Annotated in this window: 54 protein-coding genes and 1 pseudogene (1 of these 55 only partly in view); 28 read left to right on the plus strand and 27 right to left on the minus strand. The window is 69.4% G+C overall.

Annotated elements, in window-relative coordinates:
* Positions 1 to 23: 23 nt before the first annotated feature.
* Positions 24 to 2,597, minus strand: a complete 2,574-nt coding sequence (locus ACWF82_RS09380; RefSeq protein ID WP_452499637.1) for an ATP-dependent Clp protease ATP-binding subunit — start codon at positions 2,595 to 2,597, stop codon at positions 24 to 26.
* Between the two features lie 312 nt (positions 2,598 to 2,909).
* On the opposite strand from ACWF82_RS09380, the gene ACWF82_RS09385 reads away from it, so the two are divergent.
* A complete protein-coding gene (locus tag ACWF82_RS09385) occupies positions 2,910 to 4,976 on the plus strand; it encodes an AMP-binding protein (RefSeq protein WP_452499639.1) in 2,067 nt (688 codons plus the stop codon).
* Here ACWF82_RS09385 and ACWF82_RS09390 read toward each other — a convergent pair.
* The 4 genes from ACWF82_RS09390 to pruA form a co-directional block, all read right to left on the minus strand.
* Complete coding sequence (locus ACWF82_RS09390) at positions 4,959 to 5,585, minus strand: TetR/AcrR family transcriptional regulator (protein ID WP_452499641.1); 627 nt, start codon at positions 5,583 to 5,585, stop codon at positions 4,959 to 4,961. The genes ACWF82_RS09385 and ACWF82_RS09390 overlap by 18 nt on opposite strands.
* A 34-nt stretch (positions 5,586 to 5,619) precedes the next feature.
* The gene (locus ACWF82_RS09395; RefSeq protein ID WP_452499643.1) at positions 5,620 to 7,047 is read right to left on the minus strand and encodes an amino acid permease; all 1,428 of its coding nucleotides are present in this window, start codon (positions 7,045 to 7,047) and stop codon (positions 5,620 to 5,622) included.
* Between the two features lie 150 nt (positions 7,048 to 7,197).
* Positions 7,198 to 8,160 carry a proline dehydrogenase family protein gene (locus tag ACWF82_RS09400; protein WP_452499644.1) on the minus strand — a complete coding sequence of 321 codons (963 nt, stop codon included), beginning with the start codon at positions 8,158 to 8,160 and terminating at the stop codon, positions 7,198 to 7,200.
* Positions 8,160 to 9,812: an L-glutamate gamma-semialdehyde dehydrogenase gene (pruA, locus tag ACWF82_RS09405; RefSeq protein WP_452499646.1), complete on the minus strand. Its 1,653-nt coding sequence runs from the start codon at positions 9,810 to 9,812 to the stop codon at positions 8,160 to 8,162. Before pruA ends, ACWF82_RS09400 begins: the two co-directional genes overlap by 1 nt.
* Positions 9,813 to 9,946: 134 nt before the next feature.
* On the opposite strand from pruA, the gene ACWF82_RS09410 reads away from it, so the two are divergent.
* Positions 9,947 to 11,569 carry a PucR family transcriptional regulator gene (locus ACWF82_RS09410; RefSeq protein ID WP_452499648.1) on the plus strand — a complete coding sequence of 541 codons (1,623 nt, stop codon included), beginning with the start codon at positions 9,947 to 9,949 and terminating at the stop codon, positions 11,567 to 11,569.
* Positions 11,570 to 11,741: 172 nt separating this feature from the next.
* The gene (locus tag ACWF82_RS09415; RefSeq protein WP_452500041.1) at positions 11,742 to 13,691 is read left to right on the plus strand and encodes an alkyl/aryl-sulfatase; all 1,950 of its coding nucleotides are present in this window, start codon (positions 11,742 to 11,744) and stop codon (positions 13,689 to 13,691) included.
* Between the two features lie 3 nt (positions 13,692 to 13,694).
* Here the strand turns inward: ACWF82_RS09415 and ACWF82_RS09420 are convergent, their stop codons facing one another.
* Both ACWF82_RS09420 and ACWF82_RS09425 read right to left on the minus strand, forming a co-directional pair.
* Entirely contained in the window at positions 13,695 to 14,057 is a 363-nt protein-coding gene (locus ACWF82_RS09420; protein WP_452499650.1) for a cupin domain-containing protein, read from the minus strand.
* Positions 14,058 to 14,236: 179 nt separating this feature from the next.
* On the minus strand, positions 14,237 to 15,040 hold the full coding sequence (locus tag ACWF82_RS09425) for a VOC family protein (RefSeq protein WP_452499652.1): 804 nt from the start codon (positions 15,038 to 15,040) through the stop codon (positions 14,237 to 14,239).
* A gap of 258 nt (positions 15,041 to 15,298) precedes the next feature.
* Here ACWF82_RS09425 and ACWF82_RS09430 point away from each other — a divergent pair, with 258 nt between their 5' ends.
* Together ACWF82_RS09430 and ACWF82_RS09435 are read left to right on the plus strand one after the other, a co-directional pair.
* Entirely contained in the window at positions 15,299 to 17,338 is a 2,040-nt protein-coding gene (locus ACWF82_RS09430; protein ID WP_452499654.1) for a CocE/NonD family hydrolase, read from the plus strand.
* 120 nt (positions 17,339 to 17,458) lie between these two features.
* The gene (locus ACWF82_RS09435) at positions 17,459 to 17,941 is read left to right on the plus strand and encodes a gluconokinase (protein WP_452500042.1); all 483 of its coding nucleotides are present in this window, start codon (positions 17,459 to 17,461) and stop codon (positions 17,939 to 17,941) included.
* On the opposite strand, the gene ACWF82_RS09440 is transcribed toward ACWF82_RS09435, so the two are convergent.
* Complete coding sequence (locus ACWF82_RS09440; protein ID WP_452499656.1) at positions 17,932 to 18,678, minus strand: M50 family metallopeptidase; 747 nt, start codon at positions 18,676 to 18,678, stop codon at positions 17,932 to 17,934. The two genes, ACWF82_RS09435 and ACWF82_RS09440, sit on opposite strands and share 10 nt — an antisense overlap.
* Positions 18,679 to 18,687: 9 nt before the next feature.
* Positions 18,688 to 19,293: a pyridoxamine 5'-phosphate oxidase family protein gene (locus ACWF82_RS09445; protein ID WP_452499658.1), complete on the minus strand. Its 606-nt coding sequence runs from the start codon at positions 19,291 to 19,293 to the stop codon at positions 18,688 to 18,690.
* 122 nt (positions 19,294 to 19,415) lie between these two features.
* Between ACWF82_RS09445 and ACWF82_RS09450 the strand changes: the two genes are divergently transcribed.
* Positions 19,416 to 20,243 (plus strand): NADPH-dependent oxidoreductase, encoded by an 828-nt coding sequence (locus tag ACWF82_RS09450; RefSeq protein ID WP_452499660.1) that lies wholly within the window; start codon positions 19,416 to 19,418, stop codon positions 20,241 to 20,243.
* A 6-nt stretch (positions 20,244 to 20,249) separates the two neighbouring features.
* Here ACWF82_RS09450 and ACWF82_RS09455 read toward each other — a convergent pair whose 3' ends face one another.
* Positions 20,250 to 21,242, minus strand: a complete 993-nt coding sequence (locus ACWF82_RS09455) for an LLM class flavin-dependent oxidoreductase (protein ID WP_452499662.1) — start codon at positions 21,240 to 21,242, stop codon at positions 20,250 to 20,252.
* A 145-nt stretch (positions 21,243 to 21,387) separates the two neighbouring features.
* On the opposite strand from ACWF82_RS09455, the gene ACWF82_RS09460 reads away from it, so the two are divergent.
* Positions 21,388 to 22,803 (plus strand): amino acid permease, encoded by a 1,416-nt coding sequence (locus ACWF82_RS09460; protein WP_452499664.1) that lies wholly within the window; start codon positions 21,388 to 21,390, stop codon positions 22,801 to 22,803.
* 134 nt (positions 22,804 to 22,937) lie between these two features.
* Complete coding sequence (locus ACWF82_RS09465; RefSeq protein ID WP_452499666.1) at positions 22,938 to 23,945, plus strand: hypothetical protein; 1,008 nt, start codon at positions 22,938 to 22,940, stop codon at positions 23,943 to 23,945.
* Between the two features lie 4 nt (positions 23,946 to 23,949).
* Here the strand turns inward: ACWF82_RS09465 and ACWF82_RS09470 are convergent, their stop codons facing one another.
* The 3 genes from ACWF82_RS09470 to ACWF82_RS09480 are packed head-to-tail and all read right to left on the minus strand — an operon-like array spanning position 23,950 to position 26,953.
* Entirely contained in the window at positions 23,950 to 24,744 is a 795-nt protein-coding gene (locus tag ACWF82_RS09470; RefSeq protein WP_452499668.1) for a class I SAM-dependent methyltransferase, read from the minus strand.
* A gap of 21 nt (positions 24,745 to 24,765) precedes the next feature.
* Entirely contained in the window at positions 24,766 to 26,181 is a 1,416-nt protein-coding gene (locus tag ACWF82_RS09475) for an MFS transporter (RefSeq protein WP_452499670.1), read from the minus strand.
* Between the two features lie 19 nt (positions 26,182 to 26,200).
* Entirely contained in the window at positions 26,201 to 26,953 is a 753-nt protein-coding gene (locus ACWF82_RS09480) for an IclR family transcriptional regulator (protein WP_452499671.1), read from the minus strand.
* 213 nt (positions 26,954 to 27,166) lie between these two features.
* Here ACWF82_RS09480 and ACWF82_RS09485 point away from each other — a divergent pair, with 213 nt between their 5' ends.
* From ACWF82_RS09485 to ACWF82_RS09520, 8 genes are read left to right on the plus strand one after another with little or no spacing between them, the layout of a single operon-like run.
* Complete coding sequence (locus ACWF82_RS09485; RefSeq protein WP_452499673.1) at positions 27,167 to 28,204, plus strand: NrtA/SsuA/CpmA family ABC transporter substrate-binding protein; 1,038 nt, start codon at positions 27,167 to 27,169, stop codon at positions 28,202 to 28,204.
* 1 nt (position 28,205) lies between these two features.
* The gene (locus ACWF82_RS09490; RefSeq protein ID WP_452499675.1) at positions 28,206 to 29,021 is read left to right on the plus strand and encodes an ABC transporter permease; all 816 of its coding nucleotides are present in this window, start codon (positions 28,206 to 28,208) and stop codon (positions 29,019 to 29,021) included.
* Positions 29,018 to 29,770 carry an ABC transporter ATP-binding protein gene (locus ACWF82_RS09495; protein WP_452499677.1) on the plus strand — a complete coding sequence of 251 codons (753 nt, stop codon included), beginning with the start codon at positions 29,018 to 29,020 and terminating at the stop codon, positions 29,768 to 29,770. The genes ACWF82_RS09490 and ACWF82_RS09495 overlap by 4 nt, the downstream gene beginning before the upstream one ends.
* Entirely contained in the window at positions 29,767 to 30,792 is a 1,026-nt protein-coding gene (locus tag ACWF82_RS09500) for an ABC transporter substrate-binding protein (protein ID WP_452499678.1), read from the plus strand. Before ACWF82_RS09495 ends, ACWF82_RS09500 begins: the two co-directional genes overlap by 4 nt.
* A complete protein-coding gene (locus ACWF82_RS09505; protein WP_452499680.1) occupies positions 30,789 to 31,889 on the plus strand; it encodes an LLM class flavin-dependent oxidoreductase in 1,101 nt (366 codons plus the stop codon). Before ACWF82_RS09500 ends, ACWF82_RS09505 begins: the two co-directional genes overlap by 4 nt.
* Complete coding sequence (locus tag ACWF82_RS09510) at positions 31,886 to 33,055, plus strand: LLM class flavin-dependent oxidoreductase (protein WP_452499681.1); 1,170 nt, start codon at positions 31,886 to 31,888, stop codon at positions 33,053 to 33,055. The genes ACWF82_RS09505 and ACWF82_RS09510 overlap by 4 nt, the downstream gene beginning before the upstream one ends.
* Positions 33,056 to 33,071: 16 nt before the next feature.
* The gene (locus tag ACWF82_RS09515; RefSeq protein ID WP_452499683.1) at positions 33,072 to 33,791 is read left to right on the plus strand and encodes a class II aldolase/adducin family protein; all 720 of its coding nucleotides are present in this window, start codon (positions 33,072 to 33,074) and stop codon (positions 33,789 to 33,791) included.
* The gene (locus tag ACWF82_RS09520; RefSeq protein ID WP_452499685.1) at positions 33,788 to 34,726 is read left to right on the plus strand and encodes an ABC transporter substrate-binding protein; all 939 of its coding nucleotides are present in this window, start codon (positions 33,788 to 33,790) and stop codon (positions 34,724 to 34,726) included. The genes ACWF82_RS09515 and ACWF82_RS09520 overlap by 4 nt, the downstream gene beginning before the upstream one ends.
* 53 nt (positions 34,727 to 34,779) lie before the next feature.
* Here ACWF82_RS09520 and ACWF82_RS09525 read toward each other — a convergent pair whose 3' ends face one another.
* Positions 34,780 to 35,328 (minus strand): hypothetical protein, encoded by a 549-nt coding sequence (locus tag ACWF82_RS09525; protein ID WP_452499687.1) that lies wholly within the window; start codon positions 35,326 to 35,328, stop codon positions 34,780 to 34,782.
* A gap of 24 nt (positions 35,329 to 35,352) precedes the next feature.
* Between ACWF82_RS09525 and ACWF82_RS09530 the strand changes: the two genes are divergently transcribed.
* From ACWF82_RS09530 to ACWF82_RS09565, 8 genes and pseudogenes are all read left to right on the plus strand, one after another.
* Positions 35,353 to 36,585, plus strand: a complete 1,233-nt coding sequence (locus tag ACWF82_RS09530) for a sensor histidine kinase (protein ID WP_452499689.1) — start codon at positions 35,353 to 35,355, stop codon at positions 36,583 to 36,585.
* Positions 36,582 to 37,226: a response regulator gene (locus ACWF82_RS09535; protein ID WP_452499691.1), complete on the plus strand. Its 645-nt coding sequence runs from the start codon at positions 36,582 to 36,584 to the stop codon at positions 37,224 to 37,226. Before ACWF82_RS09530 ends, ACWF82_RS09535 begins: the two co-directional genes overlap by 4 nt.
* 473 nt (positions 37,227 to 37,699) lie before the next feature.
* The gene (locus ACWF82_RS09540) at positions 37,700 to 37,981 is read left to right on the plus strand and encodes a hypothetical protein (protein ID WP_189033525.1); all 282 of its coding nucleotides are present in this window, start codon (positions 37,700 to 37,702) and stop codon (positions 37,979 to 37,981) included.
* Positions 37,982 to 38,021: 40 nt separating this feature from the next.
* A complete protein-coding gene (locus ACWF82_RS09545) occupies positions 38,022 to 38,606 on the plus strand; it encodes an NAD-dependent epimerase/dehydratase family protein (protein ID WP_452499693.1) in 585 nt (194 codons plus the stop codon).
* Positions 38,607 to 38,675: 69 nt separating this feature from the next.
* Positions 38,676 to 39,566: a transcriptional regulator CynR gene (gene cynR, locus ACWF82_RS09550; protein ID WP_452499695.1), complete on the plus strand. Its 891-nt coding sequence runs from the start codon at positions 38,676 to 38,678 to the stop codon at positions 39,564 to 39,566.
* 111 nt (positions 39,567 to 39,677) lie between these two features.
* Complete coding sequence (locus ACWF82_RS09555; protein ID WP_452499696.1) at positions 39,678 to 40,277, plus strand: carbonic anhydrase; 600 nt, start codon at positions 39,678 to 39,680, stop codon at positions 40,275 to 40,277.
* A gap of 27 nt (positions 40,278 to 40,304) precedes the next feature.
* Positions 40,305 to 40,775, plus strand: coding sequence for a cyanase (gene cynS, locus ACWF82_RS09560; RefSeq protein ID WP_452499698.1), 471 nt, complete (start codon positions 40,305 to 40,307; stop codon positions 40,773 to 40,775).
* A gap of 73 nt (positions 40,776 to 40,848) precedes the next feature.
* Positions 40,849 to 40,989 (plus strand): annotated as a pseudogene (locus tag ACWF82_RS09565) (nucleoside deaminase); the annotation flags it as partial.
* Here the strand turns inward: ACWF82_RS09565 and ACWF82_RS09570 are convergent.
* On the minus strand, positions 40,990 to 41,535 hold the full coding sequence (locus tag ACWF82_RS09570; protein ID WP_452499700.1) for an ester cyclase: 546 nt from the start codon (positions 41,533 to 41,535) through the stop codon (positions 40,990 to 40,992).
* Between the two features lie 70 nt (positions 41,536 to 41,605).
* On the opposite strand from ACWF82_RS09570, the gene ACWF82_RS09575 reads away from it, so the two are divergent.
* Positions 41,606 to 42,241, plus strand: coding sequence for a TetR/AcrR family transcriptional regulator (locus tag ACWF82_RS09575; RefSeq protein ID WP_452499702.1), 636 nt, complete (start codon positions 41,606 to 41,608; stop codon positions 42,239 to 42,241).
* Here the strand turns inward: ACWF82_RS09575 and ACWF82_RS09580 are convergent.
* A complete protein-coding gene (locus ACWF82_RS09580) occupies positions 42,234 to 43,487 on the minus strand; it encodes a serine hydrolase (RefSeq protein WP_452499704.1) in 1,254 nt (417 codons plus the stop codon). The genes ACWF82_RS09575 and ACWF82_RS09580 overlap by 8 nt on opposite strands.
* A 151-nt stretch (positions 43,488 to 43,638) precedes the next feature.
* On the opposite strand from ACWF82_RS09580, the gene ACWF82_RS09585 reads away from it, so the two are divergent.
* A complete protein-coding gene (locus ACWF82_RS09585; RefSeq protein ID WP_452499706.1) occupies positions 43,639 to 44,142 on the plus strand; it encodes a hypothetical protein in 504 nt (167 codons plus the stop codon).
* 263 nt (positions 44,143 to 44,405) lie between these two features.
* On the opposite strand, the gene ACWF82_RS09590 is transcribed toward ACWF82_RS09585, so the two are convergent.
* From ACWF82_RS09590 to ACWF82_RS09620, 7 genes are all read right to left on the minus strand, one after another.
* A complete protein-coding gene (locus ACWF82_RS09590; RefSeq protein WP_452499708.1) occupies positions 44,406 to 47,141 on the minus strand; it encodes a fumarate reductase/succinate dehydrogenase flavoprotein subunit in 2,736 nt (911 codons plus the stop codon).
* A complete protein-coding gene (locus ACWF82_RS09595; protein WP_452499710.1) occupies positions 47,138 to 47,881 on the minus strand; it encodes an ABC transporter ATP-binding protein in 744 nt (247 codons plus the stop codon). The genes ACWF82_RS09590 and ACWF82_RS09595 overlap by 4 nt, the downstream gene beginning before the upstream one ends.
* Positions 47,878 to 48,783 (minus strand): ABC transporter permease, encoded by a 906-nt coding sequence (locus ACWF82_RS09600; protein WP_452499712.1) that lies wholly within the window; start codon positions 48,781 to 48,783, stop codon positions 47,878 to 47,880. Before ACWF82_RS09600 ends, ACWF82_RS09595 begins: the two co-directional genes overlap by 4 nt.
* Positions 48,780 to 50,210 carry an ABC transporter substrate-binding protein gene (locus tag ACWF82_RS09605; RefSeq protein WP_452499714.1) on the minus strand — a complete coding sequence of 477 codons (1,431 nt, stop codon included), beginning with the start codon at positions 50,208 to 50,210 and terminating at the stop codon, positions 48,780 to 48,782. Before ACWF82_RS09605 ends, ACWF82_RS09600 begins: the two co-directional genes overlap by 4 nt.
* Before the next feature lie 17 nt (positions 50,211 to 50,227).
* A complete protein-coding gene (locus tag ACWF82_RS09610; protein ID WP_019046727.1) occupies positions 50,228 to 50,455 on the minus strand; it encodes a 4Fe-4S dicluster domain-containing protein in 228 nt (75 codons plus the stop codon).
* The gene (locus tag ACWF82_RS09615; protein ID WP_452499716.1) at positions 50,456 to 51,232 is read right to left on the minus strand and encodes a GntR family transcriptional regulator; all 777 of its coding nucleotides are present in this window, start codon (positions 51,230 to 51,232) and stop codon (positions 50,456 to 50,458) included.
* A 198-nt stretch (positions 51,233 to 51,430) separates the two neighbouring features.
* Positions 51,431 to 52,105 (minus strand): PaaI family thioesterase, encoded by a 675-nt coding sequence (locus ACWF82_RS09620; protein ID WP_452499718.1) that lies wholly within the window; start codon positions 52,103 to 52,105, stop codon positions 51,431 to 51,433.
* A gap of 194 nt (positions 52,106 to 52,299) precedes the next feature.
* Here ACWF82_RS09620 and ACWF82_RS09625 point away from each other — a divergent pair, with 194 nt between their 5' ends.
* Complete coding sequence (locus ACWF82_RS09625) at positions 52,300 to 52,950, plus strand: HAD family hydrolase (RefSeq protein ID WP_452499719.1); 651 nt, start codon at positions 52,300 to 52,302, stop codon at positions 52,948 to 52,950.
* Between the two features lie 6 nt (positions 52,951 to 52,956).
* Here the strand turns inward: ACWF82_RS09625 and ACWF82_RS09630 are convergent, their stop codons facing one another.
* On the minus strand, positions 52,957 to 53,481 hold the full coding sequence (locus tag ACWF82_RS09630) for a DinB family protein (RefSeq protein WP_452499721.1): 525 nt from the start codon (positions 53,479 to 53,481) through the stop codon (positions 52,957 to 52,959).
* A gap of 129 nt (positions 53,482 to 53,610) precedes the next feature.
* On the opposite strand from ACWF82_RS09630, the gene ACWF82_RS09635 reads away from it, so the two are divergent.
* A complete protein-coding gene (locus ACWF82_RS09635; RefSeq protein WP_452499723.1) occupies positions 53,611 to 54,105 on the plus strand; it encodes a hypothetical protein in 495 nt (164 codons plus the stop codon).
* 16 nt (positions 54,106 to 54,121) lie between these two features.
* Here the strand turns inward: ACWF82_RS09635 and ACWF82_RS09640 are convergent, their stop codons facing one another.
* The 3 genes from ACWF82_RS09640 to ACWF82_RS09650 form a co-directional block, all read right to left on the minus strand.
* Entirely contained in the window at positions 54,122 to 54,385 is a 264-nt protein-coding gene (locus tag ACWF82_RS09640; RefSeq protein ID WP_452499724.1) for a hypothetical protein, read from the minus strand.
* Positions 54,386 to 54,450: 65 nt separating this feature from the next.
* Positions 54,451 to 55,236 carry an ABC transporter ATP-binding protein gene (locus ACWF82_RS09645; protein ID WP_452499726.1) on the minus strand — a complete coding sequence of 262 codons (786 nt, stop codon included), beginning with the start codon at positions 55,234 to 55,236 and terminating at the stop codon, positions 54,451 to 54,453.
* Positions 55,233 to 55,626: the 3' portion of a FadR/GntR family transcriptional regulator gene (locus tag ACWF82_RS09650; RefSeq protein WP_452499728.1), read on the minus strand. Its footprint extends 278 nt past the window's final position; only the last 394 of its 672 coding nucleotides appear in the window; its start codon lies beyond the right edge, outside the window; it ends in the stop codon at positions 55,233 to 55,235. Before ACWF82_RS09650 ends, ACWF82_RS09645 begins: the two co-directional genes overlap by 4 nt.

Raw genomic sequence — 55,626 nt, forward strand, 5'->3', positions numbered from 1 at the left:
GACCGGGCCACCGCCGTCGGTGCCTACTTCTTCGACGAGGCGAGCTTCTTGTCCTCGCCCTTCTTCGCCGGCTTCTTCTTCGAGTGCGACTTCGGTTCGGCGCCATTGGTATGGGCGCCACCGGTCGACGCGACGGCGGTGACGACCAGATCGTCGTCCGCGGTGTCGACATTCACCGTCGCTCCCGGTTCCAGACCGCCGTCGAGCAGCAGCCGCGAGATCCGGTTGTCGAGTTCCTTCTGCACTGTGCGGCGCAACGGCCGGGCGCCGAACTCCGGCTGGAAACCCCGGTCGCCCAGCCAATCCACCGCCGACTCGCTGATGTCGAGCTCGATGTCCTGGGCGGCGAGCATGCGCCGGGTCTTGTCCAGGATCAGGTTCACGATCCGTTCCAGCTGCGACTTGTCGAGCCGGTGGAACACCACCGTCTCGTCGATGCGGTTGAGGAACTCCGGCCGGAAATGCTGCTGCAGCCGTTCCATCAGCTGCGGTGTGATCGCATCCAGATCGCCCTCCGGGGCCTTCAAGATCAGGTCCGAGCCGATGTTGGAGGTCATGATGACGATCGTGTTCTTGAAATCGACGGTGCGGCCCTTGGAATCGGTGACCCGGCCGTCGTCGAGCAACTGCAACAGCACGTTGAACACATCCGGGTGGGCCTTCTCGACCTCGTCGAACAGGATCACCGAGTACGGCTGCCTGCGCACCTTGTCGGTGAGCTGCGCCGCGTCGTCGTAGCCGACATATCCGGGCGGTGCGCCGACGAGGCGGGACACCGTGTGCTTCTCCTGGAACTCGCTCATGTCGAAGCGGATGAGCCGGTCCTCGTCGCCGAAGACGGCCTCGGCCAGGGCTTTCGCGAGTTCGGTCTTGCCGACACCGGTCGGTCCGAGGAACAGGAACGAGCCGATCGGCCGGTTCGGATCCTTGAGCCCGGCCCTGGCGCGGCGCACCGCCTCGGCCACCGCGACGATCGCCTCGTCCTGCCCGATCACCCGCTTGTGCAGCACGTCCTCGAGCTGGAGCAGGCGCTGCTTCTCCTCGGCGGTGAGATCCGCGACGGGAATACCGGTCTGCCGGGAGATCACCTCGGCGATGTCGACGACCTCGACCTCGGGCTCACCCGCCCGCATGCCGGATTCCTCGAGTTCTTCCTCCTTGGCCGCGATATCGGCCTTGATCGCGGTGGCCTTCTCGTAGTCCTCGTTGTCGACCGCGGCGTCCTTCTCCCGGTACAGCCGCGCGATCTCCTCGTCCTTGGCCTTCGCCGCCGGATCGGGCGTGCCCGAACGCAGCCGCACCCTGGCACCGGCCTGATCGATCAGATCGATCGCCTTGTCGGGCATGAACCGATCGGTGATGTAGCGATCCGAGAGCTGGGCCGCCGCGATCAGCGACTCGTCGGAGTAGCGCACCTGATGGTGCTCCTCGTAGACATCGGCCAGCCCACGCAGGATCTCGATGGTGTCCTCCACCGAGGGCTCCGAGACCATCACCGGCTGGAACCGGCGCTCGAGCGCTGCGTCCTTCTCGATGTACTTGCGGTACTCGTCGATCGTGGTCGCTCCGACGACATGCAGTTCACCGCGGGCGAGCGCGGGCTTGAGCAGGTTGCCCGCGTCCATCGAGCCCTCGCCGCCGCCACCGGCGCCGACGATGGTGTGCAGCTCGTCGATGAAGACGATCAGTTCGTCCTTGTGCGCGCGGACCTCGTCGAGGATCTTGGTCAGCCGCTCCTCGAACTCGCCGCGATACTTGCTGCCCGCGACCAGCGTGCCGACGTCGAGCGCGATGACGCGGCGGTCGGCGAGGGTGGACGGCACGTCGTTGTTGACGATCCGCTGCGCCAGCCCCTCCACGATCGCGGTCTTGCCGACACCGGGGTCACCGATCAGCACGGGATTGTTCTTGCGCCGCCGGGACAGGATCTCGATCGTCTGCTCGATCTCCTCCGCCCGCCCGACGACCGGGTCGACGAGCCCCTCACGGGCCTCCGCGGTGAGATCGCGGCCGTATTCGTCCAGGGTGGGGGTGTCGGTCTGCTGCCGGCGCTTGGCCGGGGCGCCGGTGGTCGCCGGGCCGGACGTGTTGCCGCTCTGGGTGGCGGCGATGCCCGCCATCAGCGCCTGGGCCGCCGCGGAGTCGGGGAGCGAGGCGATGCCGAGCAGGACGTGCTCGGGGCCGATGTAGCTGCTGCCGGACTGCGCTGCCTGCCGCTGGGCGGCGCGCAGCGCCAGCTTGGTGCCGGGGCTGAGGGTGATGTCGGCGAGGTCGTCTTCGCTGGGCGAACCGGTGTCGAGGTATTCCTGCATCTGCTCGGCAACCTGGTCGGGGTCGAGGCTGAGCTCGGCGACGATGCTGCGGCCCGGCTCGGCTTCGGTGGCGGCGTAGAGCAGATGCTCGGGCGTGATCTCGGGATTGCCCCACTCCTGGGCGGCCTCGCGCGCCGAGCCGATCAGCAATTTGGCGTTGTCGGTCATGAGTCTGCCCAGGTCGATGCGCTGCACGGGTGGCTTCGCCGACATTCCTGAGCCGAAGAATCGCTGGAAGATGTCATCGAAAGAGTTCATCGAACTACCTGGCCAGCTCGCTGTCATGTCCACACCTCTTCGCTCGTCGTGCCGCTCTCGCGGCGACTCATGCAGATCGGGTCGGTACTGCCAGCAATACTTCGGCATCCCCGGGTGGGGTGCAAGCAATTGGAGAGTTTCACATCTGCGACGTCGTGAGGTGTGGCGCGCAAACCAAAGTCCGGCCGAAGCGGTCCCGAACCACCGGTTTTGTCTGATTCTTGATCGAGGAGCGGCACGGACGGGTAGCGTGACGACCCGCGCCACGGTATCGATCGCGGCGCCCATATTTGCCCGCCGACCGACTGGTCGAACAGGCCGACGGGAAGAGCACGGAGTTTGGTCAACGACGTCATCGATGTCAGCGCGGATTTCACGATCGCGCGGCAATCACTGTGGGATGTGCTGCTGGATCCGCAGAGCTATCCGCGGATGTTCACCGGCATCGGCGGTTGCGAACGGGTCGAGCGACCCGACGGGTCGGTGGTGTGGCAGGTGCGGGTCGGGTCGGCCGCGGCGGGGATCGAGACGCACGAGTTCGTCCTCGTGATCGGGCGCTGGTACGAGAGTTTCGAATTGCGCAGCCCGGCGCTGGGCAGCTTCGCCTCGGTCCGGTTGCGCGGCGACGAGCAGCGCACGCGCCTCGACATCACCCTGTTCGCCGCGGCCAGAGTGCACCCGCTGCTCGGTGAACGCGGCAACTCCACGGTCACCGACTGGGTGAAGGCGGGTCTGCGCCGCACCGCCGACGTCATTTCGGGCACCAGATCCTCGGTGGTGGTCAACGCCGAACGCTCGATGATCCGGCGCAATGCCGGGGTGGCACGCAGCATCGCGGCGACCGGGCTGATGCGTCCCGAACCCATCTCGATGATGAAACAGCTTCGCTCCCTGTCGAAGTGGGGTTTCAATCTGGCGGGCGGGTATGCCGCGGGCGCGGCGCACGCGCCGGATCGGCTCGCGCTGATCGACGCCAGGGGCACCCGCACCTTCGCCGAGGTCGACACCAGATCCACCGCGCTGGCGGGGGCGATGCACGCGCTGGGTCTGCGCGCGGGTGACGCCATCGGCCTGCTGTCGCGCAATCACGCGGGCATGGTCGAGACCATGGTCGCCGCGGGCAAACTCGGCGTCGACGTGGCGCTGCTCAATGCCGGACTGTCCGGGCGGCGGATCGAGGAGATCGTGCAGCGGCATCGGCTCAGCGCGGTCTTCGTCGACGGGCCGCTGGAAACGCTGATCCGCTACCTGCACAGCGACGTTCCGCGAATCACCACCGACGATCTGCCGCCGGACCCGGATCGCACGACGGTCGACGGCCTGATCGCGTCGGGAAACGACGACTTCCCGGTGCCCGCGCATCCCGGCAGGCTGATCGTGCTCACCTCGGGCACCAGCGGTTCGCCCAAGGGTGCGCGCCGTCCGCACGCCAAGGGCTTCGGCACGATCGCCGCGCTGCTCTCGCGGATTCCGCTGCGGGTCGAGGAGGTCCTGCTGATCCCGGCGCCGCTGTTCCACACCTGGGGCCTGGCCGGATTGCAGCTGAGCACCGCGCTGCGCGCCACCGTGGTGCTCACCGACGGCTTCGACGCCCTCGACTGCCTGCGGGCGATCGCCCAGCACCGGATCACCACCTTGATCGTGGTCCCGACCATGGTCGAACGCCTGCTCGACGTGCCGGGTGACGTGCGCGCGAGCTTCGACCTGTCGAGCCTGCGGCACGTCGTCAGCTGCGGCGCCCCACTGGCCGGAGCCACCGTGCTGCGCTTCCTCGACACCTTCGGTGACGTGCTCTACAACGTGTACGGCTCGACCGAGGTCTCCTGGGCCAGCGTCGCCACCCCCGACGACCTGCGCGTCTCGCCGACCACCGCGGGCCGCCCGCCGCTGGGCACCCGCGTGGCCGTGCTCGGTCCCGACCTGCGGCCGGTGCCGGTCGGCGCTACCGGGCACATCTTCGTCGCCAATCACATGCTCTTCGACGGCTACGTGAACGCGGCCCCGCCGGAGGAGGCCGACGGCATGCTCGACACCGGCGACCTCGGCTATCTCGACGCCGCGGGCCGGTTGTTCGTGGCGGGCCGCGACGACGAGATGATCATCTCCGGCGGCGAGAACGTCTTCCCGCGCCCCGTCGAGGAAGCCCTGGCGAACCTGCCGCAGATCACCGAGGTGGCCGTCGTCGGTGTCCCCGACCGGGAATTCGGTCAGCGGCTGGCCGCCTTCGTGGTGAAACGTGAAGGGGCCGGCCTGGATTCGGACATGGTGCGCACCTACATCCGCAACCGGCTCAGCCGCTTCTCGGTCCCGCGCGACGTGACGTTCCTCAACGCCCTGCCGCGCGGGGAGACCGGCAAGATCCTCAAGCGGGTGCTGGTGCGACCGGAATCAGCGCTGAGCGAGTAGCTGCCGCAACGCCCGCTCGATCGCCGTCGAGGCCTCGGCGCCGGACAGTCCGCGCCGGTCCTGCAAGTGGTGGCGCATCGGCCAGGCCAGCGTGCCGTCGACCAGGTCGAGCAGTGCCTCGTCGATCGTGCCGTCGGGCCGGGTCAGTTCGGGGGCGAACAACGCGGCCAGCACCGCGCGGATGCGTTCGTCGGTGCGCCGCATGCGCGCGTCGATCGCGGTGACCGACCGTGACTCCTGCAGACCGGGCAGGCGCGGCGTGCGCTGGAGCTCGAAGATCGCACCACTCTGCCGCACCGCGATCGCGATCCGCTCGGCCGGCGGCAGGCCGGGATCCGGCGTCACCAGGCACGCCTCCACCGTGGCGGACTGGTAGTCGGTCGCGGCGGCGAGCAGGGCATCGCGGTCGGCGAAGTGCACGAAGATGCTGCGCTCGGAAGTGCCTGCCCGAGAAGCGATCTCGCGGGTTGTCGGCGCGAAATCGCCCTCGGTGATCGCGGCCAGCAGACCCACGATGATGGCTTCGCGCGTCTTCGCCGGATCGCGGCGCCGCCGTGGCGGACGCGCCCCTGGCTCGTCCGCCGCTTCGACCTCGTGCCCAGACCTCATCGGCCCATCACAGCACAGACCGCCCCTGTCCCGCCTACTCGCTCGGCTGCGGCGCCGTCCGGTTCATCACCGAGTGCGTGCGCGAGTAGCCGAAGTAGACGACCAGACCCACCACCAGCCAGGCCAGGAACCGCAGCCACGTCTCCCACGGCAGCGAGTAGATGAGATAGGCCGAGAAGCCGATGCCGATCAGCGGGATCACCGGCATGAACGGCAGCCGGAACGAGCGCGGCGCGTCGGGCCTGGTGCGCCGCAAGACGATCACCGCGACGCACACCACGATGAAGGCCATCAGGATGCCGATATTGGTGAGCTCGGCGACGGTGTTGATCGGCAGCACACCGGCCAGGATCGCCGCGCCGACACCGACGATCCAGGTCACCCTGGTCGGCACCTTGCGGGTCGGGTGGGTCTTGGCGAACCACTCCGGCAGCAGCCCGTCACGGCTCATCGCGAACCACACCCTGGTGACGCCGAGCATGAAGGTGAGCACCACGGTGACGATGCCGACGATCGCGCCGACGGCGATGATGTTGGCGACGCCCGGCATCCCGACCGACTCGAACGCGGTGGAGAAGCCGCTGGTCGGGCTGATCTCGGTGTACTTCTGCATGCCGGTGAGCACGAGCGTGGCCAGCACGTAGAGCACCATCGCGATGGCCAGCGAGTAGATGATCGCCTTGGGCAGATGCTTGCGCCCGTCGATCGATTCCTCGGCCGCGGTACTCATCGCGTCATAGCCGAACACCGCGAAGAACACCGTCGCCGCACCCGTCCACACCGCACCGACGCCGAACGGGAAGTACGGGTCGTAGTTGGCGCTGTCGATGTGGAACACCCCGAGCACCACGATGAGCACCACCAGGGCGACCTTGATCCCGACCGCGATCGTCTCGAACCGGCCGACACTGCCGATCCCGCGCGAGAGCACCCACGCGGTGCCGAGGCAGAACAGCACCGCGAACAGGTCGACGACCCGCCCGTCTCCGGTGTCCGGCGCGCCGAGCATCCACTCCGGCAGGGTCAGCCCGACCTGGTCGAGCAGGAACCCGAAGTATCCGGACACACCGATGGCGACCACCGCCGCGACCGCGATGTATTCCAGCAGCAGATCCCAGCCGATGAACCACCCGGCCAGCTCGCCGAGCGAGACATAGCCGTAGGTGTAGGCCGAGCCCGCCTTGGGCACCATGCCGGCGAACTCGGCGTAACACAGCGCCGCCGCCGCGCTGGCCACACCGGCGATCAGGAACGAGATCAGCACCGCGGGCCCGGTCACCGAATGGGCGACCGATCCGGCCAGGGTGAAGATGCCCGCGCCGATGATGCCGCCGACGCCGATCGCGGTCAGCTGCCACAGCCCGAGCGACTTGGCGAGGCGTTCGTCGCCGGGGATCTCGTCCTCGACCTCGACGAGCGGTTTGCGGCGCAGCATCTGGGTCCGCAACTCTGCGAAAGACATTCGCGTTCCTTTCGTCGGCGCACACCGCCGCGTCGCGATGTACGCGCCGACCTCCACCGGGAGGCTCAGCCGAGTACACCGCCACGTCGGTCCCGCCGGCGCCGAGAGTGAATATTGTTCAGCGGCGGTGGCCGGATGGATACCTGGTCGTCACCCCCGCCCGCCGACGAGAGCGCGCAGGAAGAACCCCAGGTTGGCGGGCCTTTCGGCCAGTCTGCGCATGAAATACCCGTACCACTGGTCACCGTAGGGGACGTACACGCGAACGTGGTTGCCCGCGTCGGCGAGTCGCTGCTGTTCGTCGGCGCGGATGCCGTAGAGCATCTGGTACTCGTATTCCTCGGTCTTGCGCTGCGCCGACTGCACCGCGACCCCGGCCGCCGCGATCACCGCCGGGTCGTGCGAGGCGATCATCGGATAGCCCGAGCCCGCGGTCAAGATCGCCAGACAGCGCAGATACGACGCGTCGACCTCGGCCCGGTCACGGAAGGCCACCGACTCGGGTTCGTCATAGGCGCCCTTGCACAACCGGATTCGCGACGCAGGGTCGGCCAGCGCACGGCAGTCCTCCTCGGTGCGGCGCAGGTAGGCCTGCAGCACCGTGCCCAGCCAGGGGAAGTCGGCGCGCAGGTCGCGCACGATGGCCAAGGTCGAGTCGGTGGTGGTGTGGTTCTCGGCGTCGACGGTCACCCAGATGCCCGCGGCCTCGGCGGCGGTACAGATCTGGTGCGCGTGCCCGCGGGCGACCGCGTGCCCGTCACGCGGCAGCGCCTGGCCCAGTGCCGAGAGCTTGACCGAAACCTCCAGCGGCCGAACAGCTCCCGTCGCGACATCGGCCTGGGGGAGTCGGCCGAGCGCGGCGATCAGCGCGTGGTAATGCCCGACGGTGGCTTGCGCGCCTGCCAGGTCGGTGGTGTCCTCGCCGAGATAGTCGATGCTGACGAAACGGCCGGTGCGCAGCAGGGTTTCGGCCGCTCGCACCGCGTCGACCTCGGTGGTGCCCGCGACGAAGCGGGCGACCACATCCCGGCTGACCGGCAGCCGGGTGATGGTCTGTTCCAGCCGCGGCGAGCGGGCGGCGGCGAGCATGGCCGAACGCAACACCGCCGACATCAGCGGGTCTCCGTCTCGGGCGCCTGGTGCGGATAACGGTGGTCGGTGGGTGGGGTGAAGGTTTCCTTGATGGTGCGGGCCGAGGTCCAGCGCACCAGGTTCTGCGCCGAGCCCGCCTTGTCGTTGGTGCCCGAGGCGCGTCCGCCGCCGAACGGCTGCTGCCCGACGACCGCGCCGGAGGGTTTGTCGTTGATGTAGAAGTTGCCCGCGGCGAAGGTGAGCCGCTCGGTCGCCGCGGTGATCGCGGCGCGGTCCTCGGCGATGATCGAACCGGTCAGGCCGTAGGCGCTGCCGCGGTCGACGAGGTCCATGGCGTCGGTGAAACCGGCCGGGGTGCTGTCGTCGTAGACGTGCACCGCCAGGATCGGGCCGAAGTACTCGGTGTGGAAGATCTCGTCGGCGGGATCGTCACCGACGACGACGGTCGGTTCGACGAACCAGCCGACGCTGTCGTCGGCATGACCGCCCGCGACCACGGTCAGTCCCGGTGTCGCCTTTGCCCGCTCCAGCGCCGCGGTATTGCGGGCGAACGCGCGCCGATCGATCAGTGCCCCACCGAAATTCGTGAAATCGGTGACGTCGCCGTAGCGCAGCGCCGAGGTCTGCTCGATCAGGTCCTCCGACATCGCCGCCCACACCGAGCGGGGGACGAACGCGCGCGAGGCCGCCGAGCACTTCTGCCCCTGGTAGTCGAACGCGCCGCGCAGCAGCGCGGTGGTGAGCACCGCGGGATCGGCCGAGGAATGCGCGAGCACGAAGTCCTTGCCGCCGGTCTCGCCGACCAGTCGCGGATAGGTGCGGTACCGGTCGAGCCGCTGCGCCACCTCGCGCCACAGGTGCTGGAAGGTGGCCGTCGATCCGGTGAAGTGGACTCCGGCCAGTCGCGGATCGGCGAGCACCATGTCCGAGATCTCCGGGCCGGGTCCGTGCACCAGGTTGATCACCCCGGGCGGCAGACCGGCGGCCTCGAGCAGCCGCATGGTCAGGTAGGCGGCCACGGCCTGCGTTCGGGCCGGCTTCCACACCACCGTGTTGCCCATCAGCGCGGGCGCGGTGGGCAGATTGCCCGCGATGGCGGTGAAGTTGAACGGCGTGACCGCGTAGACGAACCCCTCCAGCGACCGGTACTGCATCCGGTTCCACACCCCGGGCGCCGACATCGGCTGCTCGGCGAGGATCTGGCGGGCGAAGGAGACATTGAACCGCCAGAAGTCGACGAGTTCACACGGCGCGTCGATCTCGGCCTGATACGCGGACTTGGACTGACCGAGCATGGTCGCCGCCGACAGCCTCTCCCGCCACGGACCGGCGAGCAGGTCGGCGGCCCGCAGGAAGATCGCGGCCCGATCGTCGAACGACATCGCCCGCCAGGCAGGGGCGGCGGCGGTGGCGGCCTCGACCGCGGCGGTGGCCTCGGCGGCGCGCGCATTGTGCAGGGTGCCGAGCACAGCGTCGTGCCGGTGCGGTTGGACCACGTCGAATTGCTGGCCGTCGCCACGCAGGTGGCGGCCGCCGATCACGTGGTGGATCTCGGTGGGCGTCGCGGACAGGTCGGTGAGCGCGGTCTGCAGGCGTGCGCGCTCCGGGGTTCCCGGGGCGAAGGTGCCGACCGGTTCGTTGACCGGCGGCGGAGTGGTCGCGATGGCGTCCATGAAGGCGGCTCCTGCGTCGTGGTGTGGTGCGGGATGTGACGTAGTCAACACCGATGCGCGGCGGGCATAATCGTCTGATCGGATGAAGAACCATCCCAGCCTTTGTCTGATCGGCTAAAGATCGGAGGTGTGCGATGCCGGACGGGGCCACCACGCTCGGCGAACTGCTCGCTGCGCTCGACCGCACTGTCGCCACCCTGGTCGACGCACCGGCGGGAGAGTCGGTGCCGGTCCGTTCGGTCGCCCTCGCCGAGACCGCCGATCTGCCCGAGCACCTCGAGACCGAGGGCCCGCTGCCGGAGATGTATCTGCTCGTCGGAGTCGACGCCGACGCCACCGAACGGTGGCTGCGCGAGGTCACCGCCCGCGATCCCGGCCAGCGGCCGCGCGTGCTGATGACCAAGAGCGCCGACGACTCGCCCGCGGTGCGCGCCGCGGCCGCCGACGCGGGCATCGCGCTGGTGCACCTGCATCGGCAGGCCCGCTGGGATCAGGTGTTCCCGCTGGTGCGCCGGATGCTGGCCCGCTCACCCGGCCAGCGCGCCGCCGCCGGCGACCACGACCTGCTCGCCCCCGATACCGACCTGTTCGGGCTGGCGCAGGTGGTCGCCAAGGAGACCGGCGGCATGGTGTCCATCGAGGACCCGCAGTCGCACGTGCTCGCCTACTCCGCCTCCGACGCCTCCGCCGACCAGTTGCGCATCCGGTCCATTCTCGGCAGGGAGGGTCCGAGCGACTACCTGCGGATCCTGCGCGAGTGGGGTGTGTTCGACCGGGTGCGGCGCAGCGACGAGGTCGTCGACGTGCCCGACCATCCCGAACTCGACATCCGCCGCCGCCTCGTGGTCGGCATCCGGCGCGGCACGCCGGCTCGCATGCTCGGCACCATCTGGCTGCAACAGGGCGACCAGCCGTTGCGTCCCGACGCGGCGCAGGTGCTGCGCGGCGCCTCGGCGGTCGCCGCGCGGATCATCGCCCGCGGCCTGGACGCCCCGTCGACCGAGGCGCTGCTGGTGCGCAGATTGTTCGGCGCGCACGGTGACGGGGTCGACGTGCCGTCGGTGGCCGCCGCGCTGAACCTGCCCGCCGCGGGTCCCGCCGCGGTGATCGGCATCGCGGCGATCGGGCCCGCCGCCGCACTGGCGGCATCGAGCGGACTGATTCGTCTGCACGCCAGTGCTTTCCGGGACGACTCGGTGACCGAGGCGATCGGCGACCGCGTCTACATCCTGCTGCCGTCCTACCATTCCGAACGCGGCGTCGGCTCCTGGGTGCGCCGTCTCGTCGCGCAGCTGGAGCAGGCGCGGGGCCTGGTGGTGCGGGCCGCCGTCGCCGCGCCCGTGGCCGGGCTGACCGCGGTCGCGGGCGCCCGCGCCGAGGTCGACCGGGTCCTGGACAGCCCGGCCGCCGCGACGGCGGGCGGCCGGGTCAGCACGCTGGCCGAAGCGCGGACCGCGGTGCTGCTGGCCGAGATCGTCGACCTCATCCGCGACCGTCCGCACCTGCACGATCCGCGCCTGGCCGCACTCGACGACTACGACCGCGAGCACGCCGCGGAGCTGCGCGTGTCGGTGCGGGCCTACCTGCGGGCACATGGTGAGGTGAGTGCGGCGGCGTCCGCCCTGCGCGTGCACCCGAACACCCTGCGCTACCGGTTGCGCCGGGTGGAAGCGGTGCTCGGTATCGATCTGGCCGATCCGGCGGACCGGCTGTTGCTGGAGATCCAGCTGGCCGCTGTCCCGATTGCTCAGCCGTAATTCAGCTATTGCAGTTATGCTGCAATAGCGGCACCCGTCGCACCGCCGGCGACGGCGGAAATGATCCCTGAGTGAGGTTGTAGTGGACGGTACGAACGCGGATCGGTTCGCAGTGTCGCGCCGCGGCGTGCTCGGTGTCGGAGCGGGTGCGGCCGCGGCGCTGGCGGTGGGCATGACGGTGAGCGGCTGCGGTGACGACGCCGCCGGAATCACGCCGTCGAAGACGCAGACCGACCCGGCGAAGGCGATCGCGGATGCCAATGCCGCGCTGGCCGACGCCCTGCCCTTCGGCGACACCGCCGACTTCGCCGACGCCGACCGTGGCTGGATCGCCTCCCTCGAACCCGGCACGGTGACCGATGCGTCGGGAAAGGTGGTGTGGGACACCGATTCCTACGGCTTCCTGGCCGGATCCTGCCCGCAGTCGGTGAATCCGAGCCTGTGGCGCCAAGCCCAGCTCACCGTGAAGCAGGGCCTCTACGAGATCGCGCCGGGGTTCTATCAGGTCCGCGGCCTCGACATTTCGAACATGACGCTGATCGAAGGCGACACCGGCGTGATCGTCATCGACCCGCTCGTCTCCGCCGAAACCGCGGCCGCCGGTCTGGCCCTCTACCGCAAGCACCGCGGAGACCGGCCGGTCACCGGCCTGATCTACTCGCACTCCCACGTCGATCACTTCGGCGGCAGCTACGGGGTCATCACGCCGCAAGACGTCGCGGCCGGCCGGTGCCCGGTGATCGCGCCGTCGGGGTTCCTCGAGCATGCCGTCGCCGAGAACGTCTACACCGGCACCGCGATGGCGCGCCGCGCCGCCTACATGTACGGCGCCGCCCTGCCGCGCGGACCGAAGGGGCAGGTGGGCGCCGGTCTCGGTCAGACCACGTCGACCGGAACGATCAGCCTCATTCCACCCACTCGCGACGTCACCCGCACCGATCAGGAGGAGATCGTCGACGGCGTGCGGATGGTCTTCCAGCTGACCCCGGGCACCGAAGCGCCGTCGGAGATGAACTTCTACTTCCCCGACCGCCGCATCCTCTGCATGGCCGAGAACGCGACGCACACCATGCACAACATCGTGACCCTGCGCGGTGCGCTGGTTCGCGATCCGCACGTGTGGGCGAAGTACCTCACCGACTCGATCAACCGCTACGGCCGCCGGTCGGATCTGGTGTTCTCGTCGCATCACTGGCCGATCTGGGGCACGGACCGGATCGTCGAATTCCTCTCGCTCCAGCGCGACATGTACGCCTATCTCAACGATCAGACGCTGCGGCTGCTGAACCAGGGTTACGTCGGCGCGGAGATCGCGGAGATGATCACGATGCCGCCCGCCATCACGGCGTCATGGTCGACGCAGGGCTACTACGGGTCGGTCAGCCACAATGTGAAGGCCGTCTACCAGCGGTACATGGGCTGGTTCGACGGCAATCCCGCCCACCTCTGGGAGCATCCCCCGGTCGAGAACGCCCGCAGGCACGTCGAAGCGATGGGTGGCGCCGCCGCGGTGCTCGCGCACGCGCAGCGGGCCTACGACGCCGCCGACTTCCGCTGGGTGGTGCAACTGGTCAACTACGTCATCTTCGCCGACCCGGCCAACGACACCGCGAAAGCCTTGCAGGCCAGTGCTTTCGAGCAGCTGGCCTATGGTGCGGAGAATGCCACCTGGCGCAACTTCTACCTCAGCGGCGCCCACGAGCTGCGGCACGGTTCCTTCGGCACCCCGACCGCAGGGAACTCCGCCTCGCTGGCCGCGGCCTTGAGCGTGGAACAGGTGTTCGACGCGATGTCGCTGCGCATCGACGGACCGAAGGCCTGGGACGTCCGGATGACCACCGACTGGCGGATCAGCGACGAGGGCGGCCGGGTTCACCGCGTCGAACTGCGCAACGGTGTGCTGGTGCACTACGACCGGTTCCCCGGGGACGAGCTGCCAGCGGCGCAGGCGACCGTGACTCTCACCCGGCCGGTACTGATCCGCGGCCTGGTCGGCGGCGGCGATCTGAAGAAGGCCGTGATGAGCGGGGACATCGTCATCGACGGTGACGCCACCGTGCTCGCGAAACTGCCCGGCCTGGTCGACAAGCCGGACCCGGACTTCGCGATCGTGACGCCGTAAGGACTAACGCTTGGCGTAGTCGGCGACACCCTGCCAGTCGAGCATCACGCAGGGTTCGTCGCCCACCACCCAGGCGTCGTGGCCGGGCGGTACCACCATGAAATCGCCGGGGCCGAATTCCTGCTGTTCGCCGTCGTCCATGACCACCATCAGTTTCCCGGACACGAGGTAGCCCATGTGCGGCGCCTGGCAGCTGTCGGTCTGGGCGATCGGCTTGACGTGCTCGGACCAGCGCCAGCCGGGTTCGAACAACGCCCGGCCCACCGGGCCACTGTCGAGGTTGACCAGATCGAGCCTGCCTTTGTCCTGCTCGAAGGGCCGGGTCTCCTCTGGGGCATCGAAATTCTTGCGGATCATGGCGGACATGACGTTCTCCTGGTCGTCCTGAGGGGCCGTCGTGTCGTGGTCCACCAGGGGCGCGTCAGCGCGCTCGGCCCGCGACGGCAGCCACCGCACAGTCAATGGTTCGCCGGTGGCCGACCATGCGCAAGAGTCGCGGGGGGCACGCGCCGCGCGGTGTCGCGGCGCATGCCCCTGACGCGTCGTCAGGCTCTACCGGTAGGCACCTCGCCCACGGCCTTCGCCGGATCGATGACACCGAAGACCTCGCCCTGTGGCGCCTGCAGAATGCCCATCCGGCCGAACGGGCTGTCGTCGGGGCCCATGATCACCGAGGCGCCCAGATCGGTGGCCTTGGCCAGGGTGCCGTCGGCATCGTCGACCTGGATCCAGGTGAGCCAGTAGGTCGGGGTGCCGAGTGCGGACGCGTCCATCATGCCGCCGACGCCGTCGGTCTGGCCGGGGAGCGCGAACGTGGAGTAGGTGAAGCTCTCGCCGTCACCGATTTCGGTGTAGTGCCAGCCGAATACGGTGTTGTAGAAGTCGTGCGCCTGGTCGTAGCCGGAGGTGTGCAGCTCGTTCCAGCAGTAGGCACCGTGCTGGTTGTAGACCTCGGCGCCGTTGTGCGCCTTGGCTTCCCAGACACCGAACACGCCGCCGGTCGGATCGGAGCCGATGAACATGCGGCCCACATCGAGGACGTCGAAGGGCGGCATGAACACCTGTCCGCCTGCCTCGGCGACCTTGTCGGCGATCTCGTCGGCGCGCTCGGCCGCGAAGTAGGTGGTCCACGCCGACGGCATCGGCATGCCGTCGGGTTTCGGGCCGATGCCCGCGGCGGGCTTACCGTCGAGCATGGCCATCAGGTAGCCCCCCGCGTCGGCGGATCCGTCCTGGATGTCCCAGCCGAACAGGGCACTGTAGAAGTCACGGGCGGCGGTGGGATCGTCGACCTGACAGTCGATCCAGCAGGGCGTGCCCTGCGGCCAAGCTTGGTCACGTGTCGGCATTGTCGAACGTCCTCCTCGGCGATGGATGGAAGCCGGCCGGAACCGCGCCGGCATGTGCCCAGTCAACCACCAGCTACCGACACCCCGCGAGCGTCCGCACGCAACCCGGCAGCCCGCTGAACTGGAACAACGCGTGTTCACTGAGACATTCCGAGCTGGCCGAGGCTCAGCGATTCAGGTCATCACCGCTGTTACAGTTTCCGCGCCGATCGTGCGGTGGCTAGGTCAACGGGAAACGAACCGGTCGGGAGCGACACTATGGCGGTTAGAGGTTCCGAACGCGGGCTCGTCCGGATGCTGGTGACGATCCTCGCGCTGATAGTCGTGCTCGGATGTGGCGGCGGACCGGCGGCGGGACAACCCGCCGACGCGCCCGCCGCGCGCTGGACGGCCCTACACGACGGGCCGGGCGCCTACCCGGAGGTCCGGGTGGAGCGCGGCGTCGAGATCACCATGAGCGACGGCGTCGTCCTGAAGGCCGACGTCTACCGACCCGCGGACGCGGCGGGGGTGATCGAGCAGAAGCCGCTGCCGACGATCGTCAGTCTCACGCCGTACTCGAAACTGATGACCGGCCTGATCGAACAGGCCGCCGCGATCCCCGGCCTGCAGGCCACCGCCGTCGACATCGTGCGCAGGCTGAACCTGTCGGCCACCCCGATCAGCGGTTTCGGCGATCTGATGCAGGCACTCGACGGCGGCATGATCCAGACGATGCTCGGCGTCGACCGCAAACTCATCGGCGGCGGATACGCCGTTGTCGTCGCCGATGTGCGCGGAACGGGTCTGTCCCAGGGCAAATGGAACACCCTCGGCGCCCGCGAGCAGCTCGACACCCGCGAGGTGATCGACTGGGCGGCGCAGCAGCCGTGGTCGAACGGGCGTATCGGCATGAGCGGCGGCTCCTACTCCGGCATCAACCAGCTGCGCGCCGCGGAGAACGCGCCCGCCGCACTGCAGGCGATCTTCCCGGTGGAGCCGGGTAGCGACCTGATGCGCGATGTGGTCGCGCCGGGCGGCGGCGTCGGCACCACCTTCCTGCCGATGTGGCTGAACTCGGTGAACCAGCTCAAGTTCGTCCCCGATGTCGCCTCGATGGCCGAAGGCACGTTCGACTGGACCTGGTTCCGCGACCGGCTCGCCGACCCGACGACCAACTTCGACCTGCTCGCCCAGGCCCTGCTCACCCCGTCGCTGTCGAACATGCCGCCGGCGCTCGACGGCGCGCTCGACGACACCTCGGCCTTCCGCGAGGCGATCATGGGGCATCCGGAAAAGGTGACCGTGCCGACCTTCGTCTACGGCGGCTGGCACGACATCTTCGCCAACAGCGCGACCAAACTCTACGAGCAGCTGCCCCTGCCCGCGGGGCACAAACAGCTCGTCGTCGGCGACACCTATCACGCCAATCCCGGTGCGGGAACGGGTGTTCCGGGCGCGCCGCCGCGGCTGGACGTGCTGCAGCGCGCCTGGTTCGACAAGTGGCTCAAGGACATCGACAGCGGCGTCGACGACTTCGGCCCCGTCACTGTCAAGCAGCAGGGCGGCAGCTGGATCACGCTGCCGGAGTTCCCGATGCCCGGTGTCACGCATCGTCGCGTCTACCTGTCCGCCGCGCCCAGCGGCAGCACCGAGGACAGCCTGCACGACGGCTCGCTCAGCGCGACCGGGCCCGCCTCCGCCGAGAACCTCACCGTCGCACCAGGTCTGAGCAACATGTGTTCGCGGGACGCGGCGCAGGGGTCGGCCGGGATGGCGGCGGCGCTGGACACCTGCGCGAAGGATTCCCGGATCGCCGAACGGAACGCGCTCACCTTCACCAGTGCGCCGCTGACCGAGCAGACGGTGATCTCGGGCCCGATCAATGTGCGGCTCAACACCGTCCACGATTCCACCGACGGTTTCTGGAACGTCACCGTCAACGATGTCGCGCCCGACGGCACCTCGACCGTGCTGACCACCGGTCAGCTGACGACGTCCATGCGGGCCATCGACGAACGGCGCAGCGCACGCTCTGTCAACGGCGATCTCACCGCCCCGTTCAACCCGCTCACCCTCGACCGGATGCTGCCCGTGGTCCCCGGCGCGCCCACCGCGATCGATGTCGCCATCATCCCGACCCAGGCCGTGCTGGCGCCAGGACACCGGCTGCGCATCGACGTCTTCGCGGGCAACGCGCCCAAGGCGCTGCCGTTCCGCCCGATGCTGAACGCGACCGGACTCGAACCCCAGCACCTGCGTCTCGACCCGGCCGACCCGAGCTTCGTCAACCTGCCCACCGACCGCCCGATTCCCTGACCGGCATCGGATCCGGGCCCGATTCGGCGTTTCCCGGACTCACCGCCCGCGCGGTATGTGAGCCTGGAGACCCGTGGTCCGGACGAGGAGGTCGATGTGGTGCAACCCGTCATCGTGGTGATGGGCGTCTCCGGGTGCGGCAAGACGACGGTGGGCGCACTGACTGCCGCGCGGCTCGACGTGCCCTATGCCGAAGGCGACGACTTCCACCCGATCGAGAACATCGAGAAGATGGCGGCGGGCATCCCGCTCACCGACGAGGACCGGTGGCCGTGGCTCGACACGGTCGCCGCCTGGCTCGGCGGGCACCAGGAGTCCGGCGGCGTCGCCGCGTGCTCGGCGTTGCGGCGCTCCTACCGTGACCGGCTGCGCCAGGGCGCGCCGAACGCGTACTTCGTGCATCTGGCCGCCACCAGGGCGGAGCTGCTGCGCCGGATGACCGGCAGGCTCGGCCACTTCATGCCGACGATCCTGCTGGACTCCCAGCTGGAGACGCTGGAACCGCTGGAACCCGACGAGGCGGGCGTGACCCTCAACGCGCTCGCGCCGCCGACCGTGCTGGTGACCGAGGCGGTCGACGCCTGGCGGGCCGCTCACCGCTGAAGCAGCGGATGCAACTGCTCGACCGGCGCCAGCAGCAGCCCGCCGCCGACGACCAGCGCCGCCAGGCACAGCGCGGTGAACACCAGCACCCACAGCAGCGCGGGCAGGTGGGTCAGCCGGGCCAGCTGATCGGCATCGGAATCGGTGCGCCCCGGCTGCCTGCGGCGGCTGCGCTGCAGTTCGATGACCGGCCGGACCGCGGCGGCCAGCAGGAACCACGCGGCCAGATAGGCGAAACCCGCCTGCAGTAGATCGGTGCCGAACCAGGACACGCCGAACACCAGGGCGCCGAGCACCGCGACGGTGAGCAGGCCGTAGATATTGCGCACCTTGACCAGCACCGCGGCCAGCATGAGCAGCGTCGCCCACAGCATCAGCGTCACCCGGCCGGTCCCGAGCAGCGCCGCGTACCCGAGCCCCAGCGCCGCCGGTGCCGGATAGCCCGCGGCCGCGGTGAGGCTCATGCCGGGACCGGTGGGCTTACCGCTGGACACGGTGAGCCCCGAGGTGTCGGTGTGCAGCGTGATCGCGTGCAGCCTGCGCCCGGTGAGCAGGGCCACCAGCGCGTGCCCACCCTCGTGGACCACGGTCACCGCCGCCCTGGTGAGCCGCCACAGCGGCCGGTAGCCGACCAGCACGAGTGCCACCGCGGCGGTGACGAGCACCAGCCACCATTCGGGCGCGGGTTGGGTGGCGAGGAGACGATCGAGCAGCGAGCTGGCGGATCCGGTGTTCACCGCCGCACTTTAGCTGTCCACGGCGTCGGGCGTGCGCTCGCGCGAGACCTGCGACGGGAGCGGATGATCGGGCTCGAGGGCGGGCAGGCCGTCGATGCTGACGGAGTTGTCGCCCGCGATGCGGCGGGCGAAGTCCGCGTCGGTGCGGCGCGTGTGCGCCTCGTCGAGAATCGAGCGTTCCTCGACGAGCTCGAGGTAGGGGACCGACCAGCCGCACGAGTCGGCGACGCGGTCCACCGAGACCGCGACGACCGCGCGGATGCCGGTGTGCCCGGTACCGAAATGATTACGCAGCGTGGCGAATTCGGCCGAGTCGGGACGGACGACGCGGCCGGTGCCGAACAGGCGCAGGATGCGGGCGGTCCGGGTGAACGAGCAGAACATCACGGTGATCCGGCCGTTGTCGCGCAGGTGCGCGATGGTTTCCGAGCCGCTGCCGAAAAGGTCGAGGTAGGCGACCGTATGGTCGTCGATCACGGCGAAGGTGTCGCGATACCCCTTCGGGGAGACGTTGACGTGGCCGCCTTCCGACGGCGCGGTGCCGACGAAGAACATCGGCTGTTCGGCGATGAAGGTCCGCAACTTGTCGTCGATCCGGTCGAACACCTTGGCCATTGCGCACTCCCTCGTCCCGCCAGTCGGCGGGTTTCCCACTCCTACTCTATCGATCAGCCGGTGTTCGGTTCATTCTGAGGGTTACCGCAGACGCGGACCGGGCGGTGTCCGACGATGACGGTATGACGCAGACCGCACCCAGCCCCGTCCACCCCGTGCAGCACCGCTACGCCGACCCCTCGACGGAGGTCCCCGCGCAGTGGAATCCGGTGTTGCAGGTGCTGCACGACCACAAGTCGGTGCGCCGCTACCTGCCTGATCCGGTCTCGCCGGAGACGATCCGGCTGCTGGTGTCGGCCGCGCAGTCCGCGGCGTCCTCGTCGAATCTGCAGGTGTGGAGCGTGATCGAGGTCCGTGATCCGGCGCGCAAGGCCCGGCTGGCCGAGGTGGCGGGCGGCCAGCAGCACATCGTGCAGGCGCCGGTGCTGCTGGTGTGGACGGCCGATTTCGCCCGGCTGCGGCAACTCGCCGACGATCACGGCGCCCCGCTCGACGGCGCCGACTACCTCGAATCCAGCTATGTCGGCTTCGTCGACGCGGCCCTGGCGGCCCAGAACGCGGTGATCGCCGCCGAATCCCTCGGGCTCGGCACCGTCTACATCGGCGCGCTGCGCAACGACCCGGAACGGGTGGCCGCCGAACTCCACCTGCCCGAGCACGTCTTCGCGGTCTTCGGCCTGGTCGTCGGGTACCCCGACCCGGCGGAGGGCACGCGGGTGAAGCCGCGACTGCCGCAGGCGGCGGTGCTGCACCAGGAGACCTACGATCTGCCCAGTCAGCGTGAGCCCGTCGCCGCCTACGAGGAGCGGATCGGGGAGATCTACTCCGAGCAGGGGCTGCCGTTCTCCTGGACCGAACGGGTTCTGGCCAGGCTGGCGTCGAAGGCCTCGCTCAACGGGCGTGACCGGTTGCGGGAGTCCTTGGCGGCCAGGGGATTCCGGCTGCACTGAGCGGGCTCAACCGTCGATCGCGTCGCGGGTCAGCTCGAGCGAGCGGATCCGGGCGTCGATGTCGTAGACCAGTGTGTTGAGCATGAGCTCGTCGGGCGCTGCGGTGGCGAGCAGCTCGGCGGCCTGCGCGCGCACGGTGTCCGGCGAGCCTTGCAACTGACCGGCTTTGCGCTGCGCGGCGAAGCGTCGTTCGGCGTCGCTGCCGGGGAAGGCGGCGGCCTGTTCCGGCGTCGCCAGCGCCTGCGGACGGCCCGCGCGCAGCTGTGCGAAGGCGAGGTCGCGCGGTGCGGCGAGCCGGTCGGCCTCGGCATCGGTGTCGGCGCAGATCGCCGAGGCGGCCACGATCGTGTACGGCGCGCTCAGCGTCTCCGACGGCCGGAAGTTGTCGCGGTAGAGCGCGAGCGCGGCGGCGGTGTTGTCCGGCGCGATGTGGTGGGCGAACGCGAACGGCAGCCCGAGCACCGCGGCCACCTGGGCGCTGTAGCCGCTCGAGCCGAGCAACCACACCTGCGGTTCGGCGTCACGGCCCGGACTGGCCACGATGCCGTCGGGGTCGGCGCCGCGGAAGAATCCGATCAGTGAGGTCAGCTCGCGAGGAAATGAATCACCGTTGAGGCCCTCGGCGTTGCGCCGCAGCGCCCGCGCGGTCACCGGATCGGTGCCGGGAGCGCGCCCGATGCCAAGGTCGATCCGCCCTGGATGCAGCGACTCGAGCGTGCCGAACTGCTCGGCGACCACCAGCGGCGGATGGTTGGGCAGCATCACCCCGCCCGACCCGACCCGGATCCGGGACGTCGAGGCCGCCAGATGTGCCAGCACCACCGCCGGCGCCGCGCTCGCGATGCCGGGCATGTTGTGGTGCTCGGCCACCCAGAACCGGCGAAAGCCCAGTTCCTCGGCGTGCTGGGCCAGCCGCGTCGTCGCGTGCAGCGCCTCGCCCGCGGTCGCGTCGGCTTGCACCGGCGCCAGATCCAGAACCGACAGCGTGACCGCGCTCATGAGCCTCCTCGACAGTGAACAACCCCCGTGAGGGCCAACCAGCGCCGAGGTGCGGGTATTTCCGCCTGCCGGAGGTGGTGACCCCGACCACGATTGCCGGACGGTAGCGTGCAGCACTGATCGACGCGACGGAAGGACACCATCCATGTCAGCTGACGGCACCGGCCTATCCACCGAAGCCGTATCGGCGCCGGCCCCGACAGCCGAATCGGAGGGGTACTCGCGCGGCCTGAGCCCGCGCACCATCCAGATGATCGCCATCGGCGGCGCGATCGGCACCGGCCTGTTCTACGGCGCCGGTGCCGCGATCGAGCAGGCGGGACCGTCGCTGATCCTGGCCTACCTGGCCGCTGGCCTGGCCATCTTCGTCATCATGCGCGCGCTCGGCGAGCTGCTGACCTACCGGCCCGTGTCGGGCAGCTTCGCCGAGTACGCGCACGAATTCCTCGGTCGCTTCGCCGGTTTCGCGACCGGCTGGTCGTACTGGGCGGTGTGGGTCTCCACCTGCATGGCCGAGATCACCGTCGCGGGCAAGTACGTGCAGTACTGGTTCGACATCCCGCAGTGGGTGACCGCGCTGGTGGTGCTGGCGGTGCTCTTCGCCGCGAACCTGATCTCGGTGCGGATCTTCGGTGAGGGCGAGTTCTGGTTCTCGGCCATCAAGGTGACCGCGATCCTGGCGATGATCATGATCGGCATCGGCGTGCTCGTGTTCGGCTTCGGCCACGCCGCCGATCCGACGGTGACCAACCTGTGGGCCGACGGTGGCGTGTTCCCGCACGGCTTCGGCCAGACCCTGCTGGTGCTGCAGATCGTCGTGTTCGCCTACGTCGGTGTGGAGCTGGTCGGTGTGACGGCGGGGGAGGCCCGCGATCCGAAGGCCACCCTGCGCAAGGCGATCAATACCCTGCCGTTCCGCATCGGCCTGTTCTACGTCGGCGCGCTCGTGATCATCATGTCGGTGGCGAGCTGGCGCAGCTTCCACGCGGGCCGCAGCCCGTTCGTCGAGGTGTTCGAGCAGATCGGCATCCCCGCCGCCGCGGGCATCATCAACTTCGTGCTGCTCACCGCGGCGCTGTCGTCGTGTAACTCGGGCATCTACTCCACCGGCCGGATGCTGCGCAGTCTCGCGCTGCGCGACGAGGCGCCCGCCGGGTTCGCGGTGCTGAGCAAGCAGTCGGTGCCGTTCACCGGTATCTGCGCCTCGGCGGGCGCGATGGTGATCGGTGTGGTGGTGAACGTGATCTCGCCGGACAAGGCCTTCGCGTACATCACCTCGGTCAGCACCGTGGGCATCATCGTCGTCTGGGGTGTGATCCTGGTGTGCCACCTGAAGTACCGCGCCAAGGTGCGGGCCGGCGAGCTGCCCGCCAGCGACTACCGGCTGCCCGGCGCGCCCGTGACGAACTGGGCCGCACTGGGTTTCCTCGGTCTGGTCGTTGTGCTGCTGCTGTGGACCGACGGTGGCCGCACGGCGCTGGTCGTCGGCGCGGTGTGGGCCGCGCTGGTGTGCGCGGGCTACTACGCCTTCGGCCGCCGCGGGCTCGCGCACACCGGGTAGCCACCACACTCCCGTTTGCTGGAAAGCCACTGGCAGACAAGCGTTTTCTGTCATACCCCGCCGGTATCGTCGAAGGGTCACACAAACGAGCCCGGCGCGAGTGTGGCCGGGCGGTGCGAGAACGGGGGCACGGGATGAGTGACATCGACCGTGGCGATCTGCTGCCACCGAGCAGGCATGGAACCACCTGGCGCGAATCGGAATACCGGATACTGGCCGACGACCTGCGGGCCGGGGCCGATCTGGCGCGCACCGCGCGGACGGTGGGGCGCACCGAATCCGCGGTGCGCGCCGCCCTCCGCAATTTCGTGCCACCGGAGGAACGGGTGTCGACGGCCGAGCGCGAACGATGGATTCGCGGGCGCCTGGTCGCCGAACCGGAGTGGGATTGGTGGGCGGTGGTGGTCGACCACCACCGCCGCAATCGCAGCGGATTGTGGTTCACCCGGCACGAGCACTGCGCCCGGATCGGCTGGCGCAGGCGAACCCCGATGACGGCGCTGGCCCAGGAACTGGGTACCTCGGAGCTGTCGGTGGCCGAGCTGCTGCGCGCGCTCGGGCTGGTCGAGAGCATCGAGGAGGCCGCCGATCAGCTGGGCGCGACACCGGGATTGGCACTGGCCAAACGGGTCTCGGCCCGCCGTGACGACGCGGTCGGCGCCCGCTGGATCCTGGTGATCGACGGCGCGGCGGGCACAACGCGATCACGCAATGCCCCGGTCCGCCGTCAGGTCTCGCTGCACGAGACCCGTGCGGCCGCCGAGGCCGAACGTGACCGGGTGCTGGCCTGGCACGCGCGGGTCGGTGCGGGTGAGCCGGAATCGCCGGTGTGGTGGTCCATCGCCGAACGCGGCCTCGGCGCGACCACCGGGCACACCCGCTGCGGCACCTTCGACCCCACCGCCGCCTTCGGTGGCCCCGTCCGCGCCGAGGCGCTCACGGTGGGCGACGTCATCCGGGTCGCCGTCCCCGACGGCGGCTTCCTGCAGGACCGGATCACCGCGATCGTTCAGGCGGGTGCGGGCGCCCCGATCGTCGTCGACCTTGCGCCGGTGGCGAATTCGCGGGTCCGTCGCGTCGTCGAGTTCGCGCCGGGCGAGGTCGTCGATGTGGTGCGCGGACTGGAGGAACGCGCGAGCTGACCACTCAGTGCTGTGGTGATCCGCGCAGTGCCGCGCGGATCACCCCGGTGCGCAGGGGGTAGTCGAACTCGCCCTCGGCGGTCTCCGGTGTCGTGCGCAGATAGTCCCGGATCCGGCCGAGAAAGGCGGCGCGCTGTTCCGGGGGAATGACCACGGTGGGCGAATGCGTACCGATGGTGAGCACCAGGGAATCAGCCGTCCGCCGATGGGTATGCGGGAATTCGCCCTCCTCGAACGCCGTGAACAGCGGATGTTCGGGGAGCGGCGCGTCCGGCGTCGGCGGCGGGAACGTCCCGTCCGCTCGCGCGGTCCGCTGGAGCCCGGCCACCCACCCGACGCGATTGTCCTCGACGTTCCAGAACGCGGCGAGGACGCCACCGGGCCGCAGCACCCGGGCGATCTCGGGGAACGCGCGCGCCTGGTCGAACCAGTGGAACGCCTGCCCGGCGACCACGGCGTCGACCGAGCTGTCCGGCAGCGGAATCGCTTCTGCCGTCCCGGACAGCGCGGTCGCCGACGGATACCGGCGGACGAGTTCGGCGAGCATCGCCTCGTCGGGTTCGACGGCGATCACCTCGGCGCCGATCGCCAGGAGTCCGCCGGTGAGCTTGCCGGTCCCCGCGCCCAGATCCAGCACGGCGGGAACGTCTTTCGCGCCAAGCGGCTCCAGCGCCCACCGGATGCTCGCCGCCGGATAGTCCGGCCGATGCTCCGCGTAGACCGCCGCCTGCGCTCCGAACGAACTCGCCCGTCGCGCACGATGAGCAGCCTGATCAGTCGAATCCCCAGTTCCCCGCACACCTCGACGATACCGGCGCGTTCACCGCACGGGTGTCCGTGCGCCCGGCATCGTGACCGCGGCGGCGAACAACACCACCGCCATGACGAGCAGGGTGACGAACACCAGGTGGATCGCGTGGGCGAGCTCGCCGGGATCCGGCCGGTCGACGGCGCCGACCTGGGCATTGACGATCGCGCCGAACACCGCGACGCCGACCGCGCTGCCGATGGACCGGGCGAACATGGTCGCCGAGGTCACCACGCCGCGCTCCGACCACGCCGCACTGGTCTGCGCCGCGATCAGGGTGGGGTTGGCGACCAGGCCCATGCCCGCGCCGATGAGGAAGCAGGTCCCCGCGATCTGCCACGGGCTCGCCTGCGCGCCGATCGGCAGCAGGGCGGCACAGCCGACGACCGCGATCGCGCTGCCGATCAGCGCGGTCGTGCGAAAGCCGAACCGCAGATACAGCGTGCCCGCCTGGGACGCGGTGATCGGCCAGCCGATCGTCAGCGCGCCGACGGTCAGCCCGGCGATCGTCGCGCTGGTGCCGAGGACGCCCTGGGCGAAGGTCGGCACATAGGAGGTGAGGCCGAGCACGACCGCGCCGATGAGCATCGACACCGCGCTCGCCGCGACGACCACCCGGCGGGTGAAGATCCACAGCGGCAGAATCGGATTCGCGGCCCGGCGCTCGGCGAACCCGAACACGATCAGCACCACCACACTGCCCGCGAACAACGCCAGGCTCAGGGGGGAGTCCCACGCCCACGACTGGCCGCCCTCGAGCAGCGCGAGGATCAACGCGCCCGCACCGAGGGTGAGCAGCGCCGCGCCGAGATAGTCGACCGACTGACGCGGACCACGCGGTGCGGTCTCGGTGAAGTTGCGCAGGAGCATGATTCCGGCGATCGTGGACAACGGCAGATTCACCAGGAAGATCCAGCGCCAGTTCGCGAAATCGGCGAACGCGCCGCCGAGCAGCGGGCCGAGTACCGCGGACCCGGCCCACACACCGGCCAGATAACCCTGCACCTTCGCCCGCTCGGGCAGGGTGTAGAGGTCACTGGCGATGACCATCGTCATCGGCTGCACCGCGCCGGCGCCGATGCCCTGGATCGCCCGGAACACGATCAGCGCCACCATGCTCGTCGCCAGCCCGCACAGCAGCGAGCCGAGCGCGAACACCACGATCCCGAACAGGATCACCGGTTTACGGCCGACCGTGTCCGCGATCTTGCCGTAGATCGGCACCGTCACGGCCTGGGTGAGCAGATAGATCGAGAACAACCACGGGAACAGCGCGAACCCGCCGAGGTCGGTGGTGATGGTCAGCACGCCGGTCGCGATGATCGTCGAATCGAGCGCGATCAGACTCGTCGCCATCATCAGCGAGGCCAGGATCGCGCCGCGCTCGGAGCGCAGTCCGACCGAGGGACGTGCGGTATCGGTCGCCACCGTCGCTTCCTTCACGAGGTCAGTCCGCGGCGGCGGCGAAAGTCGCCGCGATATCGGCGGCGGTCACCTTGGCGAGTTCCACGAAGAACGGCACCCGCTCATCGATCATGAGCGTGACCGGACCGCGCAGGCCGAGAGCGAAGCGGCAGCGGCCCTGCGGGTCGAGGATCGGCAGGCCGATGGTGCGGTACCCGGGATCGAGTTCGCGATCGTTGAACGCGTAGCCACGCGCCCGCGTCGCGACCAGTTCCGCGCGCAACTCCGCGGCGCTCGACACCGACCGCTCCGTGCCCTCTTCATAAGGGAGGGAACGCAATTCGTCGTCGGTGACATCGGACCAGGCGAGCAGTGCCTTGCCGAGCGCGCTCGCGTGCAGCGGCAGTCGCACGCCTTGTAGTTCGTGGCCGTCGCTCTCGCGCCACCGGCTGGTGCCGAGCAGCACGGCGTGGATGCCGTGGCGGGTGGCCACCGAACCGGTGGCTCCGGTCGTCGCCGCGAGCTGTTCCAGGTAGGGCTCGGCGAGGTAGATCTTGTGCTGGCGGTAGGCGATCTGCCCGTATTCGGCCAGGGCGCCGCCCATTCGGTAGCGGCTCGACTCGGTGTCCTTCTCCAGGAATCCGGCCTGGACGAGGGCGCTCAGTAAACGGTGTGTGGTGCTGACCGCCAGACCCTGGGCGCGCGCGACCTCCGAGACGCCCCTTTCCTCGCCGCCGCGAAAGCAATCGAGTACCGACAGGGCCCGGGTCACGGTTTGCACGCTGGAGGTCTCCACCCAGCCGACGGTAACACAGGCATGCGACGAAAAATGTCACGAGCATTCCGCTATGCGGAATGGAATCCCGCGCCACTCCTCGAGATTCGCCATAGATCGCCCGGTTACTCCCTGTCAAGCTTTCCGATCCTTGGAAAGACATACCTCGTTCGGTGTCGGCGCCGCTCCTACGCTGCGTAGGCATCACCCGCCCTTTCCCGAACAGGAGCCCCGATGTCCCGCAGGCTGCCGGCCTTCTCGCGGATCGCCCTCGCGATCGCCCCCGTCGTCGCCCTCGTCGCGGCGTGTGGCTCCGGCTCCACGCCCGAGCAGGGCGCCCAGGCCTCGTTCGTGCTCAAGGTGACCGACCCGGGCAATACCGGACCGCTCGCGGTCGGCAAGCGCGACGGCACCTTCGACGCGGCGCTGGCTCCGCTCGGCGCGAAGATCCAATGGGTCAGCACCACACCCGGTTTCAGCTCCAACCTGAAGCTGTTCAACACCAAGGAGCTCGACGTCTCGGGCGCCGCGTTCAGCCCCGTCGTCGGTGCGCTGTCCAAGGACGTCGGCGTGAAGATCGTCGCCGTGGCCGATCCGGCGGGCCAGGACCAGAGCGGGATCGTGGTCACCCCCGAGTCCGGGGTGACCTCGGTGGCGGGTTTGGTCGGTAAGCGCATCGCGGTGAATCCCGCGGGCAAGGGCGAGTACATCACCCTGAAAGCGCTCGCGCAGGCGGGGATTCCGGCCGACAAGGTGACCAGGGTGCCGCTGCAGCAGAAGGACGCCGCCTCGGCGTTCGCCACCGGCAAGGTCGACGCCTGGGCCTCGTTCCTGGTGCCGTACCAGGAAGCCAAGGCGGCGGGGGCGCGCGAGATCGCCACCGAGAAGTCGATCGGCTCCAACGACAACACCGTGGTCGTGTTCCGTACCGAGGTCCTCGAACAGCGCCCGGACGTCGCCGCGAAGTATCTGGAAGTGCTGCAGGGACTGACGGCGAAGCAGAAGGCCGCGCCCGCCGACTTCGAGAACGTCTTCGAGAAGACCGGGCCGCGCGCGCTCACCGGTGACCGCCTCGCCGACGCCGTCCGGGTCGGGGGTGAGGTCACCGTGCCGCGCCTGCCCGCCGACTCCGACGCCGCCGACCTCGCCGATGTCGTCAACACCTTCGCCGACAACGGTGTCATCACGCGGCGGATCACCGCCGCCGACATCTTCTACGACCTGCGGTCCAAGCTCAGCCCGGAGCAGCTGGCCGCGCTGAAGGAAAACTGACATGACCACCCTCGAACTGGCTCCGCCGCGGGCCCGGGTGACCTGGCAGCGACCCCGGTGGCTCTCGCTGGGCCTGCGGGCCGCGCTTCCCGCCGCCATCGTGCTGGCCTGGTGGGCTGGGTCGGCGAGCGGCGTGATCTCGCCGCGCGTGATCGCGGGCCCCGGCGCGGTCTGGTCGGCGTTCCTGGAACTGCTCGACAGCGGCCAGCTGGTCGATTTCGCGCTCGCCTCGTTCGGCCGGGCCGCCGCAGGCGTCGCGATCGGCGTCTCCGTCGGGCTGGTGCTCGGCCTGCTGTCGGGCCTGTCCAGCCTGGGCGAGGAACTGGTCGACTCGACGATGCAGATCGTGCGCGCCGTGCCGTTCCTCGCGCTGGTACCGCTGTTCATCTCCTGGTTCGGCATCGACGAGCTGTACAAGGTGCTGCTGATCGCGGTGGCGACCACCGCGCCCATGTACGCCTACACCTATCTCGGGGTGCGCAATGTCGACCGCAAGATGGTCGAGGCGGCCCGCAGTTTCGGGCTCACCGGCACCCGGCTCGTCGCCGAGGTGATCGTGCCCGCGGCGCTGCCCGGCATCCTGATGGCGCTGCGGGTGTGCCTGTCGATCAGCATCACCGGCCTGATCGCCGCCGAACAGGTGGGCACCCAGCAGGGCGTCGGCTATCTGGTGACGCTGGCCCAGGAATACAACCGCACCGACTACATGGTGCTGTGCGTGGTGCTCTACGCGCTGCTCGGTCTGGTGTTCGACGCACTCGTCCGGCTCGCGGAACGCTACGCGATGCCATGGCGGAAGCAGGTGGCGATCCGATGACCACGACGACAGCCGCGCCCGTACGGCAGGCGGCCCCGGTGGCCGTCTCGATCACCGGCCTGCGAAAAGCCTTCGGCGACAAGACCGTTCTCGACGGTGTCGATCTGACCATCCGTCGCGGCGAGTTCGTCGTGCTGCTCGGTCCGAGCGGCACCGGCAAAACCACCCTGCTGCGCCTGCTCACCGGCCTGGAGGTGCCCGACGCCGGTGACGTACTGGTACCGGCCCGCCGCACGACCGTCTACCAGGAGCCCCGGCTGATCCCGTCCAAACGGGTGCTTGCCAATGTGATCGTCGGCCTGCGCCGCGCCAGGGCGCAGCGGGAAGCCGGTCTGCGGGCGCTGAGCGAAGTCCACCTCGACGGCAAGGCCGGGCAGTGGCCCGCCACCCTGTCCGGCGGCGAGGCCCAGCGCGCCGCCCTGGCCAGAGCACTGGTCAGGGAACCGGAGCTGCTGCTGCTCGACGAGCCGTTCGCGGCGCTGGACGCGCTGACCCGGCTCCAGATGCAGGACCTGGTCGGCGATCTCGTCGCCCGGCATCGGCCCGCTGTCCTCATGGTCACCCACGATGTCGACGAGGCGATCCGGCTCGCCGACCGGGTGATCATCCTCGACCACGGCCGCTTCGCCGTCGACGAGGTCATCGACCTGCCCAGTCCGCGCGATCACGCGGCACCCGAAACCCTCGGTTACCGAACGCAATTCCTCGCCCAGCTCGGCGTCGGACCACACACCAGGAGCCTGTCATGACCGAAACCCTGTGGTACACCCGCTGCCCCGTGCCGACCGCGAGCGGCCTCGCGCACAGCCTCGGCTGGCTCGGCGAGACCGCGGCGAACGCGGGCCTCGAGTTCGGCGTCCTGCAAGACGCCGGCCCCGAACTCGCGGGCCACCACTTCCTGCACGACCTGTCCGGCCTGATCCGCGAGGGTGGCAATGTACCCGCGCTGGCGGCCCGCGCGCAGGGCTCACCGACCCGGCTGATCGGCCTCACCTGGATCGACGAAGCGCAGGCGATCCTGGTCGGCCCCGACTCGCCGGTCGCCGACGCCGCCGGTCTCGCGGGCCTGCGGATCGGTGTGCCCGCCTGGGCACAGGATCAGGCCCGTAGCTTCCCACGGGCGATGGCGCTGCACGGCTTCGCCAACGCGCTGCGCCCGGCCGGGCTGACCCTGGCCGATGTCCGGGTCATCGAACTCGAGGTCGAGCGGGATCCGCAGGTACGCACCGAGATCCAGACGGCGCGCCGGTCCACCACCTGGGGTGTCGAGGAGCTGCTGGCGGGCAAGGTCGACGCCGTCTACGTCAAGGGTGCGCGCGCCAAGGAGGTGGCGAAGGAGAACGGCTTGCGTGTCGCGGTCGACCTGGACGCCTCGGCCACCCAGCGGCTGCGCGTGAACAACGGCACCCCGCGTCCGATCACCGTGCACGCGGATCTGCTGGAATCGCGACCCGAGGTGGTCGTCGGTTTCCTCGCGCAGAGCCTGCGTGCCGCCGACTGGGCCGCCGGTGACCTCGACGGTGTTCGCGCGGTGCTGCAACGCGAAACACTGTCCGGCCCCGAGGGTGTCGCCGCCGCCTACGGCGCGGAGTTCCATCGCGGTCTGCACCCGTCGCTGACCGGGGACCGCGTCGAGTTGCTCGGCGTGCAGAAGCAGTTCCTCTACGCCCACGGCTTCCTGGCCGCGGACTTCGATCTCGAATCCTGGGTCGCCCCTGAGCCGTTGGCTCGCGCGCAGGAACTCGTCGCCGCGGAGCGGGTGCCCGCATGACCGAGTTCCTCTGGAAACTGCCCAGCCGCGGTGACGGCCGCCGCGCCCGGCCCGCACTTCGCGGACGTGGTGGCTTCGGCCCGCAGGCGCCGCGCACCGAGGCCACCGATGTGCGGCCCGGCCGATTCGGTCCGTTCGACGATCTCGCCCAGATCGTCGACGCGGCAGAACTCACCGGCTTCGACGGCGTGCTCGCATCGTACGACCCGCTCGGCGAGGAATCCTGGATCGTCGCGGCCGCCGCCCTGCGCGCCACCCGGTACGCGCAGGTCACCGTCGAATTCCAGCCCGCGTTCGGGACACCGGTGTACGCGGCGAAGATCTCGGCCACCCTGCAGCGGCATTCGGCCGGCCGGCTGAACTGGCGACTCGCCGTCGACACCGATGCCGAGGAAGCCCGTGCGCGCGGCGATCTCGTCGACGGCGCCGAACGCTATCGGCGCGCCGCCGAATTCCTCACCGTCGCACGGGGTGTCTGGAACGAAACCGAAGTCGGTGCGGCGGGATTCGCGGGCACCGGATTCGAGTACGCCGGGCAGCACTACGACGTCATCGACGGCGGCTTCCGTGGCATCCTGTCCGGTCTGCCTTTCCCCGCGGTCCACCTGAGTGGCACCTCGGAAGCGGCACTGGACCTGTCCGCCGCGCACGGCGACGTCCACGTCTTCGCCGAGGAGCCGGACGGAATCTCGCGTGCCGCAGCCGAACTGGGGGAGCGGGCCGCCGCTGCGGGCCGCCGGGTGCGCGTCGCGCTCGACCTGCCGGTCATCGCCAGGGAGTCCGAGGACGAGGCCTGGGCCAGGGTCCACCGTCAGTGGGACGAGCTGGGCCGCGCTGATTCCGCGGCCGAGCACGCCCTCGGTGACGGCCGCTGGGCAGGCTTCGACGCGCTCGGCTACGACCAGCACATCGGCCTGGTCGGCAGCTACGAGCAGGTGGCCCGCCAGCTCGCGGTCTACGAGATCGCCGGCGTGCAGACCTTCGTGCTCTCCGGCCACCCGCACATCGAGGAGATCCATCGCGCGGGCGAACACCTGCTGTTCCTCGCCGACCCGGCAGGCCGCACCCGCACCACAGCGCAGGAGCTCACCGCATGACCATCGACGTCTACTGGCGCATCGGCATGGAAGGCGACCACGCCTCCCTGCGCACCCCGCGCCGCTACAACCGCGGCAACGCGGGCGGCTACGGACCCGGCAATATCGCCCCCGCCATCCGTGGTGGCGCACTGGACGAGTACAGCTACCTCGACCACGTCGCCGCGGTCGCCAAAGCCTCCGAATCAGCGGGCTTCCTCGGCGGGCTGCTCCCGTCGTTCCCGGTGACCGACGACCCGTGGGCCGTCGCCGCCGCGCTGGCCGCCGAGACCACCACCTACCGCTTCATGGTCGCCTTCCAGCCCGGCTTCCTGCACCCGGTGCAGGCGGCCAGGATGTCGGCGAGCCTGCAGCGCGCCACCGGCGGCAGGCTGGTCTACAACATCATCAGCGGCGGCGGGGGACCGGCGCAATTATGGTGGGGCGACAAGGTTTCCCACGACGACCGCTATGCCCGCACCAGCGAATTCCTCGACGTCCTTCGCGGCGTATGGGACGGCGAACCGTTCGACCACGACGGCCGCTTCTTCCGCACCGAAGGCGCGGCGCTGCCGCCCGGCCTGGCCGATCAGCCCTTCCCCGAGGTGTACTTCTCGGGGTCCTCCGGTGCCGCGGTGGCCGCGGCGGGCCGCCACGCCGACTACTACCTGTCCTGGCTCGAACCCTTCGCGGATCTGCGCGCCAAGTTCGACGGCGTCCGCCGCAAAGCCGAAAGCCTCGGCCGCACACCGAAATTCGCGGTGCGCATCGACATCGTCGCCCGCCACACCGAGGAAGCGGCCTGGGCCGAGATCGAGAAGGGCTGGGCCTTCGTCGACCGCGACGCCGCCAACCGGGCCGCCCAAGGCGACTCGGTCGGCGCGGCAAGGATCACGGGCTGGGTGCCCGAAACCATTACCGGCTACCGGGATCTGGAGGTCCAGCCCAATGTCTGGTGCGGGTTCAGCCTGATCCGCGGCGGCCCAGCCTTCGGCCTCGTCGGCAGCTACGAGCAGGTCGCGCAACGGCTCGACGAACTGATCGACCTCGGCGTCGACGCCTTCATCCTCGCGGGCAACCCGCACCTGGAAGAGGCCTACCGGGTCGGCGAGGAAGTGCTGCCCCTGCTCGGCCGCTCCCGGCTCACCACCCCGTCCACCGACACCGTCCTCGCGACGGCCCGATAACCGCAGGAGTCCGACAATGACCACCACCGAAACCCGTCTGCCGGAGGCCGTCACGGCCTTCGCCGAGGCGGCGACCCGCGACGCCGAGACCGCGTTCCGGGTGTTCCGCGAGACCGGCACCGTCACCGGCAACGGCACCGTCAACTTCGTCGAACGAGTGCCTGGCGAGGAGATCGCCGTCGCCCTCAACGAGCCGGGTCCCTGGGCCGCCGAGCGCACCGTCGAACCCGTCGTCGCCACCTTCGACGGAGAAGTCTTGTCCGGCAAAGGATCCGCCGGTTTCGTCACCGGCTACGCCAAGGTTTTCCGCGCGCACCCGGAGATCACCTCCGTCGTGCACATCCACACCCCGTGGCTGGGTGGCTGGGCGCAGACCCACCGCACCCTCCCGATCCGCTATGCCGCCTCGCAGCGCCTGACCCTGTCCCGGGAGATCCCGCCGCATATCGACCGCACCATCGGCGCGGGCGATTTCATCCTGAGCAAGCTCGAGACCGACCCGCACCTGGTCGCGATCTTCGAGGCCAACGGCGGCGCCAATGTGCTCGGCCGGGCCGGTCTGCTGGAGCTGGCGAAGTTCGTCGTCCTGCTCGAAGAAGGCGCGCAGTATCAGGCGATCGCCGAAACCCTAGGCGGCTCGGTCGAATTCGATCCGTCCAACCTCGCGGTGCAGTGGAGCCGCAGCGGTCTGGCCGACGAGGCCCGTCGCCTCGGCCTGATCGGCGACGCGCGATGAGCCTGCGCGTCGGGTACTTCCCGCACAACAACTCGCTGTTCGTGCTGCGCCACCGCGGCATCCTCGAGCGGCTGCTGCCCGACGTCGAGTGGGTCGACCTGCGCGCCCTGCCGCAGGCCGAGCGCGTGGACCCGAAAACCGGTCTGCCCGGCGAGCATTCGGACTGGCTGTTCACCGACGGCGGCTACGACATCATCGGCACCGGCTTCACCCCGCCGCTGACCGCACTGGCCAACCAGCGCGACATCGTCTACCTCGGCATCTCCGGCCCGCGGGTGGAGAACGGCAGGCTGGTGGCCACCGCCGCGAGCGGCATCACCTCCGCCGCCGACCTGCAAGGCAAGCGCGTCGGCATCGCGCACGGCTCGTGGCAGACCACGCTGCTGCTGTTCGCGCTCGACCAGGTGGGGCTGACCTGGGCCGATGTCGAACCGGTCGACGTCGACGTGCGCGGTGGCGGCGCCGCCCTGCTGTCCGGTGAACTCGACGCCTGGGTCGGCACCTACCCCGGCCTGCGGCAGGTCGAGGCAGCGACCGAGCTGACCACGCTGGTCGACACCGCCTCGGTGTTCAGCCACCCGTCGCTGTGGTTCACCCGCCGCGACCTCGCCGAAGGCAACCGTGCGGTGATCGAGGCGGTACTGGCCGCCCTGCAGGAGTCCGACGCCTGGATCACCGCCAACCCGCGCGCGGCGGCACAGTACTTCGTCGACGACGCCCAGTCCCGCGGCGTACCCGCCGATCTGGACGACTGGGAAGCCGCGCTGCGCGGTCGCCCGTTCGGCGTGCACCCGGTGAGCGAGGAATTCCTCGACGAACAGCAGCGCGCCGCCGACCTGCTCGCCGCCAACGGCCTGCTGCCGCGCACCGTCGACGTGCGGTCCGCGGTCCTGCCATGGATCGGATCGGCCGTCACCGAGAACGCCGCCGTCTGAGCTCGCGCAGGCGTTGCCCCGGTGCCGAATCGGTACCGGGGCAACGCGCGTCATCAGCTCCGGCTCGAGCCCGCGACCCACACCGGCCCGGTGAGCAGCCAGATCACGGTGATCACACCCAGACTGCCGAACACGCCCATGAGCTGCTCGCGCTGCTCGGCGTCGGCCACCGTGTAGCTCAGCACGAGGGTGAGCACGCCGGCGATGGCCGCCGCGCCGAGCCAGCGCGCGAAGTCGGCCCACTCCTTACGGGCTCGTTCCGGCCCGTCCTTGGGCACCTTCACCGGCGCGGGTCCGCCCGCGAACCGATAGGCGAACCGCGCGTCGAGCCACTCGACCATCCGATGCCCGAACATCACCGTGCAGCCCAGATAGATGCCTGCCAGGCGATGCGCGAAACCCACCTCCCCGCCCCGGTGCAGATCGATGGCCACCGCGACCACCAGGACCACATCCAGCACCGGAACCAGAGCCAGCGTCACCAGGCCCGCGCGCCGCAGCCGCGCCACATAGCGCAGCAGCAATCCGCCCACCACCAGCACCCAGAAACCGACCTCGCACGCGGCGATCGTCAGCAGTACGGGGTTGTTCAGTTCGTCCATTTCCCTACTGTGCCGGGCACACCGGTGCGCGGTCGTCCCGCTGACGGCGCGCGGGTGGTCCGTCTTTCGGGGGACCCGGCGCGCGGCCGCGGTGTGCTGAAATGGGGCATGCCCCCGTCCCGCACGCCCCTGGACCGGCTCGCGGACGCCTTCGACAGCGCGACCTCGGCCGCCGTCGGCGTATTCCTGGTCGGGTTGTTGCTGTGGGCCGCGGGCGGGTGGTCGATCGTCATCGAACGCGATCTGTACCCGTCGCCGGTGAAACTGGCGCTGCTGTGCGCGGCGTTCGCGATCCAGCTGACCGCGCAACGCAGGCCCGCCCTCGCCTTCGGGCTGATGGTCGCCCTGCTGGCCGGTGACTTCGTGTTCGGACCGTCGCTGCCGCTGTGGATCGCCCTGACCGACGTGATCTTCCTGGCCGTCAGCACCGGATCCGACCGGCTCGGCGTGGTGGTGGGCTGGTTCGCGGTACTGGTGACCGCGGGCGGTGCGCTGCTGGCCATGGCATTCTTCGGGCTCAGAGCGGCGATGTACGTCAGCCTGATCGGCGTCGCGCTCACCTGGTCACCGCTGGGCTACGCGCGGGCCGTGCGCGCCTCTCGCCGCATGGTCGGCGTGGAACGCAACGCCGCCCGCGCCGAACTCGCGGCCCGCGACGCCGAGCGCTCCGCCGCCCTCGGCGACGAACGCCGCCGGGTGGCCAGGGACCTGCACGACACGGTGGCCGGTCACCTGTCCGCCGTCGCCATCCTCGCGGAGGTGGCGCAGAAGAACCCCGGCGACACCGCCGTCCTGCAATCGATCCGCGCTGGCAGCCTGGCCGCGCTCGACGAGATGCGCGCGACGATCGACCTGCTCACCGCGCCCGGCGACACCGCCGTCACGGCCCGGCTGTCCTCCCTGGACGGGCTGATCGACGCCGCCCACGCCGCGGGCGGTGCGGTGACCCTGCGACGGCAGGACGACCTGGCACTGCCCACCGCCGTCGAGGCGGTGATCACCCGCATCCTCGGCGAGACGATCGCGAACGCGACCAAGCACGCACCGGGTGCGCCGCTGGCGATCGACGTGCGCCGCGACGCCACCCGGGTGGTGGTGACCGCCTCGAATCCGATCGACCCAGGACGGCCGGAAGGACAGGGAAACGGACTGCGCAACATGATCTTTCGCGCCGAATCGATGGACGGCACGCTCACCGCGGGTGCCGAAGACGGCAGCTGGTGCGTGCGGGCGCGGATCCCGCTGGGGGACCGATGACGGTGACAGTCGTGGTGGCCGACGATCACGCCACCATCCGGGCGGGCATCACCATGCTGCTCGAGTCATCCGGGCAGATCCGGGTTGTCGGCGAGGCGGGCGACGGTGTCGCCGCGCTCCAGCAAACCCGGGCGCTGCGTCCCGACGTGGTGCTCATGGACGTGCGGATGCCGCGCGTCGACGGGCTGGAGGCCACCGCGGCGGTGGTCGCCGAAACGACCGCGAAGGTGCTGGTACTCACCACCTTCGCCATCGACGACTACGTCCTCGGCGCGCTCGCCGCCGGCGCGAGCGGCTTCCTGCTCAAATCCGTCGGTGGCGACGAGCTGGTTCGCGCCGTGCTGGCCGTGGCCGACGGTGACGCGGTGCTCGACCCGAAGGTGACCCGCGCGGTGATCGCCGCGCTGCCCAGGGCGACGGCCCTCGCCCCGCCACCCGACCTGTCCGCCCTCACCGACCGCGAGCGGCAGGTGCTCGCGGGTCTCGGCGCCGGATTGTCGAACCAGCAGATCGGCACCCGCCTGCACATCGGGGAAGCCACGGTGAAGACGCACGTCTCCCGGGTGCTGACCAAACTCGGCGTGCAGTCGCGCGTGCAAGCGGCGGTGATCGCCACGCAGGTCGGTCTGGAACCGAACTGACCACCTCATCGAGTTCGCGGGGTAAAGATTCAGTGTGCGGGGTGCGGGTCCGACCGATCGTGACGGATCCGGCGAGATTCAAACCAATAGGTCAGAAAAACGGTGGCATAAGAGGCCACAACTACTGCTGCGGTCACCAGAAGAAACGCGAAGATCAACGGAATCACTAAAGCCATTTGCCCCTCCTCGCGGTACGGTAGATGCGGCGCGCTGCGCGCGCTCAGCGATGAAGGTGGTGGTCAGCGCTTCGTCGCGCCGATTCTGGACTAGCCCCGCACTTTCGATAGTAGGGGCAGGGCGCGACGGCGGCACGGCCCGACGGGTGTGACGGCGGTCATGTTCGTCGCGGAGTGTCAGCTGCGCCATCGAAGCGGCCTGAGGTTGAATGTTCAATAGATCTGGGTTCTACCGCGTCACGAGTTCTCGACATCGGCTTCACCACGAACATCCGACGAAGGAGCACGATCGTGAGCATGATCCTGGCTGTGTTGGACGGCGCCGTTCTCGCGCAGGTAGGCAATCCCACACCGGAAGCCCCGCCGATGGCGGAGAAGGTCTTGCAATTGGGCCGGTACTTCACCTGGATGATTCTGCTGTCCGGCGTCACCGCCATCACCTACGGCGGCGGACGATTCGCCTGGGAGAAGTGGAATGGCGGCGGTCTGCAGTCGCCGAAGATGATCGCCAGTGCCATGGCGGGTGGCGCCGTGGCGACCAGCGCGGGCACGATCATGAACGCGGTGATCGGAGCCTGACCTCCGGCCCGTGGCGTGCGGCCCCGGCTAAAGTCGGGGCGTGCGTATCTTTCTCGCCGGCGCCACGGGCGTCATCGGAACACGATTGCTGCCGCTGCTGATCGGCGCGGGCCACGAGGTAGCAGGCCTGACGCGCTCCGCGGGCAAGGCGGCGGCGATCCGCGCCACCGGCGCACACCCGATCGTGCACGACGTCTACGACGCGCCCGGCCTCGCCGCCGCCGTCACCGATTTCGCGCCCGACCTGGTCATGCACCAGCTCACCGATCTCCCCGACGATGTCGCCGACCTGGCGGCCTCCGGTGCGGCGAACGCGCGTATCCGTACCGAGGGCACGGCGAATCTGCTCGCCGCCGCGGCCGCGGCAGGCGCGAAACGCTTTCTCGCCCAGAGCATTGCCTGGCAGCCGCCCGCGGGCCGCGGCGCGGTGATCGCCGCGCACGAGGCCGCGGTGCTCGACGCGGGCGGCGTCGTCGTGCGCTACGGCCAGTTCTACGGCCCAGGAACCTATTACGAGTCGACCTTGCCGGAACACCCGCGTATCCCTGTCGACTCGGCCGCCGCCCGCACAATGGACCTGCTCGACGCGCCGACCGGAACCGTGGTCGTCGTCGATCCCGCGTAGTCCTCGGCGTCGATAGCGGCCGTCTCGCGGTCGCCGTGGACTCGATAGTCACTATCTATCATCGTGACCATGGAGCTGCGTCATATCCGGTACCTGCTCGCCGTCGCCGATCACGGGAACTTCACCAGGGCCGCCGAGGCGCTGCACATCTCACAGCCGACACTGTCGCAGCAGATCAAACAGCTCGAGCGGCTGCTGGGCGTGCAGTTGCTCGACCGCTCCGGGCGAACGGTGCGCCTCACCGATGCCGGCCAGGTGTACGCCGAGCACGCGCGCAACGCGTTGCGCGATCTCGAGGCAGGCGAACGTGCCGTCCACGATGTGCAGGATCTGACCAGGGGGCACCTGCGCGTGGCGATGACGCCGACGATCACCGCCTACCTCATCGGCCCGCTGATGGACCGGTTCCACCGGGCGCACCCGAATGTCACCGTCGCGGTCACCGAGACCACCCAGGACCGGCTCGAAGAGGACCTGCTCGCCGACGCCCTCGATCTGGGTATCGCGTTCAGCGGCACCCACACCGCCGGGATCGACTGCACGGCCCTGTTCACCGAGGACCTGAGCCTGGTGGTCGGCGCCGACCACGCCCTGGCCGCGCACGCGGGGCCACTGCCGATCGGGGATCTCGCCGTCGAGCCCTTGGCGCTGCTCAGCCGCGACTTCGCGACCCGTGGCCACATCGACGACTACCTCGCCGACTGCGGTGTCGCGCCGCGCATCGCGATCGAAGCGAACTCGATCAGCGCGCTCGTCGAATTCACGCGCCGCGGCACGCTCGGCACCGTCCTGCCGGATGCGATCGCCCGCGCGCACCCCGACCTGCGTCCGGTCGCGCTCGAACCCGCGCTGCCGAGCCGCACGGTGGAATTGCTGCGCCGCGGCACTGCCTATCATTCGGCCGCCGCGCGGGCCTTCGCCGCGATCGCCAGGGACGCGGCAGGCGAGTTCGCGCCATAGGTAGCAGCAATCGAAACTGTTGAAACTGCATATTGGACGCTATAGCTCCTGACGGGCAGGCTGGATCTCGAACAGCAACACCGAGCCGGCACCCACCAAAGGGAGCGATCCATGACCGACCTCGCGAGCGGCGTCACGCACTTCCAGCACGACGTCTACCCCGGCAAGGCAGCGCTTTTCGCCGAACTGGCGACGACCCACACACCCCACACGCTGTTCATCAGCTGCTCCGACGCCCGCGTCGTCCCGGAGCTGATCACCAGCAGTGAGCCGGGCGAACTCTTCGTGATCCGCACCGCGGGCAACCTGGTGCCCGCCTATGCGCCCGGCGGTGACGGCGTCGCCGCCAGTATCGAATACGCGGTCGCGGTGCTCGGCGTCTCGCGGGTGGTCGTCTGTGGTCATTCCGGCTGCGGCGCGATGACCGCCGTCGCCGAGCGCCACGATCTCAGCGCGATGCCGACGATCGCGCAGTGGCTGCGGCACGCCGATGCCGCCGCCGCCCGGGTCGGCGCCGCGGCAGCCGATCCCGTCTCGACGCTCGTGCGCGCCAATGTCGTCGCGCAGCTGTCGAATCTGGCCACCCACCCGTCCGTTGCCCGCGCGCTGGCCGATGGCGCCCTGGTTGCCGAGGGGTGGGTGTTCGACATCGGCACCGGCACGGTGACCGTGCTCGACGGCCCGGACTCCGCGTCCACGCCGGCCGCCTGAAATCCCCGAAGAAAGGAATCGCACATCATGGTGCACGCACAATTCGACCCCTCCGCCCGCCAGTCCCTGGCCGTCACCGCGGTCGCCGCGAAGACGGCGAAAGACCTGACCTGGCAGGAGATCGCCGACGCCGCCGGCCTGTCGGTCGCCTTCGTCACCGCCGCCGTCCTGGGGCAGCACGCCCTGCCGGAGCAGTCCGCGGTGGCCGTTGCCGAGCTGCTCGGCCTCGACAGCGAGGCGGCGACCCTGCTGCAGACCATCCCCACCCGCGGCTCGATCCCCGGCGGCATCCCGACCGATCCGACGATCTACCGCTTCTACGAAATGCTGCAGGTCTACGGCACCACCCTCAAAGCGTTGGTGCACGAGCAATTCGGTGACGGCATCATCAGCGCGATCAACTTCAAGCTCGACGTGCGCAAGGTCGCCGACCCCGAGGGTGGCGAACGCGCCGTCATCACTCTCGACGGCAAGTACCTGCCCACCAAGCCGTTCTGAGGGTCGTCATGGACTTCGCACAGCACACCATCGAGCTGGCCCGTCGCAATGTCGAGGCGGGTGGACGCCCCTTGACGAGATCGCCACGCCGTGGGACCGGCGCCGCCTGCCCATGCGCCACGAATCGCGCGCCGACGCCGTCGACGTCTATCGCCGCTGGCAGGAGCGCAACGGTGGCGACCGCCGGGTCGCTGGGGCTCCGACCGCGGACTGATCAGCGGCCGGACCGGACCTCGCGGACCGCGCGGCGCTTCAGCTGCATCGATCGCAGCAGGAACACCGGGGAGGGCGGCAGCCAGCCGAGTTGCCTGGCCATGCCGAGGTCGTCGCGGTTGGCCCAGTGTTCGAAGATCTTGCCGTCGCGCATGCGGAACCAGTGCGATTCGGTCATCGCGAACGTCTTGCCGGTGGCGGGGAAAGCATTGTCCACCGCGCCGTCTTCGGTGTAGAAGACCAGCGGGCCGATCTGGCGGCCGTACATCGTCGAGTAGACGGTCACCAGGTCGTTCTCGACAGCCGTGGCATGGATGTCGTAGGACATGTCGGTGAAGGCGTCGCGCAGCCACTCGGCCAGCGCGTGGAGCGCTTCGGGGCCGTTTCCGCGGGCCCACGGCGGCGCCGCCTTGCGCTCCCGGGTGAAACCGTCGGGATGGGTGACCTCGGCGAGGTCGGCGACGCTGCCGTCGACCATGAGGTGGATGCCGCGGATCGCCACGGACTTCAGGTCGTCGGCCACGACCCTGGGGCTGATGGTGTTCATGATGACGCTCCGTCTGTGATAGAACTCCCATTGGGTAAAGTTGGACTGTATCTAAATTATTGGACCGGTGATGACCGAAGTCAAGAGGCGGTATGACGCGTCGGGGCGGCGTGCGCAGGCCAGGGCGCGCCGCCACGCGATGGTGGTCGCGGCACAGGAATTGTTCGAGAGCGACGGGTTCCGGCCGACGACGATCGCTGCGGTCGCCGAACGGGCGGGCGTGTCGGCGGAGAGCGTGTACAAGGCGTTCGGCACCAAGGCGGCGCTGGCCAAGGCCGTGTTCGATATCGTGATCGCGGGCGACGACGAGGACGTCCCCGTCTATCAACGGCCCGAACAGCAGGCGATGCTCGCCGAGCCGGACGTGCGCCGCAAGATCGAGATGTTCGTCCACGGCCTGGCCCAGCGGCAGGCGCGATCGGCCAAGGTGCAGTTCCTGATTCGCGACGGTCGCCACGTCGACAACTCGCTCGTCCCGGTGTGGGACAAGCTGGCCGAGGAGGGTCTGGTCGGGATGACCATGCTGGGACGGCACCTGCTCGAGACGGGGCAGCTCCGGGCAGGGATCGACCTCGACGAGGTTCGCGACGTCCTGTGGAACTACCTCGCCATCGACACCTACGAGCGGCTGGTGCTGGCCAGGGGCTGGTCGGTGGACCGCTACGCGGGCTGGGTCGCGCGCGCGATCATCGCCGCGATCACCTGAGGCTCAGCCACTCCGGTGCGCGGTCGAGCCGCGGCAGGGTACCGGATACCTGCGCGACCAGCTGCCAGGGGCGGTTGGTGTCGGTGCCCGCTTTGCCGCTGGTGAGGATCGCGCCAGCGAGCCCGCGTTCGGGGTCGGCCCAGCCGTACTGCGTCGTCAATCCGCTGCGGCCGAAATGGAATCGGGTGTCGCGGCCGAACTTCGACCGGCGCCCACCCAGCTCGAATCCCGCGCGGCTGACCCGGCCCGCCGCACCCGGTATGCGGTCGGCCGGGCGGATCGCATCGAACAGCGTGGTGGGTTCGATGATCCGGATGCCGTCGAGTTCGCCACCCCGCGTGAGGATTTCGTAGAAGCGCGACAGCTCGTAGGCGGTGGTCACCAGATTGCCGGAGGGGAGTTCGGCGGTGAGGAACGCGTCGTTGTCGGACTTGGACGCCTTGTCCATCCGCCCACCGAGCGCCTTGCGCGCCAGGAACAGTGACAGCCGCGAGGGCGGCGGACCGGTCTTCACGCTCGGCACGACCATGCCGATCTCCGCGGGATCGACCCCGAAGTTGTTCCAGCGGAACCCGAACGGAACCAGCACCTGCTCGGCGAGGTGCTCCCGCATCCGCTTGCCGGTGGCGCGCTGCACCAGCAGGCGCTGGATCAACCCGCTGGTCAGCGCGTGGTAGACGCGGAACCGGCCCGGCGGCCAGCTCGGCACGAGATCGGCGAGCGCCGACACGGCCAGCTCCTCGTCGGGCACCACATCACTGCCCTTGTACGGCGGCGTGATGAACGGGACGCCCGCCGAATGCGACAGCACGTGACCGATGGTGATCCGGTCCTTGCGATGCGACGCGAACTCCGGAATGTATTCGCACACAGGGTCGCTCAATGCGAACGCGCCCTGCTCGACGAGCATGGACATCACCGTGGCGGCGACGCCCTTCGCGGTCGAGAAGCCACAGAACGGGGTGTCCGGTGTGGCCAGGATCTTCTCGGCGCCGGGGGAGTCCCTCGGCGCATTGCCCCACCCGTGGCCGATGGTCCGGTTCAGCACGATCTTGCCGTTGCGGCGCAGGCACACCTGGATCGCCGGTGTCGTCCCCATCGCGTACCAGTCGCGCACCGAGGCCCACAACCGCGCGACCGCCTCGGCGGACGTCCCCGCCTCGACAGGGTCGTCCTCGTGCCCGACCGTCGTCACCGTATCCAGGTCCTCGGCGACCGTCACCAATGTGCCGGAGAGTGCGCTCATGCGACCCAGCCTATCGACGCCGCGGATCACCGACCCTGTGATGTGGGCACCTCAGCCCCGGGACCTGGGCGGATGGCGGTTAGATCGCGTACTCGAGTATCGCGGGTTGCCAGTTCGGAACCTGGTCACTGATGGATGGCACGATCGGACCATGAATCACCTGACCAGCCGGTTCGCGGGGGACCTTGATTTCGGAGACGACTCGGTGGCCGGTGCCGCGCTACCTGCTGGAATAGACGGATTCGGAGAGGGTGCCTGGTATTGGATCCATGGTGATGCGACTCTGAACCAGAGCGAACTCGACAAGGCAGAGGCCGCTCTCCTCGGTGTAAAGGCTCTAGTCGCTGCGGCCTTCGTCGCTTTCGCCGCTGAGCTGACCGATCCCCGGTCGACGACTTCCTTGTTTCGCGATGTTCATCTCGAGGAGATCCCCGAAGAGATGGTGTGCGACTTGTTCGACGTGGACACCTGTGCGGCTGTTACCAACAAGGTCTTCCTCGACCATCTACTCCTCGTCGGCATTGCGATCAGCCCCGCAGGGAGGGAACGTGTTCTCGCGCTCGACTTCGCAATCGGCGCTGACAAGCCCACCGACCAGCTGCTTGTCGCCGTGTGGGATCGGAACAACACCGTTACCGTCCACCACGAAAGTTGACCAAGTTCGTCGTATATCTCGCGGGCCTCGAGCGCCTGCAATCGACTGAGGGCGGTAGCCCAGCGCAAACGAGCCGCGCGCTCCCGGCGCCATGGGTCCGACCGCATCCTGAGCGGCCGGGCCCACCTCACCCGGCGCGCGTAGACCAATCCCGCCCGTCGCCGCGCGACCAGCGAGGTCCGCCCGGTGCCGGAGGTGAGATGTCCCTCTGAGTGGGGACTGTGCCGCAGCCGTGCTACGGCACAGTCCCGATGCGGTGCCGGTCACGCGCGCGCTTCGGTCAGCACGGCGGCCCGGGTCGGGTCACCCGGTGTGCGGCCTGCCGCGACGACGGCACGCCTGGCGTACGCGCGGACATCGGCGTCAGGGTCGGCAATCGCGGTCTCCAAGGCGTCCACCGCGGCGTTGTCGGCCGGCCAGGTCGCCAGCGCGAGAACCGCGGCCTTACGGACGTCAAGGTGCCGGTCGGCGAGAGCTTCGGTCAGCGGTGACACAGCCGATTCCGGCGAGGCTCCGGCCAGGCCTCGTGCCGCGCCGACTCGCACCTGCCAGGCCGAATGGCGCAGCGCCGCAGCCAGTTCCGTGACATCCTCGGCGCCGGTACCCAGCGCGGCATAGGCCGTCAGCGCGGCGGCCCGCACCAGCGGATCGGGATCGCCGGTGAGCACCCGCACCACCTCGACCCCACCCGCACCGATCGACGCGAGACCCTGGGCGACGGCGATCCGCACCTCGCGATTCACGTCACCGGCGATGGAGGCCACCGCTTCGGCGTCGTCGAGCGACACGAGCGCACGCACCGCCTCGATTCGGACCCGATGATCGGCATCGCTCAGTGCCGCACGGTATTCCACGGCCGACCCCGCTCGCAGCGCTCGCAGCAGGTCGACGACGGTGGCCCGCACGAGCGGATCCGGGGAACCGAGGTGCCCGGCCAGCGCACCCGCGCCCGGCAGCACCTCTACCAGCTCCCGCAGGCTCTCGGCCGCGGTCCGCCGCACCGAGGCGGCCTCGTCACCGAGCGCGCGCACCAGTTCACCGGCGAACCCGTCAGGTGTGTTCTCGGTGAGCACCGACAGCGCGGCCACCCGCACGACCGGATCGGGATCGGTGAGGTAGCTCGAAACATCGTCGACGGCAGGCGAATCCAGGGCGAGCAGGGTAACCAGCCGGGGCGAGGAGGGCGAGGCAGCCACCGGCTGACTGCGCACCGGCGCGTCGTGCTGCGGCGCCCGGGTCCCGACCAGCTCGGGCTGCGCGATCACCTCGACGATCGGCTCGGCCGAGGGCACATCGTCCAAGCCAGGAACCGGCACCAGATACGGTGCCACCGACCGCTTCACGAACTCCATGTCACCCGCGGCGGTCTTGCGCAGATTCAGGTGGAAGTTCCACGACTCGTCGTCGCGCTCGGGCAGATCGGCGCGGTCGTGATAGAGCCCCCACCGGGATTCGGTGCGGGTCAGTGAGCTGCGCGCCGCCATCTCCGCGCAGTCGCGGATGAACGACACCTCCGCCGCCCGCATCAACTCGTGCGGTGTCCGGGCACCGATTCCTTCCACCTCACCGCGCATCCGCTCGAAGGTCTCCACCGCGATCGACAGCTTGGCCGCGGTCTTCGGCGGCGCCACATAGTCGTTCACGAAACGCCGCAGCTTGTATTCGACCTGCGGCTGCGGCGGCCCTTCCGGCTGACGCAGGGGACGGTAGATCAGTTCGTGCGCGGCGGCGAGCTGGTCCTCGGGCAATGCGGTCGGCGCAGCGACTTCGGTCAGTGTGGACGCCGCGTGCGCGCCCGCAAGATCGCCGTAGACAAACGCGCCGATCATGTAGTTGTGCGGCACGCACGCCAGATCACCGGCGGCATACAGTCCGGGGACCGTGGTGCGGGCGTTCTCGTCCACCCACACGCCCGACGCGGAATGCCCACTGCACAAACCGATCTCGGAGATGTGCATCTCGATATCGTGGGTGCGGTAGTCGTGGCCGCGATTGGCGTGGAACGTGCCGCGAGTGGGCCGCTCGGTGGTGTGCAGGATCGATTCGAGGGTCGACAGCGTCTCGTCCGGCAGATGCGAGACCTTGAGATAGATGGGCCCGCGCGCGGATTCGATCTCCTGCTTCACCTCCGCCATCATCTGCCCCGACCAATAGTCGGAGTCGACGAACCGCTCACCCTCGGCATTGACCTGGTAGCCACCGAACGGATTCGCGACATAGGCGCACGCCGGACCGTTGTAGTCCTTGATCAGCGGATTGATCTGGAAGCACTCGATCCCGGACAGCTCCGCACCGGCGTGATACGCCATGGCGTACCCGTCACCGGCGTTGGTCGGGTTCTCGTAGGTGCCGTAGAGATAGCCCGAGGCGGGCAGCCCGAGCCTGCCACACGGACCCGTCGCCAGGATCACCGCTTTCGCACCGACCTCGACGAATTCCCCTGTGCGCGTGTTCAACGCGGCCGCACCGACGGCACGCCCGTTCTCGGTGAGCACCCGCACGGGCATCAACCGGTTCTCGATCTGGATCTTCTCGCGCATTTTGCGCTGGCGCAGCACGCGATACAGCGCCTTCTTCACATCCTTGCCCTCGGGCATCGGCAGCACATACGACCCCGACCGATGCACCCGGCGCACCGCGTACTCGCCGTACTCGTCCTTCTCGAACTTCACGCCGTACCGTTCGAGCCGCTGCACCATCGCGAAACCCCGTGTCGCCGTTTGGTACACGGTGCGCTGGTCGACGATGCCGTCGTTGGCGCGGGTGATCTCGGCGACGTAGTCCTCCGGCTCGGCCTTGCCCGGGATGACGGCATTGTTCACACCGTCCATCCCCATGGCCAGCGCACCGGAGTGGCGGACGTGCGCCTTTTCCAGCAGCAGCACGTTCGCCCCGGACTCCGCGGCGGTGAGCGCGGCCATGGTGCCCGCGGTGCCGCCGCCGATGACGAGCACATCGCAGTCGAGCCGGATGCGGTCGGACAGGTCGGGAATGTTCACAGCGACTCCAGGATTTGGTCCCGTAGCGCCTGCCGGTCCACCGGCTCGCGCGGGTCGGGCACCTCGACGACCGCGCGCAGCGCACCGTCGCCGAGCACGGCGATCCGGTCACCGAGCAGCAGCGCTTCGTCGAGGTCGTGGGTGACGAAAACGATCGTGGTCGGGTGGGCGCGCCAGGTGTCGACGAGCAGGCGCTGCATCTCCGCGCGGGTCTGGCTGTCGAGCGCGCCGAACGGCTCGTCCATCAGGACGGCGCGCGGCGAACCGGCCAGGCTGCGGGCGAGCTGCACCCGCTGGCGCATACCGCCGGACAGATCACGCGGCAGATAGTCGGCGTACCCGGTGAGCCCGACCTCGTCGAGCCAGCGCTGCGACCGGGTCGCCCGCTGACCGCGCGGCACGCCCCGAAGGCGCAGCGCGAGTTCGACATTGGCGCGGGCGGTCCGCCACGGCAGCAGCGCGTCGTCCTGGAACACCAGCGCCCGATCGGCGGACGGTCCGGCCACGGTGTCGTCGTCGGCGCGGATGACACCGCCGCTCGGGTGCCGCAGCCCGGCGATCGCCCGCAGCAGCGTCGACTTGCCGCAGCCGGATTTGCCGACCAGGACCAGGATCTCACCGGGCGCGATCTCGAGGTCGAGGTCACGCACCACGGTCTTGGCGCCGTAGCTGATCCGCACCGATTCCAGGCTCAAGCGCATGCCGGCCGAGACGGTGGGCGCCGCGGTGGTCGTGGTCATGAAGCAACCTCTCTCGGCAGCCAGCGGGTGACCCTGCGGCCTGCCAGTTCGACGATTCCGGAGGTGAGGAAGCCGAGGACGCCGATGGTGATCATGCCGACGAACACGGCGGGGTAGTCGACGATGGTGTAGGACTGCCAGGTGCGGTAGCCGATCCCGAGTCGCCCGGAGATCATCTCGGCGGAGATGAGGCAGATCCAGGCCACGCCCATACCCACCGAGAGGCCGCTGAACACGCCGGGCAGGATGCCGGGGACCACGACCCTGGTCAGAACTTCGCGCCGGGTGGCACCCAGCGTGCGCACGGCGTCCTCCCAGATGGTCGGCAGCGCCCGGGTCGCGTGCCTGGTACTCACCAGCACCGGGAACAGCGACGCGGTGAAGGTGATGAACACGATCCCGGACTCGTCGCTGGGGAACAGCAGGATCGCCACCGGCACCAGCGCGATCGCCGGGATCGGGCGGATCAGCTCGGCCAGTGGACCGAACACGTCGGCCAGCAGCCGCGACCGGCCGAGGCCGATGCCCGCCAGCACACCGATCACCGCGGCCAGCCCGAACCCGGTGACGATCCGGATCAGCGACTGCGCCACATCCAGGTAGTACTGCCCGGTGCCGAGATGCTCGCCGAACTCGGCGACGATCTCGGTCACCGTCGGCAGGGTGTCGAACCGCAGCCCGGCCCGCACATCACTCGCGGTGAGCAACTGCCACAGGCCGATGGCCACCGCCACCGACGCGACCCGGATCACCCGGGAAACCCACACCGACCTCCCGGACGCGCTGTCGGCATCCGGCGCCTTGTCGGCGAGAACGGTTGTGGTGGAGGCAGTCTCGTCCGACGCGGCGCCGCCCGCCGGGATGGCTTTCGTCCCGACGGCAGCCCCGGAAACCGCGCTCATCCGCGGACTTCCGTCACGGCCTGCTCGTAGGAGACCGGAGCGGCGCTGGGATGAGTGGCACGGTAGCGGTCGGCCGCGGCCTGCGTGGTGAACGGCAGGTACTGCGAGCCCTCGCGCAGCCAGATCGCCTTGTCGGCGAACCAGCGGGTGCCCAGCTCGGCATCGGGGACGTACACCGCGCGAATCGTCTTGCCCTGCGCCTTGGCGGCCTGCACCGCCCGCAACAGGCAGCCGGGGTTGGCGGCGGGCTGTGGCTTGCCCGCACCGTCGACCCAGATCTCTCCGGCCAGTGCCGGATCGTTCACCGGCACAGCGCAGATCGGATCGGTCCCGGTGACCTTGCTCGGATTGACCCGCGAGGCCAGCGCGGTGTCGTAGTCGCCACGACCGGTCTCGGCGAAGGCCTTGCGCAGCGGCCCGTCCTGGACGAACGCGTCGATATCGAGGTCCGCGAAGTCACCGATCGACTTCAGGTAGGCCACATCGTCTTTGAACGCGGCGATCAGGTTCGCCTTGAGCGTGGTGTCGAAACTCGTGCCGCCAGGGCCGTTGTAGAGATACACCACCTCCTGTGGCAGACCCGATCCCTTGGCCACGAGATCTGCTGCTTCGAACGGCTTCTCGTTGAGGAACGCGGTCGCGTCCAGCTGCGCCGCCAGGAAGGCCTGTAGCACCTCGGGATGCTCGGACGCGTAGGCCCGGCGCGCCACCACACCGTGGAAGGTCGGCACGTTCAGCTCGGCGCCGTCGTAGAGCAGTTTGGCCTTGTTCTGCTGCACCAGCAGACCCGGCCACGCCACGAACTGCGACAACGCGCTCACCTGATGCGACTCCAGCGCCGTCGCCCCCACCTGCGGCTGCTGATTCAGCACTTCCACGCCCTTGGCCGGGTCGATGCCCGCCCGGGTCAGCGCCTGCACGAGCGTGCCGTGTCCCGCCGAACCCACACTGGCCGAGATCTTCTGCCCGGCCAGATCGGTGAGTGACCGCGCCGGTGAATCATTCGGCACGACAACCATGTTCAGCGCGCCCTTGGGGTTGTAGCCGGTGATCGAGACCAGCTCGGTGCGCGCGCGTTCGTTGGCCTGGGTCCGGGAACCGTTGATGAGCAACGGGTAGTCGCCCATCGACCCGATATCGATCTTCTCGGCCACCATCTGCGCGGTGATGGGCGCGCCGGTGTCGTAGTCCTGCCACTCCACCTGGTACTTCGCGCCGCCGGCATCGGTGATCTGCTGCAGCCGCTGCTCCAGGTAGCCCTGTGCCCTGAGCAGCGTGCCCGCGGTGACGGTATTGATGGTCTTGGACTGATAGCCGACGACGACCTTGACGGTGCCCGCCGGTGCGGCATCGGAGTTTTCGAGGGAGCAGCCCGCCGCGGCGAGCGCGACGGCGAGCACGGCGGGGACGAGACGAGTGATCTTCATGCGTGGATTTCCCGGGTTCAGCGGAGCAGATAGGGCATGTTGACGGTGACGGCGCCGGTGGGGCAGCGGGCCGCGCAGGGCCCGCAGTACCAGCACTCGTCGACGTGCATGTAGGCCTTGCCCGAATCCTCGTGGATGGCAAGGGAATCGAGCGGACACATATCGACGCACAGGGTGCAGCCGGTGATGCACAGCGATTCGTCGATCGTCACGGGGACGTCGGCACGCTGGGGGACCAGTGCCATCTACAGGACCTTCCATTCGGGTGCGGTGCGGGTGAGGCTGCCGCGCATGGTGATGCGGTCACCGCGCATGCGGATGTACTCGAGGTCGACGGGTCGGCCGTCGTCGAGATGGGTGAGGCGCTCGAGCATCAGCAGCGGAGCACCCGCCGGTGTGTCGAGGGTCGTCGCGGTGTGCGGATCGGCCGCCACCGCTTCGAGGGCGAGTTCGGCGGCGCCGAGGGACTGCCCGGTGACCTGCTCGAGCAGGACGAAGACGTCTGTGGTCTCGAGATCGTTGGCCAGCACGGCAGCGCCGACATCGGGGGCGAGATAGGTGAGATCGAGGCTCAATGGCAGGTCGGCGAGGAAACGTAGCCGCTCGATGTAGACCACGCGGTCGCCGGGCGCGAGACCGAGCCTGCGCGCGACGGCCGGGGGAGCGGTGATGTGGGTGGCCGCGCGCACCTCGTTGCGGACGGTGCCGTGTTCCTTGAGCGTCTCCTGCAAGCCGAGCAGCGCGTCCAGGCCGTGGTCGTATTTGCGGGCCGCGACGCGGGTGCCGACCTTCGGCGCGCGATCGATGAGGCCTTCGGCGCGTAGCAGCGCCAGCGCCTCACGGACAGTGTTGCGGGAGGTGTCGTGCTCGGCGGCGAGCTCCTGCTCGCCGGGCAGCGCGCCCTCGACCGCGCCGGCCAGGATCTGGTGGCGCAGGATGTCGGCCACCCGGCGCGCCCGATCGGCGCGCTGGCCTCGAATCGGGGTGGGCTCTGCGGCTGCCGTTTTCTCGCTGACCTGCATGAACAGCGACGATAGCGGCCATTATGCGGGCCGGAGCCCGGCGTGAAACGGGCTCGAATTCAGGGGATGTTTCTACGCCGGATGACCATCGCCGGGACCTGCGGTGATCGCGCCGCGCGCGGGTATTACGCCACCCCGGCCGGTCCGGGTGACATTCGGATCACGTCGATCGCAATGTCGCCCGGTGACCGGAGGGGATCAGGGCTGACCGGGCTTGAGGAGGATGAACAGGCCGTTCGCCTCCGCGCATAGGCGCTCGCCGTCGTGCATCGTCGCCCGCAGATACACCTTGCGGCCGTCGGTGCGCTCGACCCACGCGCGGATCGTCAGCTCCCGGTTGAGCGGGGTGATCGAGCGGTAGTCGATGGTCAGCGACGCGGTGCGGGTGACGGCCTTGGTGTGCACCGCGGCGGTCATGCCGAGGATGTCGTCGAAGGCGACGCCGATCTGGCCGCCGTGCGCCGCGCTGTTGCCGCCGAGATGGAAGGTACGGAAGGTCAGCTTGGCGGTGACACCGTCCTCATCGGCGCTGTCCACCGTGTACGGCGGCAGCGTGATGTTGCCGCGTGAGGGCAGATCGGTGCGGGTCCAGCTCGGTGCCGACCACTCGTCCACGACCGCCGCGTCGAGGCGGGCGTTGAGCTGCTCGAGCGTCGAGATCGCGTCCTTGGCCAGTTCGTCGGACGGGTTGATCAGGCGCACGCGGTCCATCAGCTCGCGCACCTGTTCGATCAGTTCCCCGTAGTGCGGGCCGCCGATCGTGTGGCCCAGTTTCGCTTCCTTGCGCTGCTGGATCAGCTCGGCGATCGGCCGGAACCCGCCTTCGTGGTGCTCTGCGTCCGGCAGCGAAGCGCCGACCTGTGTATCGTCCATATGCAACACGTTATCGCTGCCGAGCTGGATGTTCGCGTCCGGTGTCCCACTTCGGCGCGCGCTCGTGACACGGCTCACCGCCGCAGGCCCGCCTCTATTAGGCTGGGTGTCGATCACCGAGCAGGTCTGTACGTACCGGAAGGGCCGGCGCGCCCGCGTGGTGCCCGGCGGAGGAACGGCGAAAGGCTGAGCGCATGGGTATCGCGGCGGTTGTGTTCGACATGGACGGCGTGCTGATCGATTCCGAGCCCATCTGGGAACAGGTCCGGCGCGACTATGTCGAACGCAAAGGCGGCCGGTGGCAACCGGATTCGCAGCGCAAGATGATGGGCATGACCACCGCCGAGTGGGCCGCCTACATGAGTGACGACCTCGGCGTCGCCATGCCGCTCGACGAGATCTCGACCAAGGTGATCGACCTGATGGCCGACAGGTACGCCCATCACGTGCCGTTGCTGCCGGGAGCGGTCGAGGCGGTGCAGCGGTGCGCCGGTCAGTGGAAACTCGGCCTTGCCAGTTCCTCGCCGCGTACCCTCATCGACCTGGTGCTCGCGAAATCCGGTCTGCTGGAGTACTTCTCGGCGATCCTGTCGACCGAGGAGATCGGCAGGGGCAAGCCGGCGCCGGATGTGTACCTCACCGTCGCGCGGCGGCTCGGGGTCGATCCGAAGGACTGTACCGCCGTGGAGGATTCGACCAACGGATTGCTCTCCGCGCACACGGCGGGCATGCGCCTGATCGCCTGCCCCCGCCCGGAGTTCCCGCCGGCACCCGACGCGCTGGCGCCGGCCGCTGTGGTGATCGACGATCTCGACCAGCTGACCCCCGAGGTGGTCACCGGCTGACCGGAGTCAGAAGCTGCCGGTGACGCCGTCGATCCGTTCCCGCAACAGGTCGGCGTGGCCGTTGTGCCTGGCGTACTCCTCGATCATGTGCAGATACGCCCAGCGCAGGGTGTAGCCGTCGGAACGCCACGGGACAGGGAAGACATGGTCGAGCGGCAGTTCGGCGACGGCCGCGTCGCAGGCGGCGACCTCGGCGTGGAACGCGGCGAAGACGTCCTCGGCGGGCAGCGCGGCGAGGTCGTCGAAATCGGCGTCGGGCTCGGTCACCGACCCGTAGACCGGCTCGACCGATTCACCCGCCGCCGACACCCGGAACCACCCGCGCTCGACCTCGGTGAGGTGGCGGACCAGCCCGAGCAGCGAGAGCGTCGACGGTGGCACCGACCGGGTCGCGAGCTGCCCGGCGTCGAGACCGCCGCATTTGCCGAGCAAGGTCTGGCGGTGAAAGTCCAACCAGGACTGCAGCATCGGGCGTTCCGCCGCCCCGACGAGGGTCCGCGCCGGCGTGAGTTCGGGTGCTGTCCACGTCACCGGCGCGACGGTACTCCGCGCAGCCCCGGCCCGCAGGTCGTTTTCGTCGGCCGCTGGTGAACATGGCTGCCGATGCCGATTCATCGCTACCACTGTCCTGGCACGCCTTCGATCCGGCACACTGGCCCGATGGGTGCTTACCGTGACGATTCGCCGGAGGTCGTCGTCCACCTCGGCGACGGCTCCGGCGCGCCACGCGCCGTCGACCCGGCCGACCTCGGCACCGATGCCACCGATCCTGCCCCCGACCACCCGTTTCTCCTGCTGACCCGTACCGGGACCGAGCACATCCAGGCCCGCCTTCTCGACGACGGCACCTACGAACTCGAGCACGTCGACGGCGCAGACCACCACCAGCTCTACACCACCGACGCACTGCTGGTTCGCGACATCGTGTGGTCCTGGATCCAGCGGGACCACTGGTGGCATGACACCGTCGCCTGGACCACCGTCGACCCCGCCATCGCCGAACTCGACGCCCTGCGCGCCGAACTGTCCGAGATGCTCGACGGCATCTCGATCATGGACTCGGTCACCGACGAACTCGACCGCGCACTGGCCCGCGCGGACGAATTACTCGGCGCCGACCTGGATTTCGGCGACGACCCGTTCGAATCCGCCTGACACCGGACCTAGCGTGTCAGACGTCTTCCGTGCCCTCGCACCAGTCGTCGAAGGCGTCGAACGCCGCCTTGGCGGGCTCAGGGACGAGATCCTCGACGACGTTTTCGATCGGGTCCCAGATACGGTCGCAGCCCTGTGGCGCCGGTGGCCACGACTCGATGAACTCCACCAGGGTTGATTTCGGTGTTTCGGGCTCCTGAGCGGCGGCGATTCCCGTAGTGGCCAGCGTCAAGCCCGCGGCAACACCCGCGGTGGCGACGATCCGGTGAACGATTCTCATGACATCCTCCTGTCCGTGCCGACAACGTGATGTCCCGCGATCGTAACTCGCGCCATGGTGGGTGGTCAGCGTGCCCTGGCGCCCCAGCGACCCCCGTCGTAGCGCACGTCGATGGGGTGGTCGAAGGCGGTGGAGACGTGGTCGGTGGTGATGACGTCCGGGGCGGGGCCTGCGGCGACGGTGTGGCCGTCGGCGATGAGCAGGGCATGGGTTGTGGTGGTCGGTAGTTCTTCGAGATGGTGGGTGACCAGGATCGATGCCACCTCGGGGTGGGTCTGGTCGAGGGTGTCGACGGTGGTGAGCAGTTGCTCGCGGGCGGCCAGATCGAGGCCGGTGGACGGTTCGTCCAGGAGCAGTACGCGGGGGCCGCTGATGAGGGCGCGGGCGATCAGGGTGCGGCCGCGTTCGCCCTGGGACAGGGTCGGCCAGACGTCCTCGGCTTTGCCGGACAGGCCGAGCGAATCGATGATCGCGTCGGCCCGCGCCAGGTCGTCTGCGGTGGGGGACCAGCGCATCGGGGTGTCGATCGTGCCGGTGATGCCGGTCAGGACGACCTCGCGCACGGTGAGCGGCGAGCGCAGCGGATGCCGCGGGTTGACATGCCCGATCGAGCGGCGCAGCCGCGCCAGCTCCACCCGGCCGAACTGTTCGCCGAGTACCCGCACGGTGCCGGTGGTGGGGAAGGTGACCGCGCCGCAGAAACCGAGCAGGGTGCTCTTGCCCGCACCGTTGGGGCCGAGCAACGCCCAGTGCTCGCCCGCCCGCACGGTCAGCGAGACGCCGTCGATGATCTTCTTGCCGTCACGGCGGAAGGTCACCTCGTCGAGTTCGATCACGGGGGCGGCGGTCATGCGAATGCCTCCTTCAACGCGGACAGGTGGGCGCGGCTGAATTCGGCTGCCGCCGTGGGGTTCCGGTCGGCGACGGCCTGGGCGAGCTGTTCGTGCACGGCGTGGTCGGCCTGTTCCGACGCGACGGGGCGCAGCGCGAGCATGTCGATCATGGCCAGGCGCAGCCGCGGGAGGAAACTGTCGAACAGCTGGGTCAGCACGTCGTTGTGGGCGGCGACGATCACCGCGCGATGAAAGGCCATGTCGGCATCGACGTGCTCGGCCACGGTCTGCCCGTCGGCGCGACGGTTCGCCAGCGCGCGGCGGATGGCGCGAACATCGGCGGGGGTGCGCCGTCGCGCCGCCAAGGCGGCGGCCTCGGCCTCGATGGCGATGCGCGCCTCGATCACC

It is taken from the genome of Nocardia sp. NPDC055053, assembly GCF_053608285.1.

Bases quoted from the DNA above. Each gene is read 5' to 3' on its own strand.
- ACWF82_RS09380 (WP_452499637.1), bottom strand. From the start codon at position 2,597: ATGACAGCGAGCTGGCCAGGTAGTTCGATGAACTCTTTCGATGACATC.
- ACWF82_RS09390 (WP_452499641.1), bottom strand. From the start codon at position 5,585: ATGAGGTCTGGGCACGAGGTCGAAGCGGCGGACGAGCCAGGGGCGCGT.
- ACWF82_RS09395 (WP_452499643.1), bottom strand. From the start codon at position 7,047: ATGTCTTTCGCAGAGTTGCGGACCCAGATGCTGCGCCGCAAACCGCTC.
- ACWF82_RS09400 (WP_452499644.1), bottom strand. From the start codon at position 8,160: ATGTCGGCGGTGTTGCGTTCGGCCATGCTCGCCGCCGCCCGCTCGCCG.
- pruA (WP_452499646.1), bottom strand. From the start codon at position 9,812: ATGGACGCCATCGCGACCACTCCGCCGCCGGTCAACGAACCGGTCGGC.
- ACWF82_RS09410 (WP_452499648.1), top strand. From the start codon at position 9,947: ATGCCGGACGGGGCCACCACGCTCGGCGAACTGCTCGCTGCGCTCGAC.
- ACWF82_RS09415 (WP_452500041.1), top strand. From the start codon at position 11,742: ATGACGGTGAGCGGCTGCGGTGACGACGCCGCCGGAATCACGCCGTCG.
- ACWF82_RS09420 (WP_452499650.1), bottom strand. From the start codon at position 14,057: ATGTCCGCCATGATCCGCAAGAATTTCGATGCCCCAGAGGAGACCCGG.
- ACWF82_RS09425 (WP_452499652.1), bottom strand. From the start codon at position 15,040: ATGCCGACACGTGACCAAGCTTGGCCGCAGGGCACGCCCTGCTGGATC.
- ACWF82_RS09430 (WP_452499654.1), top strand. From the start codon at position 15,299: ATGGCGGTTAGAGGTTCCGAACGCGGGCTCGTCCGGATGCTGGTGACG.
- ACWF82_RS09435 (WP_452500042.1), top strand. From the start codon at position 17,459: ATGGGCGTCTCCGGGTGCGGCAAGACGACGGTGGGCGCACTGACTGCC.
- ACWF82_RS09445 (WP_452499658.1), bottom strand. From the start codon at position 19,293: ATGGCCAAGGTGTTCGACCGGATCGACGACAAGTTGCGGACCTTCATC.
- ACWF82_RS09450 (WP_452499660.1), top strand. From the start codon at position 19,416: ATGACGCAGACCGCACCCAGCCCCGTCCACCCCGTGCAGCACCGCTAC.
- ACWF82_RS09455 (WP_452499662.1), bottom strand. From the start codon at position 21,242: ATGAGCGCGGTCACGCTGTCGGTTCTGGATCTGGCGCCGGTGCAAGCC.
- ACWF82_RS09460 (WP_452499664.1), top strand. From the start codon at position 21,388: ATGTCAGCTGACGGCACCGGCCTATCCACCGAAGCCGTATCGGCGCCG.
- ACWF82_RS09465 (WP_452499666.1), top strand. From the start codon at position 22,938: ATGAGTGACATCGACCGTGGCGATCTGCTGCCACCGAGCAGGCATGGA.
- ACWF82_RS09485 (WP_452499673.1), top strand. From the start codon at position 27,167: ATGTCCCGCAGGCTGCCGGCCTTCTCGCGGATCGCCCTCGCGATCGCC.
- ACWF82_RS09490 (WP_452499675.1), top strand. From the start codon at position 28,206: ATGACCACCCTCGAACTGGCTCCGCCGCGGGCCCGGGTGACCTGGCAG.
- ACWF82_RS09495 (WP_452499677.1), top strand. From the start codon at position 29,018: ATGACCACGACGACAGCCGCGCCCGTACGGCAGGCGGCCCCGGTGGCC.
- ACWF82_RS09500 (WP_452499678.1), top strand. From the start codon at position 29,767: ATGACCGAAACCCTGTGGTACACCCGCTGCCCCGTGCCGACCGCGAGC.
- ACWF82_RS09505 (WP_452499680.1), top strand. From the start codon at position 30,789: ATGACCGAGTTCCTCTGGAAACTGCCCAGCCGCGGTGACGGCCGCCGC.
- ACWF82_RS09510 (WP_452499681.1), top strand. From the start codon at position 31,886: ATGACCATCGACGTCTACTGGCGCATCGGCATGGAAGGCGACCACGCC.
- ACWF82_RS09515 (WP_452499683.1), top strand. From the start codon at position 33,072: ATGACCACCACCGAAACCCGTCTGCCGGAGGCCGTCACGGCCTTCGCC.
- ACWF82_RS09520 (WP_452499685.1), top strand. From the start codon at position 33,788: ATGAGCCTGCGCGTCGGGTACTTCCCGCACAACAACTCGCTGTTCGTG.
- ACWF82_RS09525 (WP_452499687.1), bottom strand. From the start codon at position 35,328: ATGGACGAACTGAACAACCCCGTACTGCTGACGATCGCCGCGTGCGAG.
- ACWF82_RS09535 (WP_452499691.1), top strand. From the start codon at position 36,582: ATGACGGTGACAGTCGTGGTGGCCGACGATCACGCCACCATCCGGGCG.
- ACWF82_RS09540 (WP_189033525.1), top strand. From the start codon at position 37,700: ATGATCCTGGCTGTGTTGGACGGCGCCGTTCTCGCGCAGGTAGGCAAT.
- cynR (WP_452499695.1), top strand. From the start codon at position 38,676: ATGGAGCTGCGTCATATCCGGTACCTGCTCGCCGTCGCCGATCACGGG.
- ACWF82_RS09555 (WP_452499696.1), top strand. From the start codon at position 39,678: ATGACCGACCTCGCGAGCGGCGTCACGCACTTCCAGCACGACGTCTAC.
- cynS (WP_452499698.1), top strand. From the start codon at position 40,305: ATGGTGCACGCACAATTCGACCCCTCCGCCCGCCAGTCCCTGGCCGTC.
- ACWF82_RS09570 (WP_452499700.1), bottom strand. From the start codon at position 41,535: ATGAACACCATCAGCCCCAGGGTCGTGGCCGACGACCTGAAGTCCGTG.
- ACWF82_RS09575 (WP_452499702.1), top strand. From the start codon at position 41,606: ATGACCGAAGTCAAGAGGCGGTATGACGCGTCGGGGCGGCGTGCGCAG.
- ACWF82_RS09580 (WP_452499704.1), bottom strand. From the start codon at position 43,487: ATGAGCGCACTCTCCGGCACATTGGTGACGGTCGCCGAGGACCTGGAT.
- ACWF82_RS09585 (WP_452499706.1), top strand. From the start codon at position 43,639: ATGAATCACCTGACCAGCCGGTTCGCGGGGGACCTTGATTTCGGAGAC.
- ACWF82_RS09595 (WP_452499710.1), bottom strand. From the start codon at position 47,881: ATGACCACGACCACCGCGGCGCCCACCGTCTCGGCCGGCATGCGCTTG.
- ACWF82_RS09600 (WP_452499712.1), bottom strand. From the start codon at position 48,783: ATGAGCGCGGTTTCCGGGGCTGCCGTCGGGACGAAAGCCATCCCGGCG.
- ACWF82_RS09605 (WP_452499714.1), bottom strand. From the start codon at position 50,210: ATGAAGATCACTCGTCTCGTCCCCGCCGTGCTCGCCGTCGCGCTCGCC.
- ACWF82_RS09610 (WP_019046727.1), bottom strand. From the start codon at position 50,455: ATGGCACTGGTCCCCCAGCGTGCCGACGTCCCCGTGACGATCGACGAA.
- ACWF82_RS09615 (WP_452499716.1), bottom strand. From the start codon at position 51,232: ATGCAGGTCAGCGAGAAAACGGCAGCCGCAGAGCCCACCCCGATTCGA.
- ACWF82_RS09620 (WP_452499718.1), bottom strand. From the start codon at position 52,105: ATGGACGATACACAGGTCGGCGCTTCGCTGCCGGACGCAGAGCACCAC.
- ACWF82_RS09625 (WP_452499719.1), top strand. From the start codon at position 52,300: ATGGGTATCGCGGCGGTTGTGTTCGACATGGACGGCGTGCTGATCGAT.
- ACWF82_RS09635 (WP_452499723.1), top strand. From the start codon at position 53,611: ATGGGTGCTTACCGTGACGATTCGCCGGAGGTCGTCGTCCACCTCGGC.
- ACWF82_RS09640 (WP_452499724.1), bottom strand. From the start codon at position 54,385: ATGAGAATCGTTCACCGGATCGTCGCCACCGCGGGTGTTGCCGCGGGC.
- ACWF82_RS09645 (WP_452499726.1), bottom strand. From the start codon at position 55,236: ATGACCGCCGCCCCCGTGATCGAACTCGACGAGGTGACCTTCCGCCGT.